We start from the raw sequence: 46,062 nt of genomic DNA on the forward strand, positions 1-46,062 counted from the left end.
GCGCGGCAGGCGGATGTCCATCAGCACCACCCGGTCCTGCACCGCAAGCTCGCGCCCCGCCATCAGGTCCGAGACCGCCCGCGCGAGCGAGGTCCCCGAGGCGCCCCAGCCCAGCGAGATCACCGCCACCCCGGCCAGAAGTAGCGCCAGGAACAGGCCAAGGCGCCGGGCGCGATGGCTGCGGTCGCCTTCCAGCCGTTCGGGGCGAAGGTCGGGCGTCACGGCCACCATCACGACCCCGCATAGATCAGGTCATGCAGCTCGACCGCCGCCTCGCCGGTGCGGGGGCCGAAGCCCAAGAGCTTCAGCCCGTCCATCATCACCACCGCCCCCGCGCGTCCGGCCGGCGTCTGGGCCAGCGCCGGCATCGCCAGCACGGCCTCCTTCGCCGCCGTGTGGCTGCTGCCGCCATTCGCCTCGGCATCCACCCGCTCGTCGCCGCGCCGCATCATCAGGATGACATCGGGCGCGGCCTCGATCACCGCCTCATCGGTGACGGGCTTGTAGCCTTGGACGCCCTGCATGGCGTTCTGCGCCCCGGCCAGGCGGATGATGCCGTCCGCCGCGGTGTCCGCGCCGCCGGCCATGACCCGCCCGCCCTGCAAGGACAGCACGAACAGCACCTTTTTCGGCGTCCCCACCGCCTGCGCCCGACCCAGGGCCGCTTGCAGGTCGGCCGCCAGCTGTTCATGCAGCGCGCGGCCCTTTTCCGGCACGCCGAGCGCCTCGGCCACCGCATCGACCTTGTCCAGCACGCCCTCGGCGTCATAGCGTTCCGCGACGCTGACAAAGGCCACCCCGGCCGATTCAAGCACCGCGACCGCCTCGGGCGGGCCGGCGCCGTCCTCGGCGACGATCAGGTCGGGCGAGACCGACAGCACCCCTTCGGGCGACAGCGCGCGGACATAGCCGACATCGGGCAGGGCATTGGCCTCGGGCGGCCAGTTCGAGGTGGTGTCGCGGCCGATCAGCCGCGCCTCTTCGCCAAGCGCATAGACGATCTCGGTCACCGAGCCGCCCAGCGACAGCACGCGCCGGGCCTCGGGATAGCTGTCCGCGCCGGCCGTGCCGGCCAGCAGGATCAGGGCGAGGGCCAGCCGTTTCATTCCGCCGCCTCGGCTAGCGCCGGCAGGCCGGCGACCAGCGCCGCCCATTGCTCGGCATCGCCGCCCTTTTCCGGGCGCAGCCCGAAGCATTGGAAGATCAGCGCCCCCTCGGCATTGAACGCCTCGACCGAGATCGCCGGGCCGCGCTTGGTCGGCTTGTCCACCGCCCAGACCTCGGCGACGTGATCGCCGCGCAGATGCAGGTTGAAGCGCGGGTCCATCACGTTCAGCCACGGCCCCATGGGTTTCAGCGAATGGAGCTTGCCGGAATGGATCTCGATGCAGCCCATGTTGCCGACGAAGAACATCACGCCGACGCCGCCGGCATGGACACGCTCCAGCAGCGCCGGCACCGCCTCGACGGCCAGAGGCCGCACCAGGGGCGCGCCGGCGATGCGATAGGCGCCCAGCCGGTTCATCTTGAGCCGGCGGATCAGGATGTTGAACTGATGCGTGTCGGTCATGCCGGCCCATTCCCGGCGCAGCGCATCGGCGCGCTCGCCGCTGGCCTTGGGCGGTTCGGCCGGCGCGCGGGGCTCGAATCGGGCGCTGTCCGACTGGTCCGGCAACGCCAATTCACGGCGCAGCGCCTCCCAGGCCGTCTGGTCCGAGCCCTCGCGCAGATGGACCTTGTGCACGGCATCGCCCGCCGCGTCGAAGACCTGGATCGAGCGGCGGGTGCCCGTCTCGGCCTCTTGCTGGACCGCGAAGGCATGCACCCAATGGCGCGGAAAGATGCGCAGGTCGATCTCGGGGTCCACGGTCATGGCGGCATGCTCGCCATCGTGGAAATCGTTATAGGTGCCGACCTTCTCGATCACGCAGGAGCGGTTGCGGGTCAGCGCCATCACCTCGCCCAGGGCCTGCACCTGCGGGATGAGCCGGCCGGGCAGCGGGTCGATGCGGGTGGCGCCGTGGCCGACCCGGGCCGCGACCAGCGCGGCCTCGGGGACGCCCAGCCGCTCGGCCAGGTCAAAGGGGCGGCCGCCGTCCTCGGCCAGGATGCGGCGCAGAGCCGCCGGAGAATGATCGGTCATCGCAGTGCCTTTCGCTGCTGTTGCATGCCCGGTCCGCCCCGGAGCGATGCGCAAGGAATCATTGACAGTTTTACTAAGATTATTTTAACCCGCGCAAGATGCCAGCCCCGTGGCCAGCCGGAAACTTCATGACATGACGACGGGGATCACATGCCACGCCATTCGATTCGCGGCGCGTTGCTGGCCGGAACCACCTGCCTGACCGCCTTGACCTTTACGCACCCGCTGCTGGCGCAGGAACGCGCCGGGGCCGGGACTGCCCAGTCCACCTATGTGCTCGACCAGATCGTGCTGCGCGCCGGCAAGCCCAAGGTGGCCTCGGAGGTGCCGCAATCGGTTTCCGTGGTCGACAGCCAGCAGCTTCAGGACATCGACCCCGGCCATATCGGCGAGGTGCTGGCCACGGTGCCCGGCGTCGCCGGCGTCGGCTCGGGCAGTTTCTTCGGGCAGGGGTTCAACATCCGCGGATTCGGTTCTTCGGGGGCCGCGGCTTCGGAATCAGGCATCGTCCAACTGATCGACGGGGAAGAGAAATATTACGAATCCTATCGCCAGGGCGCCTTGTTCGTGGAACCGGACTTCCTGCGCCAGGTCGAGGTGTTGCGCGGTCCCGGCTCGTCCACGCTTTACGGTTCGGGCGCGCTTGGCGGCGTGATCGCCATGGAGACGATCGAGGCCAGCGACCTGATTGCCGAGGGCCAGACTTTCGGCGGCCGGGCCAAGCTGGGCTATGCCAGCAATCCCGACACGGTGCTGGGCAGCGTCGCGCTTGGCTGGCGCCCGGCTGAGGATTTCGAGGCGCTCGCTGCATTTTCCTGGCGCAAGCTGGGCGATACCAAGGATGCGGACGGCAATACCACCGTGCGCGCGAACTCCAAGACGCCGAACCTGCTTCTGAAAGCGAAGAAGACCTTCGGCGACCAGTATGTCGCCTTCTCCTACCAGCATCTGGAGGCCAAGGGCGACGATCAGGACTTCAACCAGCTCGAAGGTGCGCAGGCCGGGCTGTTTCCCGGCTTTCCGGGTTGGGGGGTTGGCGACATCACGACCCGCGACCAGACCGCGCGCTTCATCTGGGGCTGGAACCCCGAAGACAATCGCTACATCGACCTGACCGCGACGCTGTCCTATACCAACACGCTCAAGGACGTGCGGCAGGGCGACGACCCGGACGAGCCGATCATGGCTTCTCTGCTGGGAGAACGCGACTATCGGCTGTGGAAATTCAAGCTGAGCAACGTCGCAGACCTGTCTGGGGCGGGTTACGACCACCACCTGACCACCGGTGCCGAGGTGCTGAAACAGGACCGCTCCTCCAGCGTTCCGTCGAGTTCGCATCCCGAGGCCTATACCCGCGCCTGGGCCGCCTATGCGTTGTCAGAATTGACCTGGGGCGACCTGACGATCAATTCCGGCCTGCGTTACGAAAAGCAGCGCACCGAGCCGAAATCCTCGGTCACGGTGACGGATGACACCTACGACGCGGATTCGGTCGAACCGCAGGTCGCCGCCATCTACCGCCTGAACGACAGCCTGTCGGTCTTTGGTTCGGTGGCTTTCGTGAACCGCATGCCGACGGTGGACGAGCTTTACGACAGCTTCATGGGAGGCGCGCCTTCGGGTGACCTGAAGGACGAGAAGGGCAAGAACATCGAACTGGGCCTGTCCTATCGCGGCAGCGGCATCCTCACCGCGAGCGACGAGGCGGTGGTGAAGCTGACGCTGTTCCGAAACCATATCGACGACATGATCGTGCGCACCAATGCGCCCGCGCCGATGCCGGCCTATGAAAACATCGACCGCGCCTATCTGCGCGGCGGCGAGCTGGAGGCGACCTACAGCATCGACGCCTTCGAACTGGGCGCTGCGGTCTCGGTCGTCGATGGCAAGGATCAGGACGGCACGGTGCTGGACACGCTTCCGAACGACCGCGTGACCTTGCAGGCGATCTGGCAGGCCAGCGACGCCTGGCGGCTGGGCCTGCGCAGCACCCTGGCCAAGGGCCGTGACAAGGCGGATGGCGAACATCGCGCCGGCTATGGCGTGCACGACGTCTTCGCCACCTGGACGCCGCAATCCGGGGCGGCGGCCGGCATCGAGCTGCATGTCGGCGTCGACAATATTGCCGACCGCGACTATACTCCCGCCACCTGGTTCAGCGGTCCGGCGCCGGGGCGGAACTTCAAGCTGTCGGTCTCGCGCAGCTTCTGACCCGCCTCACCGACGCCGCAGGCATGGCGGCCGGTCCCGCAAGGCCGGCCGCTTTCCCTTGCGCCCGGCTTTCACCGTTTCCCAAATACTCATCCGGAACGTTTCCCTTGCACGACCACCCGGAAAGCCGGGCGTGGACCCCGCTGTCCGCGGGAATTGCCGGCCGGCGCGAATCGCGGCGCAGCACAACCCCGGGAAGATCCCGGCATTCTTTTCCTGCCGGCAAAAGACAGGTTCGACGTTTCATTTTCAGGGATGGAAAAATCCACATCCCGTCTCATCCCGGAAGCGGGAATGAGGAGAATGCGAAGGCAATAATCTTTTCGATTATGGGTTTGTCCAAAACCACCTGCGTTCACGAAAACATTACTGAGACGCAAGATTCCGTGATAGGATCGAAAAATGGAGCAACCCACGTTCTGGCGGAGGATTCCACGATGGCCGGTGGTGAAAAGAAGGAGACGGAAAAGACCTTGGAAATGCGGGTGGCCGAGCTTGAGGACAAGCTGAAGGGCTTGCAGGTCACCGAAGAGGAAATGCGCGCCTATAACAAGGTCGCCTCGATGATGGCCACGGCCCAGCCCGCGGCGGCTGCGGCCAGCCCGGCCTTGACCCCGGTGCCGGATGCCTGCGTGATCCAGCAATGCGTCCGCCCCTGCGTGATCAGCCAATGCACGGTGATCTCGCAATGTATCCGGCCCTGCGTGGTGCAGGCCTGCACGATCCGCGCCTGCACCATCATCCAGCCCTGCATCAACGAATGCGGCGGCGGCTGCGCGCCCGGTGGCGGCGGCTTCAGCGGGGGAGGTTTCGGCGGCCTGGGCGGCTGAGCAGCCCGTTACATGACCCGTGGAGGGACGAATGCATGTCCTGTTTCCCGTCGTTCCCTTCGCCGATATCGGCCGGCCGGCCATGGGTGTCGGCCTGCTGATCGCCGAGGCGCGCGAGGCCGGTCACAGCGCCGAGGCGGTTTATCTGAATATCGACCTGGCCGCCCGCATCGGGTTGGTGCCCTATCAGCGCATCGCCACGAATTTTCCGCCGAACCTGCTCATCGGCGAATGGCTGTTCGCCGCCGAATTGTTCGGCGACGATATTGCATCGCCGGAGGATTTCATTCGCGATATTCTGCTGCCGCATTTGGGCGATGATCGCGAGATTTATGCCGCGATGCGGCAAATCCGGACGCTGCTGCCCGATTATCTCGAAGCCTGCGTGGCGGAAATCCTTGCCCGCCGGCCCGATGTGGTCGGTTTCAGCACCGTGTTTCACCAGACCTGCGCCTGCCTGGCCCTGGCGCGGCGGCTAAAGGCGCTGCCGGACCCGCCGGTCGTGGTGTTCGGCGGCGCGAATTGCGAGGGCGAGATGGGCTGGCAGTTGATCCGCAGCTTTCCCTGGATCGATCATGTCTGTTCGGGCGAGGCGGATATCAGCTTTCCGCTGCTGCTCGACCGGCTTTCGGGGCGGCGCGAGCCGGGGCCGATCCCCGGCGTGCTGGATCAGGGCTCGGCCGAGGCGCCGCTGCGCTCGCAGGGCGTGACGCAGATGGACCGGCTGCCCTTTCCCGATTTCGACGACTACTTCTCGCGCCTGGCGCAATCGCCGCTGGCCGGCCAGTTCCAGGGTCATCTGGTCTTCGAGACCTCGCGCGGCTGCTGGTGGGGGGCCAAGCACCACTGCACCTTCTGCGGGCTGAACGGCGACACCATGGCCTTCCGCTCGAAATCCCCCGACCGGGCCTTCGACGAGATCACCTGGTTGGCGCGGCGCCACAAGGCCAGCCGGGTCGGCTGCGTGGACAATATCCTCGACATGAAATACGTCACCACGCTGTTTCCGCGCCTGGCCGAGGCGGGCTATCACCTCGACCTGTTCTACGAGGTCAAGTCGAACCTGCGGCTGGACCAGTTGCGGCAGATGCGGGCCGGCGGCGTGACGCAGATCCAGCCCGGCATCGAAAGCTTTTCCGACCGGGTGCTGAAGCTGATAGACAAGGGCTGCACCGGTTTCCAGAACATCCAGCTCATGCGCTGGTGCCGCGAGCTGGGGATCGAGGTGGCCTGGAACGTGCTTTCCGGCTTTCCGGGCGAGGAGCCCGAGGAATATGCCGCCATGGCCCGGCTGATTCCGCGGCTGGCGCATCTGGACCCGCCCTGTTCCTGCGGCATGCTGCGGCTGGATCGATTCAGCCCGTTCCACAGCCGGGCCGAGGATTTCGGCATCCGCCGCATGCGGCCGGCGCGGGCCTATTTCTACGTCTATCCGCTGGGCCGGCGCGAATTGTCGCGGCTGGCCTATTTCTTCGATTTCGATCACGCGTCGGGCTGCGATCCGGCCAGCTATGTCCGTCCCGTCCAGGCCGCGGTGACGGAATGGCGCAATGCCTGCTTCGCCCCCGAAGGCCGGCCGGTGCTGGATGCGGAATTCGGCCCGGACGGCGTCACCATCCGCGACAGCCGCGCGGTCGCCACCGCGCCGCGGCACCGGCTGACCGGGCTTGCCGCGCAGCTTTATGCGCTTTGCGACAGCACCGCCTCCATCGCCGGGCTCGCCCATGCCACCGGCCAGCCCGAGCCGCGGGTCGAGGCCGCGCTGGCCGATCTGGACCGCGCCCGGCTGGTCGCCCGGCAGGGCGAGCGCGTGCTGGCGCTGGCGGTGTTCCGCATCCGTCCCCCGACCTTGCAGGCAGAGAGCCATGCCGTTCCGGAACCCGCTGTTGCCTGAGCATTTCCTGACCTGGGCCGAGCCGCCCGACGAGGGCGGCGACGAGCTGCTGCGCATCGTCTCGTGGCGGCGGGCGCTGACGCTCAAGGGCCATTCCTTCCGCGAGTTCAGCCGCGAGGTGGTGCCGCTGCTCGACGGCCGCACCGGCATCGACCGGATCTGCGACGAGGTCTCGGACATCTTCGCCCGCAAGGATCTGGAGGCCGCGCTGGAGATGCTGGGCGCGCAGGGCATCGTGGTCGAGGGCGCCCAGGACGGGCCCGACCTGCCGGCCGGCTTGCAGCCGCAACTCGCCTGGCTCAGCGAGGCCGCGCCCGAGGGCCGTGCCGCCCAGCGGCACCTGACGGCGGCGCGCGTGGTGCTGTTCGGCGCCGGCGGGCCGGGGGCGGCGGCGGCGCGCGGGCTCGTGGCCGCCGGGATTGGCGAGTTGCTGATCGTCGATCCGGCCGAGGTCGGCGCCAGCGACAGCTATTTCTCGCCGCTGTTCCGGCCCGGCGATGCCGGCAGCCTGCGGGCCGAGGCGCTGGCCGATGCTCTGGCCGATCTGGCGCCGGCTTGCCGCATCCGTGCCCGGACCACCCGCCCCGACAGCCCGCAGGACATCGCCGCGCTGATCGAGGGAGCGGCCATGGTGCTTTGCTGTCTCGATGCCGGAGAGCTGAACCTGGCGCTGAAGCTGAACCGGGCCTGCCGCGACCTCGGCATGCGCTGGCTGGCCGGTGGCATGGAGGGGCTGGACCTTGTCGTCGGCCCCGGCTTTTCCGGCGATCCCGATGCCGCCTGCTACATGTGCTGGCGCATGCGCGAGGTCGCCTGCGCCGCCAATCCGCAGGCCCGTTTCGCGCTGGAGCGGCATCTGGACCGGCTGCGCCGCGACCTGTCCGCCCGGCGCGAGAACCTGGCCATGGGCGCCGACATCATCGGCGGCATGATGGCGGCCGAGGCGGTGGCGGTGCTGACCGGCGCCGGCGAGCCGGCGCTGGACGGCCGTTTCCTCGTGGTGGAACTGCCGGGCCTGCGGCAGGAAAAGCATGGCGTGCTGCGCAAGCCCGGCTGCCCGGTCTGCGGCGGGACGGCGAGATGAGGGACGATGCGATGCAGGCCGAACGGCTGGGCGCGGCGCTGGTCAGCCGCCGTTGCGGGCTGGTGCGCGAACTCGCGCCGCAGGGCAGGGGCCCCGAGGAACCCTGTCCGCCGCATCTGTGGACGGCGACGCTGGCGCATTATGATTTCCGCGCCGCCGGCCCCTCCGAGCGGCTGAACGCCGGCAAGGGCCGGACCGAGGCCGAGGCGCGGCTTTCCGCCTTGGGCGAGGCGATCGAGCGGTATTCGGCCTATCACTGGGACGCGGCGCGCATCCGCGTCGGCCCGGCGCTGCCCGGCGCCATCACCCCCGCCGATTGCGTGCTGCATTCCGAGGCGCAGTATCGCGCCGGCCTGCCCTATCTGCGCTGGAGCCCCACGACCGAGACGAGCTGGATCGCGGGGGTCGAGCTGCCCTCGGGCCGGCCGGTCGACCTGCCGGCGGGGCTGGTCTATCTGCTCAGCCCGCTGCCGCGCCCCGAGGATCACGTCGCCGCCGTCACCTCGAACGGTCTGGCGGCCGGTCCCGACCTGACCCGTGCCGTCATCGGCGGACTCTGCGAGCTGATCGAGCGCGACGCGCTGATGATCACCTGGCTCAACCGCCTGCCCGCCACGCTGATCGAGACGCCCGAGACCGGCTGCATGGCCGCCGCGATCATCCGCCATTATCGCCGCTTCGGGGTGACGGTGCGGCTGGTGTCGCTGGCCACCGATCAGGCCGCCTTCGTGGTCATGGCGGTGGCCGAGAATCCCGATCCGGCGCAAGGCGCGCGCATCGTCGGCATGGGCTGCGACCCCGACCCGGCCGCCGCCATCGACAAGGCGATGTTCGAACTGTGCCAGGCCCGGCCCAGCATGATCTCGCGCCTGGCCCGCAGCGACGCGGCCGAACGGCTGCGCGGCCCCGAGGATGTGCGCGACCTTGACGATCACCCGCTCTATCACGCCCTGCCGCGCAACCTGGGCGAGTTCGACTTTCTGTTCGCCTCGGGCAGCCGGGTGCGGCTCGAGGATCTGCCGCACCCGGAGACCCCGTCGCCCGAGGCGGTGCTGGCGCGTCTGGTCGAGGCCGCGAATGCCGCCGGCGCGCGCGTCGCCTATGTCGACATCACCGCGCCCGACATCGCGCCGCTGGGCCCGCGCGTGGTGCGCTGCTTCGCGACCGGCTTCCAGCCGATCCATTTCGGCCATGGCGAGGGCCGGCTGGGTGGCCGCCGGCTTTACGAGGCGCCGCTGCGCTGGGGCCTGCGCGCCGCGCCGCTGGCCGAGGCCGACCTGAATCCTTGCCCCCATCCGCTGGCCTGATCCGATGAGCATCCCCGTCCACGACCCCACCGCCCTGTCGCGCCTGTTCCACCTGAATTCCGAGCCCTGGCTGAACGAGGCCGCCTATCGCGCCGGCCCCTATCTGCAAGATTTCCGCAGCTATCCCCAGGCGCCGCGCGTGGTCTTGCCCGCGACCGGCCCCGGTGGGGTCGAGGCGCTGGCGATGGCGCGCCGCTCGACCCGCGCCTTCCTGCCCGAGCCCTTGCCGCTTGCGGCGCTGGCGCGGCTCCTGCGTGCCGGATACGGGCTGACCGGCCCCGAGCCCTTCGAGACCGGCGGCCGTTTCCTGCGCCGCAGCGTGCCCTCGGCGGGCGGCACCTATCCGCTGGAGATCTATGCGCTGGTGGCGCGGGTCGAGGGGCTGGCGCCCGGCATCCACCACTACGACGCCCAGGGCGAGGCGATGGAATTGCTGCGCCCCGGCCCCTGGCAGGCCGAGGCCGAGCCGATGTTCTACACCTGGCCCTTCGTGGCCGAGGCGCCGGTGATCCTGTGCCTGGCCGCGATCTTTTCGCGCACGCAGAAGAAATACGGGCCGCGCGGCTATCGCTATGTGCTGCTGGAGGCCGGGCATGCCGCGCAGAACCTCTGCCTCGTGGCGGCGGAACTGGGGCTGGCGAGCCTCTGCATGGGCGGGTTCCGCGACAGCCGGCTGAACGCGCTGATCGGGCTTGCCCAGCCGGGGGAGGGCGTGGTCTATACCCTGGCCTTCGGCCGCGCCGCCGCCCCGGGCGAGGTGCAGCCCGGCGATGCGGGCCGATAGCGGCCGCTAAAAACCCCCGTTTTGCTGCGATGAACCGTTGATCGCGGCCCCGTTATGGCGAATCCTTGCAAAACCATGGGTTGCGGGTTCGTCGCGCGGCCGGTGCAAGTTGCGGCAAGGGATGCGCATGGAACTGGACAGCCTCTTGCAGGTTCTGGGCGGTTTGCGCCTGCGCAAGGCGCGGGCGCTGCTGTATTTCCTGCTGGCCGACCGGACGCCGGTGCATCGCACGGAAAAGGTCACCGACCTGTTTTGGCAGAATTCGGACGAACGCAAGGCCTCCGCCTCGTATCGCCAGGCGGTCAAGCATATCCGCCGCGCCATGGAGGCCATGCCGGGCTGGGCCTTGGAGACCAGCGCGGGCGAGATCGCCTTGCGCCTGCCCGGCGGCTTCGTGCTGCAAGAGGAACTGGCGGCGCGGTTGTCCGGCCCGGGCTGGGACGCCGAGGAGGCCGGTCGCATCCGCCTGCTGATCGACCAGACCGTGCAGCTGGAAGGGATCAGCGCCTCGTTCGACAGCTGGCTGGCGATCACCCGGGCCACCTTGCTGGCCGGGGTGCGGCAAGTGCTGGACCGCCGGCTGGCCGGGCTGGCGGGCTCCGACCCCGAAACCCAGCGCCGGCTGGCCGAGTTTGCCGTGGCGCTTGAGCCCTCGAACGAGAATGCGACGCGGCTGTTGATGCGGCTGGACTGGCAGGCGGGCCGTCCGACCCGGGCCATCGAGCGATACAACACGCTTTACGCCCATCTCGACGAGATGTTCGACCAGGAGCCCGAGGCCGAGACCGTCGAGCTGCTGGCCGCCATCAAGCTCGATCCCGGCGGCGGCGGGCGGCACGGGCCGCAGCGCGACCGGCTGCCGCAGGTCAGCCTGTCGGTCCTGTTGCTGGATGCCGAGGGTGCGGGGCGCGACCTGGAAAGCCTGACCAACGTGCTGTTCGCCGATCTGCGCATGCGCATGGGCCGGTTCCGCGAATGGCACATCGTCGAGGAGAACGCGCCCGAGCCGGCGCAGGTCCGGGTCACGCTGAAGCCGTTCCACCTGCCCGGCGGGCTGCGGCTGTTCGTAGAGGTGCAGCGCGGCGCCGGCGGGCACCTGGTCTGGTCGGAATGGGTCGAGGCGCCGCAGACCGATTGGGAGGCCAAGGTCCGCGTGCTGCTGTCCAACATCGCCAACGCGCTGTCGGTGGTGGTCTCGGACCGCTCGCTGTCGGATTCCGGCTCGGGCATCTATGACGACTGGCTGAGGGCGCAGGCGCTGCTGGACAGCTGGTCGCCCGAGACCGAGGCCGAGGCGCTGGCCATCCTGCGCGAGATCGCCGCGCGCTCACCGCCCTTCGGCCCCGCCCATGCCGAACTGGCCGGCGCGCTGAACGTGCGCCATGTGCTTCTGCCCGGCACCTGCCAGACCGAGGAGCTGAAGCGCGACGCCATGCATCACGCCATCGTCGCCGTCACCGCAGACCCGCTGGACACCCGCGCCCATCGCGTGCTGGCCTGGTGCTTTTGCCACCTGGGCTATTTCGACCTGGCCGAGTTCCATTTCGACCAGGCGCTGGTTCTGAACCGCAACAACCCGCTGACGCTGGCCTCCTGCGCGCTCGGCTTTGCCTTTGCGGGCGATTTGAAGAAGGCCGGCGGGCTGGTCGCCGAGACCAAGCGCCATGCCGCGGTGATGGAACCCTTTCACCAGATCTATCTGGCGGCGGCGGATTACCTTTGCGGCGATTTCGCGGCGGCGGCGCGGCAATGCGAAAGCGGCGCCGGGCTGATGCCGACGGTGGGCGGCTGGCACAGCGCCGCCTTGTGGCGGCTGGGGCAGGCCGAGGCGGCGGCGCGGCGGCTCGACGCCTATCTGGCCGAGCTGCGCGGGCAATGGCACGGCGCCCCCGATCCCACGGATGGGCAGATCCTCGACTGGTTTTCATCGGTCTTTCCCTTGCGCGACGAACGCTGGCGGCAAGAGCTGCGCGAGACGCTGGAACAGGCCGCCGCGGCCCGAAGCCGCTTTCCCGCCTAGCGGCACATGTTCGTGGCATAGATCCCGACCGAGCGGTGAAAGGCGCGCAGAGGGCTGGACATGATCTCGTTCTTCACGTCCTTGGCCGGTCGGCCGCTGCCGTCCTTGAACCGGCTGCGTTCGTGGATCGCCTGCTCCATATGCGCCTCCAGCGCGGCTTGCAGCGCGGGGGTCCAGCCCGGCTCGGCGCGGGCGGCGAACTCGCGCACCATCTCCAGGATCTCGGTCTGCATGCCGGCCAGCATCAGCGCCCGGTCCAGCTCGTAGGACAGCGGCGGGCGGAACCCCTCGACCTCGCCCTGGGCGCGCAGCATGGCGTCGGCGATGCCCAGCGTCTCGTCCGAGGGCACCACCAGGATGCGGGTGTTGCGGTCGGGCTTCCTGCTGCCGCGGCGGCGGCTTTCGAACTCGATGCGGACGGTGGTGCCGTCCAGGATCGCCTCGCGCTCGGCATCGCTCAGCGGCGCCGCGCCGTCATGGGCCGAGAAGTCCTGCACGACCAGCGCGCGCTTGACGCGTTCCTCCAGCGCGTCCAGTTCGGCCTTGGGCACGCCGGACTTGCCGCGCTGCGACAGCTCGACCATCAGCCGGCCGATATATTCGACATTCAGCGGCTCGCCGTCGGCGCCCTTTTCGGCGCTGATGTTGCCGTCCTTGTGCAGCCATGCCTCGGGCTGGTCCACCTCGGCCCCGATGATGATGTATTTGCGGCGCGTCCCTGTCATGGTCGTTTCTCCGTCATTGCCTGGCAAGCGTGATGAGTTCCAGCATGGTCGCGGGCCGGGGCAGGCCGGCGGTCGCTTCGGTTTCGGGCGCCAGCACGACGCGGCGGATCGAGCCCAGCACCGAGCCGCGCAGCAAGGCGCTGCCCAGGGGGCCGAAGCCGCCGCGCCGGCCGTGCAGCTGTGCCTCGACCATCAGGAACTGGTAGAGCGGGCCCCATTCCAGCCCCTCGGCATCGATGCGGATCGGCGCCTCGGGATGGGCGGCGGCGAAATCCTCGGCCAGCCGGGCGGGGGCGATGCGCGCGGGCCAGTCGCCGGGCAGGGCGGCGATGGCGGCACGGATCGGATCGTTGCCCGGCCGCAGCGATCCGGCCTCGGCGGCCGAGCGGCTGTCCAGCGCGATCACCGCCGCCGCCGTCACCGGCGCGCGCAGCTCGGGCGCCACGCTGGCCGAGATGCCGGTCAGCGGCGCGCTGGGGCTGGCGCCGAAGAACAGCGGCCAGTCGATGCGCCAGTCGGTCTCGGCCTCGCTGGGGGCATAGCCGCGCTTGAGCAGCGTGCCCAGGTTGTGCAGCCCCGAGCGGCCCAGATCATAGGCCGCCAGAGGCAGGGCGTGGAAGGCGCGGCACAGCCCGTGCAGCAGCGTGGTCTCGTCCAGTGCCCAGCAGCCGGGCAGGGTGTCGCCGTCCAGCGCGGCGATCTGGGGATGCAGGAAACGCGGCAGCAGGTCCCCGGCCAGGATGCCGTGCCAGCAGCGCACGGCATGGACGCGCGCCAGCACATAGGCGCGGAACGGCTCCTGCCCGCCGGCCGTCAGCGCGCGGGCCAGCCGGTTGTGGAACTGCATCCAGGCCACCGTCAGCTCGTGCAGCATCAGCGAGTCGCGGTTGCGCTCGTCGTAGATCGCGCGGATCGGCCGGGGATCGGGGTCCGACGAGGCGCCGGCGGCACGGGCGTAAAGCCGCGCCAGCCGCGCGCCGGGGGTCAGGCGGAACAGGCAGGTCTCGGGGTCGTAGACATGGGTCAGCATGGCCGGGCCGGGGCCATAGACCGTTTCCAGCGTCAGCGGATTGTCGATCAGGTTGTAGCGCCTGGCCGGGCCGACATCGCCTTCGGTCCGGGCATAGGGCACGCTGTCGGCGGGAACGCTGCTGCCCATGTCATGGCCCATCAGCTGGGCCAGATAGGTATAGCCCGAGGGGATATGCGCGGTCCGCTCCAGGCAGGCGACGCGCCAGTCCGGGGTGGTCCGCAGCAGGATCTGGGGCAGGTGCTGGGCGATGTCCGGGCGGTCGTCCCGGCGCGACAGCGGCGAGGCCAGCGCCCCCATGTCGCGCAGCGTTCCGCGCAGCGGGGCGCAGCCCATGGGACAGGCGCCTTGCCCCGGTCCCGGTCCTTGAAGGTTTCTGGCAAAACCGTCGTCACGCATCGCGATCCTCACAAATAGGGCAGGCCGGCCTCGTCGGTGAAAAGCGGCGCCGGCAGGTCGGGACGGCAGATCCAGACGCTGAGCGGCCCCTCGGGCGGCGAGATCTCATGGCAGGCGGGCGGGGTGTCGAAGCAGCCGCTGGAATCCGCATCGCCCGGGGGTTCGGGATGGATGGCGGCGGCTTCGGGAAACAGCAGGGCGGAACGGCGGGCATAGCCGCGGATCCGGTTGCGCACGGGTTGCAGCGCGCCCTCGCAGCCGAAGGAGCGGGCGGCCAGCAGTTCCATCAGGTTCAATTCCATCAGCAGGAGCTCGCGCAGGGCCTTCTCGGCCGCCCGCACCGGATCGCGATGGGCGCCATAGCCCAGCACCGGGTCCTGACCCTCGGGGCTCATGCTGCGGCAGATCATGGTGCGGGGGCCGCCTGCGCCCTCGATCTGCCACCAGTCGGTGCGCCGTCGCAGCGCCGCACCGTCGCGGGCCCGGTCCAGCCGCGCGGCCAGCCCGGCCTGCCGGATCCAGTCGGCGGCCACCGGCCGAGCTGGACGCCGGCCCAGCCACCATTCCGCGACGGCGCGGCGCTCGCAGGCCTCGTCCATGGCGGCCTCGCGTGCCGGTTCGGGATCGGGATGCGCGGCCAGCCCGTCGCGCCAGGGCTCGAAGACGCCGCCGCTGGCGCGGAATGCGGCCAGCGCCAGGATCTCGGCGGTCTCGCCGGCGCAGCGGTCGAAGGCCTCGTCGCGATCTTGACCGGCGCCGCTGGCGGTGCGGCCGCCCCTGGTCAGGGCTTGCAGGATGACGAAGCCGGGCGCGAAGAAGCTTTCGCGCCAGTCGTAACGCTGCCAGCTTGCGGTCGGGTCAGAGGCGTGGGGGCCGGGTTGGGGGCCGGGTTGTTCCATTGCGTCGTGGGTGTCCTTGGCAGAAGGCTTTCCCGATCCTGGCGCAAGCCTGTGATTACGGCGTGAATTTTCCCACGCCGGTGCGGGACGAATGGCAAACATGTCGCCTTGTCTGCCCCTGTGCCGGATGCGTGCCGGATCGGATGGCGGCCCGAGCGCCGGCCGCGCCGCTTTCGGGACGTGACGAAACCGCGGCCCGCCGCTGGCGCCGATCAAAGGCCGTCATCGGGAAATCGCATCAAGACTTGCCTCCTACATACTGCTGTCATTGGATTTTCATGAACTTGTGCCACAGGGGCGCTGTGACCGGCGTGGCACTTGCCCGCTGCCTGCCATACCAGAAGGCTCAGATGCGAATTGACACCCCGGCCCTTGGCAGGTGACAAATCCGCACAGGGAGACGGACGGTGCGTGGCGGGCGGCTTGGCCCAGGTGCCGCCGTCCGGGAGCGATGACGCCGCAAGGCACGACTCGGAGGAAAACCATGCAAAGAACCGTATTCTGGCTTGCCGGGCTGATGGCGTTGCCCGTCGCGGCCGAGGCCAAGACCGAAATTTCCTGGTGGCACGCGATGACCGGCGCCAATGCCGAGGTGGTGACCAAGATCGCCAATGACTTCAACGCCAGCCAGGAAGATTACGAGGTGAAGCCCGTCTTCAAGGGCACCTATCCGGAAACGCTGAACGCCGGCATCGCCGCCTTCCGCGCCGGGCAGGCCCCGGACATTATCCAGGTCTTCGACGTGGGCACCGGGGTGATGATGGGTGCGCAGGGCGCCATCAAGCCGGTGGCCGAGGTGCTGCAAGAGGGCGGCTACGCATTCGACAAGAGCCAGTATCTGCCCGGCATCGTCGGCTATTACTCGACGCCCGAGGGGGACATGCTGTCCTTCCCCTACAACTCCTCCTCGCCGATCCTGTATTACAACAAGGACATCTTCGAAAAGGCGGGGCTGGATGTCGAGAACCCGCCCAAGACCTGGGCCGAGGTCTGGGCCGCCGCGCGCCAGATCAAGGAATCGGGGGCCGCGACCTGCGGCTATACCTCGACCTGGCTGACCTGGATCCATACCGAGAACTTTGCCGCCTGGAACAATGTCAGCTGGGGCACCAACGAGAACGGCCTGGCCGGCACGCCCGAGCTGAAGATCGACGGCCCGCTGTTCGTCAAGCATTTCCAGGAGCTTGCGGACTTGGCGAAAGAGGGTGTCTTCGTCTATGGCGGCCGCACCAGCGAGGCCAAGCAGAACTTCACCTCGGGCGAATGCGGCATCCTGACCGAAAGCTCGGGCGGGCTGGGCGATATCGTCAAGTCGGGCATGAATTACGGCATCGGCCAGTTGCCCTATGACGAGACCGCCGAGGGCGCGCCGCAGAACACCACGCCGGGCGGTGCCTCGCTCTGGGTGATGGGCGGCAAGTCGGACGAGACCTACAAGGGCGTCGCCGCCTTCTTCAACTACCTGTCGCAGACCGAGGTGCAGCAATATCTGCACGAGCAATCGGGCTATCTGCCGGTGACCATGGCGGCCTATGAGGCGACCAAGGGCTCGGATTTCTACCAGCAGAACCCGGGCCGCGAGACGCCGATCCTGCAAATGATGGGCAAGGAGCCGACCGAGAACTCCAAGGGCGTGCGCGCGCCGAACCTGCCGCAGCTGCGCGACATCCAGAACGAGGAATACGAAAAGATGCTGGCCGGCCAGCAGGACGCGGCCACGGCGCTGAAGAACGCCGTCGAGCGCGGCAATGCCGCGATCCGGGAAGCCGCGGGCGGCTGAAACCAGGGGCGGGCGTTGCGGCGCCCGCCCGATCCGACAAGGGGGACGGATGAGACGCACGGTCTTTCCGCACAAGCTGCTGCCCTGGCTGCTGCTGGCGCCGCAACTGGCGATCACGCTGATCTTCTTCTATTGGCCGGCGGCGCAGGCCTTTCGCCAGTCCGTGCTGCGCGAGGACGCCTTCGGCCTGAAGACGACCTTCGTGGGGCTGGCGAATTTCCGCAAGGTGCTGAGCGATCCGAACTATCTGAACTCGGTCCGGGTGACGGTGGTGTTCTCGGTGCTGGTCGCCTTCTGCGCCATGGCGATCGCGCTGTTCCTGGCGGTGCAGGCGGAGAAGATCATCCGCGGCAAGGGCTTCTATCGCACGCTGATGATCTGGCCCTATGCGGTGGCGCCCGCCATCGCCGGCATGCTGTGGCTGTTCATGTTCAATCCCAGCTTCGGCACCCTGGCCTGGCCGCTGCGGCAGATGGGCATCTACTGGAACCCGCTTCTGGACGGCGAGCAGGCCATGGCGCTGGTGGTCGCAGCCGCGACATGGAAGCAGATCTCCTACAATTTCCTGTTCTTCGTCGCGGGCTTGCAGGCGATTCCCCGCTCGCTGCTGGAGGCGGCGGCGATCGACGGCGCCTCGCGCCGCCATGCCTTCTGGACCATCACCTTCCCGCTTCTGGCGCCGACGACCTTCTTCCTGCTGGTGGTGAACACCGTCTATGCGCTGTTCGACACCTTCGGCATCATCCATGCGGTGACCGGCGGCGGCCCCGGCAAGGCGACCGAGACGCTGGTCTACAAGGTCTATAACGACGGTTTCGTGAACCTGATCATGGGCGACAGCGCCGCGCAATCGGTGATCCTGATGATCATCGTGATCGCGCTGACCGCCTTCCAGTTCCGCTTCATCGAGAGGAGGGTGCATTATGGCTGAATCCTCTCCGCTGGCCGCGCGCGGCGCCGGGCGATTGCTGGCACATCTCTGGATGGTGCTGGGGGTGATCGTGGTGGCCTTTCCGGTCTATTACGTCTTCGTCGCCTCGACCCATTCGGTGCAGACCATCCTGCGCCCGCCGCTGCCCCTGCTGCCCGGACCCGAGGCGGCGCGGAACTATTCCGATGCCTTCTCGGGCGGGATCAGCCGCATTGGCGGGGTCAGCCTGTGGCGGCTCCTGGCCAATACCACCATCGTCGCCATGGGCATCGCGCTGGGAAAGATCGCGATCTCGATGGCCTCGGCCTATGCCATCGTCTTCTTCCGCTTTCCGCTGCGCATGGCCTGTTTCTGGCTGATCTTCATCACCCTGATGCTGCCGGTCGAGGTGCGCATCCAGCCGACCTACAAGGTCATGGTCGATCTGGGACTGATCGACACCTATCCGGGGCTGATCCTGCCCCTGATCGCCTCGGCCACCGCGACGCTTCTGTTCCGGCAGTTCTTCATGACCATCCCGGACGAATTGCTGGAGGCCGCGCGCGTCGACGGCGCCGGGCCCTGGCGGTTCTTCAAGGACATCCTGTGGCCCCTGTCGCTGACCAATGTCGCGGCGATCTTCGTGATCCAGTTCATCTATGGCTGGACGCAATACCTGTGGCCGCTGCTGGTCACCAATTCCAACGAAATGAACACCATCGTCATCGCGCTGAAGAAGATGATCTCCTTCGCCGATGCCGATACGCCCTGGAACCTCGTGATGGTCACAAGCGTGCTGGCCATCCTGCCGCCGATCCTGGTGGTGGTGCTGATGCAGCGCTGGTTCGTCAAGGGCCTGGTCGAGACGGAGAAATAGATGGCCCGCATCCTGCTCAACGACGTCCGCAAGAGCTATGCGGGAAACCAGGTCATCCACGGCATCACCATGGAGATCGCCGATGGCGAGTTCGTGGTGATCGTCGGGCCGTCCGGCTGCGGCAAGTCCACGCTGCTGCGGATGGTGGCCGGGCTGGAGGCCATCAGCGCCGGCACGGTCGAGATCGGCGGCAAGGTGGTCAACGAGCTGGAACCGCGCCAGCGCGACATCGCCATGGTATTCCAGAACTATGCGCTTTATCCGCATATGTCGGTGCGCGAGAACATGGCTTACGGCCTCAAGATCGCCAGGCTGCCGAAAGCCGAGATCGAGGCCCGCGTCGCCAAGGCCGCGACCATGCTGGAGCTGGAGCCCTATCTGGACCGCAAGCCGCGCGCGCTGTCGGGTGGCCAGCGCCAGCGCGTCGCCATGGGCCGCGCCCTGGTGCGTGAGCCCGCCGCGCTGCTGCTGGACGAGCCGCTGTCGAACCTGGACGCCAAGCTGCGGGTGCAGATGCGCTTGCAGATCAAGGAGATGCACCTGCGCACCGGCCAGACCACGCTTTACGTCACCCATGACCAGGTCGAGGCGATGACGCTGGCCGACCGGCTGATCGTGATGAACAAGGGCGTGGCCGAACAGATCGCCACGCCGCTCGAGGTCTATGAACGTCCCGCCAGCGAATTTGTCGCCGGCTTCATCGGCTCGCCGGCGATGAACATCTTTACCATCTCTACGGCGGAGGGGCAGGTCACCCTGCCCGGCGGTGCGATCCTGCCGCTGCCGGGCCTGCCGCGCGGCGGCGATTTGCGGCTTGGCCTGCGCCCCGAGCATCTGCGGCCCGCCCAGCCGGGCGAGGCGGCAATCCCGGTCCTGCTGCGTTCGGTCGAGCGGCTGGGTGCCGATGCCTTCGGCTATGGCATGATCGACGGCTCCGAGGTGCCCTTGGTGCTGCGCCTGCCCGGCACCAGCGGGCTGGCGCGCGGCGACCGGGTCGAGGTGGTGCCCGATCCTGCGCATCTGCATGTCTTCGACCCCGGCAGCGGCAGGCGCATCGAGGGCCGAACGGGGGCTTAGTCGGCCAGCGCCTTCTCCAGCGCCGCGAACATGGGTCGGGTCAGGCTTTGTCGCTCCCGCGTCACGCCGGCCCAGCCGCGCTCCTGTGCTGCCGCGATGCCGAAGGCGCGGGCGGTCTTGATCCCGGCCAGTTCGTCCCAGCCGACCGGGGCCGCCACCGGGGCGCCGGGCCGGGCCCGCACCGAAAAGGGCGCGACCGCCGTCGAGCCGCGCTCGTTGCGCAGCCAGTCGATGAAGATCCGCCCCTTGCGGCTGGCCTTGGCCAGCTCCACCGTATAGCGGTCCGGTTCCTCGCGCGCGCAAAGCGTGGCGAAGCCGCGGGCGAAACGCTTGAGCTCCTCCCAGCCGAGGTTGCGGCGCAAGGGGACGACCAGATGCACGCCCTTGCCGCCGGTCAGCATCGCCCAAGGCTCAAGCCCCAGATCCAGCAGCCGGCCGCGCAGCGACAGGGCGGCGCTGCGCACCGCATCGAAGCCCAGCCCCTCGTCGGGGTCGAGGTCGAAGACCAGCCGGTCGGGCCGCTCCAGCCGGTCGCGGCGGGCGGGCCAGATGTGGAACTCGACCGTGCCCATCTGGACCGCGGCGACCAGCCCCGCCGCATCGGTGACATAGGCATAGGCCGCATCCTCGCCATCGCTTTCGGTGATCTGCATCTGCCGGATCGCCTTGGGAAAGCCCTTGCCGGGATGCTTCTGAAAGAAACGCTCGCCCGCCATCCCCTCGGGCAGGCGCAGCAGCGACAGCGGGCGGTTCGCGGCCTCCTCCAGCATCAGGGGCGCGATCCGCTGGTAGTAGCGCGCCAGCCCCGCCTTGGTCAGCCCCGCCTTGCCCGGTCCGACATCGGCAAAGATCACCCGCTCGGGATGCGAGATGGTCACGCCTTCGATCCGTTCGGCCATGGCCGGCTCCCTGCTGCTTTCGGGATCAACGCCGGCGGCGGGGCCGCGGTTCGCCGCCGGCCGGATTTGCGCTTTGCCGCGCCGCGCCTATATCCGTCGCTGCAATGCGAAAAGGACAGGCTGAATGATGGACGTGGCACAGCAACCCGACCGGGCAGGGCCGATCCTGCATTTCCGCGGCATGGCGGGGCAGGGCATCCGGCTGGCGGCCATCGTCATCCGGCCGAAGGACGAACCCGCCCCGCCGCCGATCCGCCTGTCGGAGGCCGAGATCGCGCCGCAACGCATCGCCGAGATCGCCGGCCTCGCCGTCTGGCGGCACGATTTCACCCTGACCGCACAGGATCGCGGCTATGAATTCGAGGGCCGCTTTCACGAGGTGGTCACCGATCTGTCCGGCGATCTGCGTCTCGCCTTCGTCTCCTGCAATGGCGAGGAGAACGGCGACCTGGACCGCGACGGCGCCGAGCGCAACCTGATGTGGACGCGGCTGGCTCGCGACCATGCCCGCGCGCCCTTTGCGCTGCTGCTGCAAGGCGGCGACCAGATCTATGCCGACGAGGCGACGCAGGGCCATCCGCTGAGCCGGGACTGGCCCGACAAGGTGCCGCAGGTGGATGATCCCGCCGCGCTGGCCGATCTGGCCGAGCATCTGCGCCGCCGCTTCGTCGCGCGCTATCTGCATGTCTTGCAGGCGCCGGGCTATGCCGCGATGGCGGCGCAGGTGCCGGTGCTGTCGGTCTGGGACGACCACGACATCTGCGACGGCTGGGGCTCGCTGCCCGAGAAACGCAGCCGCTCCGCCGTGGGGCGGACGCTGTTCGGCGTGGCGCGCGAGACCTATCTGCTGTTCCAGCACGGCGCGGTGGAAAGCGACATTCCCGGGCTGTTCCTCGATGCCTCGGGCGCCAGCCTCAGCTGGAAGCGCGAGCTGCCCGGCCTGACCATCGCCGCGCCCGACTTGCGGTCGGAACGAAACCGCCACCGCATCATGGGGCCGGCGGGCTTGCAGGCGGTCGAGGCGTTGGCGCCGCAGGGCGAACACGTGTTCCTGGTCTCCAGCGTCCCGTTGCTGGGCCCGCGCCTGTCGCTCCTGGAGCGGGTGATGATGGCGATTCCGCGCATGTAGCATTACGAGGACGACCTGCGCGACCAGTGGCAAAGCCGGGTGCATCGTGCCGAATGGCGGCGCTTGCTGGCTGAGGTGCTGAAATGGCGCGCCCGTGCCCATGTCACCGCGCTGTCGGGCGAGATCCACCTGGCGACCCGCGCCGTGATGGGGCCGGAGGCGCAGAAGGTGCATCAGCTGGTCGCCTCGGGCATTTCGCATCGCGCGCCGCCGCAAGCCTATGCCCGCGCGCTGGGGCTGTTCGCCGGCTTGGGCGAGGCGCCCTTGCCCGGCCATCCGATCCGCATCCACCCGCTGCCCGGCCAGCGCCACCGCTATGTGGCCGAACGGAACTACCTGACCCTTGCCCGCCGCGACGGGCGCTGGCGGGCGGTCTGGCATCTGGAGGACAGCGGCGAAACCCCGGCGCTGGACATCTCGGAGTGATGCGGCCCGGCGGTTGCGCCGCCGGCCAAAGCCCGCTATGTCGGGCGCCCATACCGGTCGCAGCCTACCCGGTCATCAAAACAAGGGTCACATCATGAAGACGATAGTTGTCTGCTCGGGCGGACTCGATTCCGTTTCGCTGGCGCATATGGTCGCCGCGCAAGGCGGGCTCTCGCGCCTGATCTCGTTCGACTACGGCCAGCGCCACCGCAAGGAACTGGATTACGCCGCCGCCGCCGCCCGGCGGCTGGACGTGCCGCATCACGTCATCGACATGCGCGGGGTGGGGGCGGTGCTGACCGGCTCGGCCCTGACCGGCGGGGCCGAGGTGCCGGACGGGCATTATGCCGAGGAAACCATGCGCATCACCGTGGTCCCGAACCGCAACGCCATCATGCTGACCATCGCCTTCGGCATGGCGGCGGCGATGGGCGATCAGGCGGTGGCAGCCGCCGTGCATGGCGGCGATCACTTCATCTATCCCGACTGCCGCCCCGCATTCACCGAGGCGTTCCAGCAGATGCAGGACGCGGCGCTGGACGGCTATGCGCAGCTGCGGCTGCTGACCCCCTTCGTGCATCGGAGCAAGGCCGACATCGTCACCGAGGGCGCCCGCCACGGCACGCCCTTTGCCGAGACCTGGTCCTGCTACAAGGGCGGCGCCCTGCATTGCGGGCGCTGCGGCACCTGCGTCGAGCGGCGCGAGGCCTTCCACCTGGCCGGCATTCCCGACCCGACCGCCTATGAGGATGCCGATTTCTGGCGGCAGGCCATCGCGGAACGAGGGCGGGCCTGATGTTCCGCATCGCCAAGGAGTTCCATTTCTCGGCCTCGCACCAGCTGGCGCATCTGCCGCCGGATCACCAATGCGCCCGGCTGCACGGGCACAATTATGTCGTCGTGGTGGAACTGGCCGCGGCCGAGCTGAACGCCGACGGCTTCGTGCGCGACTATCACGAGCTTGCGGCGCTGAAGCATTATATCGACACGCATTTCGACCATCGCCACCTGAACGAGGTGCTGGACGGCCCCTCGACCGCCGAGGCCATCGCGCGGCATTTCCATGATTGGTGCAAGGCGCGCTGGCCCGAGACGGTGGCGGTCCGGGTGTCCGAGACGCCCAAGACCTGGGCCGAGTATCGGCCATGACGCTGCGCATTGCCGAGATCTTCGGCCCGACCATCCAGGGCGAGGGCGCGCTGATCGGCGAGCCCACGGTCTTTGTCCGTGCCGGCGGCTGCGACTATCGCTGCGTCTGGTGCGACAGCCTGCACGCGGTGGAGAGCCAACACCGCCACGAATGGCGGCCGATGACCGCCGAGGCGGTCTGGGCCGAGGTGCGGCGCCTGTCCGGCGGCCAGCCGCTGACCGTCTCGCTGTCCGGCGGCAATCCGGCGATCCAGGACTTCGCGCGGCTGATCGCGCTGGGACGCGCCGAAGGCTACCGTTTCGCCTGCGAGACGCAGGGCTCGGTCGCGCAGCCTTGGTTCGCGGACCTGTCCATGCTGGTGCTGTCGCCGAAGCCGCCGTCCAGCGGGCAGGTGGTCGATTGGGACGCCTTCGACCGCTGCCTGAAGGCGGGCGAGGGCGCGGGGCAGCAGGTGCTGAAGATCGTGATCTTCGATCAGCGCGACCTGGACTGGGCGCGCGAGGTGGCCGCCCGCCATCCCGGCCTGCCGCTCTACCTGCAACCGGGCAACCCCGAGACCGATCCCGCCCTGCCGGTCGATCCGCAGGCCCTGGCCGACCGGCTGCTGTGGCTGGTCGAGAACACGGTCGGCCGCGGCTGGCTGAAACCGCGCATCCTGCCGCAGCTGCATGTCCTGATCTGGGGCAACCGGCGCGGCGTCTGACATTCGGAGGGAACCATGACCGAGACGATCTATAGCGGCCTCAAGCAGCTGGGCGGCGCCACCGTGCTGCCCGAAAGCCCCGACAAGGCCGAGCTGGAGCGGGTGCGGAACCCGCAGGCCGACGTGTCCTACAACGTGCGCTTCACCGCGCCCGAGTTCACCTCGCTCTGCCCGATGACCGGGCAGCCGGATTTCGCGCATCTGGTCATCGACTATGTGCCGGGCGATTGGCTGGTCGAATCGAAATCGCTGAAGCTTTACCTTGGAAGCTTTCGGAATAACGGCGCTTTTCACGAGGATTGCACCGTCTCGATCGGCCGGCGGCTGGCAGGGTTCCTTGCGCCGCGCTGGCTGCGCATCGGCGGCTACTGGTATCCGCGCGGCGGCATGCCCATCGACGTCTTCTGGCAGACCGGACCCATCCCCGAGGGGGTCTGGATCCCCGATCAGGGCGTGCCGCCCTATCGCGGCCGCGGGTGAACCTGCCCCGGCAAGAACCTATCAGTCGGCGCGGTCCCGGGTATCGGGCCGCGCCGATTTCGCTTGACAGCCCCGTTGCGAGTATGTGAGCATTTGCCCATCGTATTAGCAAATGCTGATCCGCAGGGGAGGACAATCGAATGAGCATGATGCTGCGCGGCCTGATGGGGGCCTGCGCCATGACGGCGCTGGCGGCGCCCGCCTTGGCCGAGACGCTGACCATTGCCACCGTGAACAACGGCGACATGATCCGCATGCAGAAGATGACCAAGCCGTTCACCGATGCGAACCCGGACATCCAGCTGGAATGGGTCACGCTGGAGGAGAACGTGCTGCGCCAGCGCGTCACCACCGACATCGCCACCAAGGGCGGGCAATACGACATCGTGACGGTCGGCAATTACGAGGTGCCGATCTGGGCCAGGCAGGGCTGGCTCCTGGCGCTCGAGGACATGGGTGCGGATTACGACGCCGCCGACATCCTGCCGCCCATCGCCGAGGGGCTGTCGCTGGACGGCAAGCTTTACGCCGCGCCCTTCTATGGCGAATCCGCGATGATCATGTATCGCACCGATCTGATGGAAAAGGCCGGGCTGGAGATGCCCGAGCGCCCGACCTGGGACTTCATCTATGACGCGGCGCGCAAGATGACCGACAAGTCGGCCGAGGTCTATGGCATCTGCCTGCGCGGCAAGGCCGGCTGGGGCGAGAACATGGCCTTCCTGACCTCGATGGGCGCAAGCTACGGCGCGCCCTGGTTCGACATGGAATGGAAGCCGCAATTCTCGGGCGAGGCCTGGAAGAAGGCGCTGACCGATTACGTCGCGATCATGAACGAGGCCGGCCCGCCCGGCGCCTCGTCGAACGGCTTCAACGAGAACCTGGCGCTGTTCCAGACCGGCAAATGCGGCATGTGGATCGACGCAACCGTGGCGGCGAGCTTCGTGTCGAACCCCAAGGATTCGACCGTGGCCGACAAGGTCGGCTATGCGCTGGCCCCCGAGGGCGAGAAGCCGCAGATGTGGCTTTGGGCCTGGACGCTGGCGATCCCGTCCTCGACCGACGCGCCGGATGCCGCGAAGAAGTTCGTCGCCTGGGCGACCTCCAAGGCCTATACCGAGCAGGTCGCGGCGGAAGAGGGCTGGGCGAATGTGCCGCCCGGCACCCGGACCTCGCTTTACGAGAACCCGGCCTATCTGGAGGCCGCGCCCTTCGCCAAGCCGACGCTGGACAGCATCATGTCGGCCGATCTGAAGAACCCGACCACCGTCGAGGTGCCCTATATCGGCACGCAATGGGTGGGCATCCCCGAGTTCCAGGCGCTTGGCACCGCGGTCGGCCAGCAGTTCTCGGCCGCCCTGGCCGGGCAGGCCAGCGTCGATCAGGCGCTACAGATGGCCCAGCAGATCGCCGAGCGCGAAATGGCCAGGGCCGGCTATCCCAAGTGACGGCCGGTCTGGCCTGACGGTCCCGAACCGGGCGGGGGGCGGCGAGCCCGCCCCTGCCGCAATCCGAACCCTCATCGCTCGCGTGGGAGGCGCGCCGATGGCTACCCGACATCAGAAAACACTCGCGCGGCTGATGGTCGCGCCCTCGGTCCTGCTGCTTCTGGGCTGGATGATCGTGCCGCTGGCCATGACGCTGTGGTTCAGCTTCCAGAGCTACAACCTGCTCTCGCCCGGCATGGAACAGTTCATCGGCTGGACCAACTACAAGTATTTCCTGTCCGATCCCGCCTTCTGGACCGCGATGCAGAACACGCTGCTGCTGGTCGGGGGCGTGCTGGTCATCACCGTGGGCGGCGGCATCCTGCTGGCGCTGCTGCTGGACCAGCCCATGTTCGGCCAGGGCGTGGTGCGCATCATGGTGATCGCGCCCTTCTTCATCATGCCGACCGTTTCGGCGCTGGTGTGGAAGAACATGTTCATGAACCCGGTGAACGGGCTGTTCGCCTGGCTCGCCAAGGCGGTGGGCGCGCAGCCCATCGACTTCCTGGCGCAATATCCGCTGATGTCGATCATCCTGATCGTCGCCTGGCAATGGCTGCCCTTCGCGACGCTGATCCTGCTGACCGCGCTGCAATCCCTGGACAGCGAGCAGATGGAGGCGGCCGAGATGGACGGGGCCGGCACCTGGGCCAAGTTCACCCATCTGATCCTGCCGCACCTGTCGCGCGCCATCACCGTGGTGATCCTGATCGAGACGATCTTCCTGCTCTCGGTCTTTGCCGAGATCCTGGTCACCACCAATGGCGGCCCCGGCTATCAGTCCACCAACCTGACCTATCTGGTCTATAGCCAGGCGCTCTTGCAATTCGACGTGGGCGGCGCCTCTGCCGGGGGCATCATCGCCGTCATCCTTGCCAATATCGTCGCGATCTTCCTGATGCGGATGATCGGCAAGACGCTGGAGTAAGAACCATGGCCCGCAAGATTTCCGATACCCGCCGCTGGGGCTTCACCATCCTGGCCTGGGGCGTGGCGTTCCTGATCTTCTTTCCGATCCTCTGGACGATCCTGACCAGCTTCAAGTCCGAGGCCGATGCCATAGCATCCCCGCCGAAGTTCCTGTTCTTCGACTGGACGACCCAGAACTATGCCGAGGTGCAGTCCCGCTCGCCCTATTTCCGGCATTTCATGAACTCGGTCATCATCTCGGTCGGCTCGACGCTCTTGGGCCTCTTGATCGCCATCCCGGCCGCCTGGTCGATGGCCTTCCAGCCGGCCAAGCGCACCAAGGATCTGCTGATGTGGATGCTCTCCACCAAGATGATGCCGGCGGCCGGGGTGCTGATCCCGATGTATCTGCTGTTCCGCAGCTGGGGGCTTCTCGACACCCGCTTCGGCATCACCGTCGTCCTGATGCTGATCAACCTGCCGATCATCACCTGGATGCTCTATACCTATTTCCGCGAGATCCCCTCCGAGATCCTCGAGGCGGCGCGGATGGACGGGGCGAGCCTCAAGAACGAGATCCTGCATGTGCTGACGCCGATGGCGGTGCCCGGCATCGCCTCGACGCTGCTCCTGAACGTCATCCTGGCCTGGAACGAGGCGTTCTGGACGCTGAACCTGACCACGTCCAAGGCGGCACCGCTGACGACCTTCATCGCCAGCTATTCCTCGCCCGAAGGGCTGTTCTACGCGAAACTCTCGGCGGCGAGCACCATGGCCATCGCCCCGATCCTGATCCTCGGCTGGTTCAGCCAGAAGCAACTCGTGCGCGGCCTGACCTTCGGCGCGGTGAAGTGAGGTAACACGATGGGTAGCATTACGCTCAAGCAAGTCCGCAAGAGCTTCGGCGATGTCGAAGTCATCCCGGGCGTCGATCTGGAAATCCACGACGGCGAGTTCGTGGTCTTCGTCGGCCCTTCGGGCTGCGGCAAGTCCACGCTGTTGCGGCTGATCGCGGGACTGGAGGACGTGACCTCGGGCCAGATCGTCATCGACGGGCAGGACGTGACCCAGGCGGCCCCGGCCAAGCGCAAGCTGGCCATGGTGTTCCAGTCCTATGCGCTTTACCCGCACATGTCGGTCAGGAAGAACATCGCCTTTCCGCTGAAGATGGCCGGCATGCCGGCGGATGAGCAGGAGCGCCGCGTCCAGCACGCAGCCGGCATCCTGAACCTGACCGATTATCTGGACCGCCGTCCGGGCCAGCTTTCGGGCGGCCAGCGCCAGCGCGTCGCCATCGGCCGGGCCATCGTGCGCGAGCCCTCGGCCTTCCTGTTCGACGAGCCCTTGTCGAACCTCGACGCGGCGCTGCGGGTGAACATGCGGGTCGAGATATCCGAGCTGCACAAGAAGCTGGCGACCACCATGGTCTATGTCACCCATGACCAGGTCGAGGCGATGACCATGGCCGACAAGATCGTCGTGCTGCGCGCCGGCCGGGTCGAGCAGGTGGGCTCGCCGCTGGAGCTTTACCGCAAGCCCGCCAACCGCTTCGTGGCCGGCTTCATCGGCAGCCCGAACATGAACTTCATCGAGGGCGAGGCCGCGGCGCGCATGGGCGCCCATGCCATCGGCGTACGGCCCGAGCATTTCGTCATGTCCACCACCGAAGGCGCCTTTGCCGGCACGGTGGGCGTGGCCGAGCATCTGGGCTCGGACACCTTCCTGCATATCGAGCTGGACGGCGGCACCCCCATCGTCGCGCGGGCGGCGGGCGAGTTCCCGGTGGACCACGGCGACCGCATCTGGCTGACCCCGCAGGAGGGCCGGGTCTATCGCTTCGACAAGAACGGCCTTGCGCTTTGACGGCAGCCCCATCGGGGTCGCCGCCGCGGCCCCATCCTCACAGATCAGAACCGGGATGAATTCGGATGGACAGGCTTTCCAACCAGACCCTCGACCGCCTCGGCCAGCCGGTGCCGGGCTATGACCGCGCCGCCCTACGCCCCGGCATCCTGCATTTCGGCGTCGGCAATTTCTTCCGCGCCCATCAGGCCGCCTATCTGGACCGGCTGATGAACATGGGGCTGGCGCAGGACTTCGCCATCATCGGCGCCGGCGTCATGCCGGGCGACGCGCGGATGCGCGACACGCTGGCGGCGCAGGACTATCTTTACACGCTGGTCGAGCAATCGGCCGAACGCTCGGATGCCCGGGTGCTGGGGCCGATCGTGGACTATATCGCGCCGGGCGATCCCGCGCGGGTCGTCGCCACGCTGGCCGATCCGGCGATCCGCATCGTGGCGCTGACCATCACCGAGGGCGGCTATTTCATCGACGCCGCCACCGGGCATTTCGACAGGGCGCATCCCGCGATCGCCGCCGATGCGGCCAGCCCCGACGCGCCGCGGACCGTGTTCGGGCTGATCGTCGCGGGGCTGAAGGCGCGCCGGGCGGCGGGCCATGCGCCCTTCACCGTCATGTGCTGCGACAACATTCCGCATAACGGCAAGGTCACCTGCGAGGCGGTGGCCGGCACCGCGCGGTTGTCGGACCCGGAACTGGCCGACTGGATCCTGGCAAATGTCGCCTTTCCGAACGCCATGGTGGACCGCATCACCCCCGCCACCAGCGACCGCGAGCGGCGCATGGTGCGCGAGGATTTCGGCATCGCCGACGACGCCCCGGTCTTCTGCGAGGATTTCATCCAATGGGTGCTCGAGGACAATTTTCCTGCCGGACGGCCGCCGCTGGAAAAGGCCGGCGTCGAATTCGTCGTCGACGTGACGCCATGGGAGCTGATGAAGATCCGCATCCTGAACGGCGGCCATGCGGTGATCGCCTATCCGGCCGGGCTGCTCGATATCCATTTCGTGCATGAAGCGATGCAGGACGCCCAGGTCCGTGCCTTCCTGGAAAAGATCGAGGCCGACGAGATCATCCCCGCCGTGCCGCCGGTGCCCGGCACCGACCTTGGCGCCTATTTCGCCAAGGTGGCCGAACGCTGCGCCAATCCCAAGATCGGCGACACGGTGCGCCGGCTTTGCCTGGACGGCTCGAACCGGCAGCCGAAATTCATTGTCCCGACCATCGCGCACCGGCTGGAACGCGGGTTGCCCGTGGACGGGCTGGCGCTGGAATCGGCGCTCTGGTGCCGCTATTGCGCCGGGACCACCGACAGCGGCGCGGTGATCGAGCCGAACGACCCGGACTGGGACAAGCTGGTTCAGGTGGCGCAGGCGGCCCGGACCGATCCCGCGGCCTGGCTGGACATGGCCGAGATCTATGGCGCGACCGGCCGCGATCCGCGCTTTGCCGAGCCCTTTGCGCGCTGGCTGGCCATGCTGTGGGACAGGGGCACGCGCGCGACGCTCGACGCCTATCTCAAGGGCTAGGCAGTGGTGCGGGGGCTGATCTTCGACTGCGACGGCGTGCTGGTGGATTCCGAGCCCCTTGCCGTGGCCGAGATCGAGGCGCTCTTGCAAAGGCTGGGCGCGCCGATCCCCCGCGCCCGCATCTACGACGAGTTCCTCGGCTGCTCCTTCTCGACCATCATCGAGGCGGCAGAGGGGCAGGGCGTCGATCTGCGCCCGGCCGTGCCCGGCTATGCCGAGGCGCTGGCCCTGCGCTTTCGCCGCGAGCTGCGCCCGGTGCCGGGCATGGCCGAGACGGTGGCGCAGCTTTCCGGGCCGCGCGCCGTGGCCTCCTCCAGCGCGCCCGACCGGCTGCGGCTGTCCTTGTCGCTGACCGGGCTGGCGCCGCTGTTCGGCCCGCATGTCTATTCCGCGACGCAGGTGGCGCGCGGCAAGCCCGCGCCCGACCTGTTCCTGTTCACTGCCCGGCATTTGGGCATCGCGCCGGCTGATTGCGTGGTGATCGAGGACAGCCCGGCCGGATTGCGCGCCGCCCGCGCGGCGGGGATGCGGGTGATCGGCTTTCTGGGCGGCAGCCATGCCGCGCCCGCCCGCCTGGCCGAAAAGCTGGCGGCGCTGGCGCCCGACGCGCTGATTGACCACGCCCGGGATTTGCCCAAGACTCTGGCCGGTCTGGGCTAGGGAAGGGGAATCGGCGTGCTGATCGGGGCCGTGGATGTGGGCTCGGCCCGCGCGCGAGCGGGGCTCTTCACCCTCGACGGCCGACTTATCGCCCGTGCCAGCCGCGGCTTTGCCACCATCCCGGGGCCGGATCGCCAGGCCATGCACGATTTCGCCGAGATCTGGCAGGCCGTGGCCGATGCGCTGGCCGAGGCACGGCGGCAGGCGGGCGCGAGCCCGGCGCAGGTGGGCGCGCTGGCCTTCGACGCCACCTGCTCGCTGGCGGTCGAGGCGCCGGGCTTTGCCCCGGACGTGATCGCCTGGCACGACCATCGCGCCGTGGCCGAGGCGGCCGAACTCAGCCGCATCCCGCATGAGATCGTCGCGCGGGCCGGGGGCTCGGTCTCGCCCGAGATGCAGACGCCGAAGCTTATGTGGCTCAAGCGCCATCGGCCCGAGGTCTGGGGGGCGCTGCAAGGGGTGCGCGACCTTTGCGACCAGCTGGCCTTTCGCGCCACCGGCATCGAGGCGCGCTCGCTTTGCGCGGCGGCGGCGAAATGGCCCTGGCAGCCCGACCGGGGCGGCTGGCAGGCGGACCTGCTGGACCGGGCCGGAATCGCCGATTTCCCGCGCCCCGGGCCGATCCTGCCGCCCGGCGCGCGCATCGGCCCGCTTTCTCCGCAGGGCGCGGCCGAGCTGGGGCTGGAGCCGGAAACGCTGGTCGCCGCCGGGCTGATCGACGCCTTCGCCGGGGCGCTTGGCGCGGAGCCGGACATGCCGGCGCTGATCGCCGGCACCTCGAACTGTGTCATGGCGACGGGGCTGGCGCCGCGCCCGGCGCTTTGGGGGCCCTATCCCGGCGCGATCCTGCCGGGCGAAAGCGTCAGCGAGGGCGGGCAATCCGCCACCGGTGCGCTGCTGGAGCGGGTGCGCGGGCTTTATCCGCAGCCGGTCAGCCATGACGTCATCCTGGCCCGCATCGCCGCCGATCCCGAGCCGGAGCCGGACCTGCACGTGCTGCCCGACATCAAAGGCAGCCGCACGCCCTTTGCCGACCCGCTGATGCGCGGCGCGATCCAGGGCCTGACGCTGGAGCGCAGCGCCCAGGCCCTGGACGCGCTTTACTGGCGCGCGGCGGTGGGCATCGCGCTGGGGACGCGGCAGGTCATCGCGCATATGGGGCTGGCGCCGGCGGCGCTGGCCATGGCCGGGGGGCAGGCGCGCTCGGCCCTGCTGCGCCAGCTTTATGCCGATGCGATCGGGGCCGATATCCATTGGCAGCCCCAGGACGCGGTGCTGCGGGGCACCGCCATCGCCGCCGCCGCGCCGCTCATGGGCGGGATCCGCGCGGCGCGGGCGCGTTTCGCAAGGCCGGTCGAGGTGACTCGCCCCGACCCAGCCGCGCGCGCCCGGCGCGAGCGGGACTGGCGCATCTTCCTGCGCATGCAAGAGCAGCGCGCCGAGATCGCCGCGATGTCAGCCCTCTAGCAGCGCCGCACCGGTCGCGGCATCGGTGATCAGCCCGCTGATCAGCCCGCCGCGCAGCGCGCCGCGGATCGCCGGCACCTTTTCCGCACCATGGGCGGCGCCGATGACCAGCGTTGTCTCGCGCGGCGGGATCGGGGCCGAGGCCACGCGGTCGTTGCTGAGCCCCGGCACCAGCATGCCCTGCGCGTCATAGGCCCAGCCGGTGATCTCGCCCACCGCGCCGACCGCAACCAGCGCGTCCAGCTCGGGTTGCGACAGGAACCCGTCCAGCATCAGCGGCGCGCCCGCGCCCAGCGTGCCGATGCCGACAAAAGCCACCGCCGCCTCGGCCGACATGCGGATCAGCCGCTCGATGCTGGGCTGACTGTTGACCGCCTGCCGCTCGCGCATGCTGGGGGCGATGACCGGCAGCGGCAGGGGAAAGCTGCGTGCGCTGACCAGGTCCGAGAGCGTGAACAGCACGTTGTAATAGGCGGTCGAGCCGTCCGGCGCGATATTGCCGGTCAACGAGACGATGCGGTGCTGCGGGCAGTCGATATGCGGCAATTGCGCGATGGCGCTGCGCAGGGTGCGGCCGGTGCCGATGGCCATGGTCATCGGCTCGGCGCGGCGCAGCCATTGCTCGATCACATCGGCCAGCATCAGGGCCACCCCCGCCTCGGGCGCGTCCGAGGGGGCGATCTGGCAGAACGCCAGCCGGTATTTGCGCTGCAATTCGGCGGCAAGATCCATGCAATGGGCAAAGGGATGGTCGATGCGGATCTTGACGATGCCTTCGGCCATGGCCTGCGCGACCAGGCGCTGCGCGGTCTGGCGCGAGATGCCCATGATGCCCGCGATCTCGTCCTGGGTCTTGCCCGCGACATAGGAAAGCCACGCCGCCTTGGCCGCCTGCTCCAGTTTCCGGCCCTGGTTCGACATGGGATGGCTTTTCCGTCTTTGGCTGGTTCGGGTCGCTTTTTTTGCCGTCCCTGTGTAGCTTGCCCGCGTCCCGGCTGTCCAGCGCGCACCCCGCGCGCCGGAGCTGCGGCAAAAGCGCCCGGCCAAAATATGACCTTCACATTCATGTTTAATTCACCTATGCAGGCGGGGTCATCTCGGCAGTCCCGGCGCGTCGTTTCCCGCCGCCGATATGCCGCCTCGCAAGCCATGTGCCAGCCGCCCCATTGCCACCCCCACGCCGCTTTTCCGCGTGGGAAGATGAAGGATGTGCCGCCATGGATGCCGACGACAAGACCAAGCCTTTTCCCCGGATGATCCCCGCGCTGACCGGGCTGGCCGCCGGCCTGTCCTTGCAGGCGGGTGCTGCGCTGGCGCAATCGGCGGCGCCCGGCGCGGTGATCGTGCTGGACCAGATCGAGATCCGCGCCGACACCACCGCGCGCCGCTTCGAGGCGACGCCCGGCGCGGTGGCGCTGATCGACCGCAGCGAGGCATCGGGCGAGGCCGCTCCGACGCTGGCCGACACCCTGTCCGAGGTGCCCGGCGTCGTCGTGCAGGAATTCTTCGGCGGCAACGACCAGCCGCGCGTCCAGATCCGTGGCTCGGGCCTGCAACAGAACCCGGCCGAGCGCGGCTTGCTGATCCTTCAGGACGGCATGCCGGTGAATCGCGCCGACGGCTCCTATGTCGTCGGTCTTGCAGCGCCGGGGCAGGCCGAGAGCATCGAGGTGTTTCGCGGCGCCGCGGCCAATCGCATCGGTGCCAACGTGCTGGGCGGCGCGATCAACTTCGCCTCGCCTTCGGGCGCATCGGCGCCGGGGATGCGGCTCAGCTTCGGCGGCGGCAGCTTCGGGCGGGGCGAGGTCGCGGGCAGCTATGGCATCGACGGCGAGCGGGCCGATATGCTGCTGCGCTTCGAACATGCGCAGAAGGACGGCTATCGCGACTACAACGGCTCGCGCCGCACGGGGATCGGCGGCAACGTCACCTTGCAGACGGGCGAGGCGGTGACGCGGCTGTTCTTCAGCCATACCGACCTGGAATTCGACGTGGCCGGGCCGCTGACCTGGGACGCGGTCCGGAACGATCCCGAAAGCAACCATGCCGGGCCGCTGATCGTCGGCGGCGTGCCGGTGGGGCCGGGACCGAACGTGCTGCGCGACCAGCCGCGGCGCGAGACCCGGCAGACCCTGGCCGGCGCCCGCACCACGCTGGAGCGCGGCGAGAACATCTATGACTTCGGCCTGAGCCTGTCGCGGACCGACGACAGCTTCGCCTTTCCGATCTCGGCCGGGTTCCGCGATACCGAGGGCAGCGATGCCACGCTGACCGCGCGCTACAGCCGGCTGGGCGAGGGCGCATTGCCGCTGTTCGAGGCCGGGCTGACCTGGTCCTTCGGCAAGGCCGACCGCGATTATTTCCACAACCTGGGCGGCGCGCGCGGCCCGGCCTTCGGCCGCAACCGGCTGACGGCGGATACGCTGTCGATCTTTGCCGGGGCGAACCTGCCGCTGGGCGGATTCACCCTGTCGCCCTCGATCGCCTTCAATCATGCCAGCCGCGAAAGCGACGACCGCTGGGGCGCGGCGACCCGGCCGACGGTGGCCTACAGTCCGATGAATCCCGGCATGCGCCTGCCCGATGGGGCGGTGCCGGCGGTCTCGACCAGCTATGACCGCAGCTATAGCGGCTTCACCCCGGCGCTGGCCCTGTCCTGGACCCCGGCCGAGGGGCAGTTCGCCTGGATCTCGCTGGCGCGCGGCTTCGAGCCGCCGACCCATGACGACCTGCTGGGCACGGTGGGCGGCACGCCGAACAGCGGCCCGGGCCGGCCGAGCCCCGCCGATCCCGCCGCGCCGGCGGCGATGTTCGCGACGCCCGACCTGGAGGCGCAGACCTCGACCACGCTGGAGCTTGGCTGGCGCGGGAGGTGGCAGAACCTGTCCTGGGATGCGACCGTCTATCACGCGCGGCTGAAGAACGAATTGCTGTCCCTGCGCGACGTGACCGGCGCCACGCTGGCCTCGGTCAATGCCGGGCGGACGCGGCACAGCGGGGCCGAGCTTGGCCTGTCGGGCGAGCTGACGGAAACGCTGGCGGCGCGGCTGGCCTGGACCTGGCAGGATTTCCGCTTCGACGACGATCCCCTGCGCGGCGACAACCGCATCGCCGGCGCACCGCGCAACGTCATCTCGCTGGCGCTGGACTGGCGCCCGGTCGAGCGGCTGACGATCACCGGCAAGCTGCATTGGGTGCCGGACGAGACCCCGGTGGACAACATGAACACGGTCTTCAACGACTCTTATGCCCTGGTCGATCTGGGGGCCGAATATGCGCTGACGCCGAACGCCTCGATCCATGCCCGGGTCACCAACCTGACCGACGAACGCTATGCCGCCTCGACCCTGGTCGTGGACCAGGCCTCGGCGGGGCAGGCGGCCTTCATCCCGGGCGAGGGGCGCGCCTTCTACCTGGGCACGCGGCTGCGGTTCTGATGATGGAGAGCGCCGCCGCCCGGATGCCCCATGCCTTGCCTGCGGTTCGGGCGGACGGGCCGCACCTGGTCCTGGCGCGCGCCATTGACCGCCTGGCGCGGGCCGTGCTTTTGTGCGGGCGGATCGAGGAAGCCCCCTGCATGCGACTGACCAGCTTTTCGGATTATGCGCTGCGCCTGCTGATCTATGCGGCGCGGCATCCCGACCGGCTGGTGACCATCGAGGAAGCCGCTGCCGCCTATGACATCTCGCGCAGCCATCTGACCAAGGTGGCCAATGTGCTGACCCGGGCGGGGTTCCTGAACTCGGTCCGCGGCCGCTCGGGCGGGCTGGAACTGGGGCGCGAGCCCGCTGCGCTGTCCTTGGGCGAGGTGCTGCGCGTGACCGAGCCGGACATGGCCGCCGCCGAATGCTTCGGTCCCGAGGAGATCCGCGACCCCAACCGCCCCGGCGCGCTGGATGCGGCGATCCGGGACGCGCTGGCCGCCTTCCTGCAAGTGATGGACCGCCGCAGCCTGGCCGACCTGCTGGCCGACGAACAGGAGTGAGCCATGAGTTTTCCCGCCTTCTTCGACGATGCGCCGGCGATCCGGGTCCGCGATCCCCTGGCGGGTTTCCTGGGCTCGGCCGAGGGCGGGGCGATGACCTATCGCTATGCCGATGCCGTGCGGCTTTGCGGCCATTCCTGCCCGGTGGTCGCCGGGGCCTGGCTGATGGTCCGGGCCGGGCTGGAATGGCTTTACGGCGACGACCTGCCCGAGCGCGGCGGGATCGAGGTTCAGATGCGCGACGGGGTTGCGCAGGGCACGACCGGCGTCACCGCCTCGGTCGCGACGCTGGTCACGGGTGCCGCGGCCGAGGGCGGCTTTCACGGCATCGGCTCGGGCCATCTGTTCGCGCGCCGCGGGCTTTTGCGCTTCGAGGCGCCGATCGACGGCGTCATGGGGCTGCGTCGGCGCGACAATGGCGCGGGGGTGGTCGTAGACATCGACACCGGCCATGTTCCCCACGATCCCGCCATGGCCGATCTGATGCCGCGCGCGGTCGCGGGGCGGGCCGACCCGGCCGGACAGGCCCGCTTCGCGGCGCTGTTCCAGGACCGGGTGCGGCGGATGCTGGCGGCGGCCGACGATCCCAAGTTGATCCATCTCTATGACTGGCCTGCGCCATGAGCTTGCCCGCCTGGCCCGCCGACGCCGCGCCCTATCGGCGCACGCCGGATTTCACCGAGGCCACGGTGCCCAAGGGCCTGCTGCGCGCCCATTCGACCCGGCACGGCACCTGGGCGCGGCTGCATGTGCTGGAGGGCAGGCCGGTCTTTCGCGACCTGGTGGATGGCGCCGAATTGTTGCTGGGGCCGGGCATCCATCCGTTGATCCATCCCGGGCGGCTGCACGAGGTCGCGGCCGCGGGCCCGGTACGGTTTTTCGTCGAGTTCTGCGCCCGGCCGGGGGATTCCCCGGCGCCGGCCTGACCTAAATCAAGGACAGGCCGGCCCGCCCGGCGCAAGAGTTCACCGAGTTTCACGCCAGCCCTCCGCCAGCGACCCCGTCCTACCTTTCGCCTGCCAGGAGGGCAGCCATGTCCCTTATTCTTCGCAATCCCTCGCGCCGCGCCCTTCTTGCCGGGGCGGGCGCCCTGGCCGCCACGCTGGCGGCGCCCCGCATCCTGCGCGCGGCGCCGCTTGCCCGGCTGGCGCTGTTCGGCCCGCCCGCCGGGCCCAGCATCACCCTGGCCCATGCCGTGGCCAGCGGCGCACTCAAGGACCTGTCGGCCGAGGTGTCGCTGGCCGTCTGGCGCTCCCCGGACGAGTTGCGCGCCGGGCTGACCTCGGGGACCATCGACCTGTCGGTGGTGCCGGTGCAGGTCGCGGCGAACCTCTATAACCGCGGCATGGGGCTGCGGCTGGTCAATACCATGACCGACGGGCTGCTGTTCATCGTGGCGGAAACCGGCACGGTTGCGGATCTCGCCGCGCTGGAGGGCCGGCGGCTGGCCGTGCCCTTCGTCAACGATACGCCCGATTTCGTGCTGCGCGCGCTGCTGGCGCGGCAGGGCATCGCCGACAAGGTGCGGCTGGTGCCCGTCGGCAGCCCCATCGAGGCCGCGCAGATGCTGCTGGCCGGCCAGATCGAGGCGGCGCTGCTCAGCGAACCGGCCTCCAGCGTCGCGATCATGCGCGGCCGGGCGGCGCGCAAATCCTTCGCGCGGGTGATCGACCTGCAAGAGGAATGGGGCAGACAGGGCGATGTCGGCCCGGTGCTGCCGCAGGCCGGGCTGGCCGCGACCGATGCCTTCATGGCCGAGGGCGCGGAACTGCTGGAGCCGTTGCAGGCCGCGCTGGCGCGGGCGAATGACGAGGTGCTGGCCGATCCGGTGCGGGCCGGGACCGAAGCCGCCGGCCCCTTGGACATGCCCGCTCCCATCCTGGCGCTGTCGGTGCCGCATTCCCGGCTGGCGGTGCGCCCGGCCGGCGAGGCGCGGCCGGCCGTCGAGGCGATCCTGTCGCTGATGGCCGAGACCGATGCCGCGATCATCGGCGGCAAGCTGCCCGACGACGGGTTCTATCTGCTGTGAGCCTGTTTTCGGCCTGTCTCGACCGGCTGGCGCGGCTGGGCCGGTTCCTGTGGTCGGCCTGGGCGGGGCTGGCGGGCCTGGCGCTGATCGGCGCGCTGTGGCAGGCCGGGCACGAGGCCTATGGCGATTTCATCCTGACCGCACCGCTGGACACGCTGGCCGCCGCGGCCCGACTTCTGCGCGAGGGCAGGGCGCAGGAACTGCTGGCGCTGACCACCGCCCGGGCGCTGGCCGGGTTCGGGCTTTGTGCGCTGATCGGCACGCTGGCCGGGGTGGCGGCGGGCTATTCCCCGGCCACGCTGCGGCTGTCGCGGCCGGTCCTGACCCTGCTTCTGGGCGTGCCGCCCATCGCCTGGATCGTGCTGGCGATGATCTGGTTCGGCCCCTCGGACCTGACCGTGGCGGTGACGATCCTGATCTCGGCTACGCCGGTGGTCTTTGTCGGCGCGGTCGAGGGGGTGGTGACGCGCGACCGCGGCCTGGACGACATGGCGCGGGTCTTTGGCGCCGGGCCGCTGCGGCGCTTCCGGTTCGTCTCGGCCCGGCAGATTTCGGCGCAGCTGTTCCCGGCGCTGATCCTGGCGCTCGGCTCGGCCTTCAAGGTCGCGATCATGGCGGAACTGCTGGCCAATGCCGGCGGCATCGGCGGCGCGCTCGCGCGGGCGCGGGCCATGCTGGACATCGCCGAGGCGCTGGCCTGGGTCAGCCTGGCCGTCGCCGCGCTGATCGCGGTCGAATACATCCTGATCCGTCCGGTCCGGGCCGAGTTGGAGCGCTGGCGCGAGGCCGCCGCGCCCTGGGGCGTCAAGCGATGAGCCTGCTGGAACTGAATCGCATCGGCCACGCCTTTTTCGGCCGCACCGTGCTGGAGGGCATCACGCTGGGCGTCGCCCGGCAGGAGATCGTGGCGCTGGTCGGGCCGTCCGGCTCGGGCAAGTCCACGCTCGCGCATATCGCCGCCGGGCTGGTCGAGCCGCGCGAGGGGCGCATCGCCCGCCGCTACCTGCGCCACGCGATGGTGTTCCAGGAGCCGCGGCTGATGCCCTGGGCGACGGCGGCCGGCAATATCGGCTTTCCGCTGCGCCTGTCGCGCGCCCCGCGCCGCATGCGGCGCCGGATGATCGCCGATGCCGCCCTGCGCGCCGGCCTGCTGCCCGAGGATCTGGGGAAATACCCCTCCGAGCTTTCGGGTGGCATGCGCCAGCGCGCCGCCATCGCCCGTGCCCTGGTCACCGACCCGGATTTCATCTATTTCGACGAACCCTTCACCGCGCTGGACGTGGCGCTGAAGCGGCGGATGCAGGATCTGGTGATCGAGGCCGCCGCCTCGGCGCGCTTCGCCGCGCTGTTCATCACCCATGACCTGCTGGAGGCGATCCGCATCAGCCACCGCATCCTGGTGCTGGACGCGGGCGGGCGCGGCATCGCGGGCGAGCGCCTGCCCGCCGGCAGCCCCGGCACCCGCGACGAGGCGGCGATCTTTGCCCTGCGCCAGCACTACCTGACCGCCGACCCGCTGTTTGCGCATATCCACGACATCGACGAACGGCTGCGCCCATGACGCCTCCCCTGCATCGCGTGCTGTCCGACGAGGGCTTTCGGCTGTTCTTTCCGCTGGCGGCGCTGCATGCGGCGCTGTGGCCGCTGTTTTGGGTGGCGCTCTGGTCCTTCGACCTGCCCCTTGCGCGCCAGATCCCGGCCGGCATCTGGCATGCGAACGAGATGATCTTCGGCGCCTGGGGCGCGGCGCTGCTGGGCTTTCTGACCACCGCCGCGCCGGAATGGACCGACACGCCGCGCCTGCGCGGGCGGCCGCTGTGGTGGCTTGCCGCGCTTTGGACAGCGGCGCGGATCGCGGGGCTTCTGGGCGCGGACGCGCTGATCCTGCCGGCGATGCTGGCGGATCTGGCCTGGCTGGTGCTGCTGCTGGCCTATTTTCTGAAGGTCTCGCTGGAACAGCGCACGATGCGGCTGCTCAGCTTTGCGGGCTGGCTGTTCGCGCTGACGCTGGCTGGGCTGATGGCGCGCATGGCGATGCTGGCGGGGCAGGCCGAGGCGGCGGCGGAATGGTTGCGCATCGCGGGGCTGGTGTTTCTGGGCCTGCTTGCCCTTGCGCTGGCGCGCATCACCGTGCCGGTCACGAATATCGTGCTGGACCCCAGCGAAAGCACCTCGCCCTTCCGGCCGCATCCGGGGCGGCTGAACCTGTCGGCCGGGCTGGTGGCGCTGGCGCTTGTCGGGCAGGTCGCGGGCCTGTCGCCGGCGGTCACGGGCTTTCTGTGGATCGCCGCCGGGGCCGCCTTCATGGACCGCATGGCCGAAGGCTTTGTCGGTCCCGAGGCGTTTCGCGCCGAGATCATGGTGCTGATGGCGGCGGCAGGCTTTGCCGGGGTGGGGCTGCTGGGTCTGGGCGCCGCGGCGCTCGGTGCGCCTTGGGCCGAGGCCGGCCCGCTGCATCTGGCGCTGATGGGCGGGCTTGGCCTGGGGGTTCTGGCGGTTCTGGCGATCGCGGGGCGGTTCCATACCGGGCAGGGGCTGGGCCTGAACTGGCAGACCCGGACCGCTTTCGTGCTGGCCGGCGCGGCGGTGCTGCTGCGCGCCCTGCCCGAGATGGGGCTGATGCCATGGCCGCCCGGCCCGCTGCATCTGGTCGCGGCGGTGCTGTGGGCGGCGGCGTTCCTGCTGTGGCTGGCCGATTACTGGCCGGCGATACGCCGCCTGTCGTGAAGGGCAGGCGGCGCGGCGTTCATGCGGCAAGCTGCTGGGTCTGGCCAAGCGCCTGGTCGATGGCGGCCTGGCGCTCATCGGGGCCGATGCTCACGCCATCGGCCATCACGAATTCGGCCTCGATGCCGATGAAGGCAAAGACCGAGCGCAGATAGCTCTCCAGATGCTCCAGCGCCACCCTGGCATCGTCGCTGTAGAAACCGCCGCGCGCCAGGGCGACGATCACGCGCTTGCCCTTGGCCAGCCCCTCCGGCCCCTCGGCGGTATAGCGGAAGGTCTTGCCGGCGACGACGATGCGGTCGATCCACGCCTTGAGCTGGCTCGGCAGGGTGAAGTTATACATTGGCGCGCCGATCACCACCGTGTCGGCGGCCAGGAACTCGTCCAGCACCGAGGTATCGGCCAGCGCATCCAGTGTCAGATGCGGCAGGGGGGCGCTGGCAAGATCGCGGCGAATGACGGGAATGCCGGGCTGCGCCTCGGCGAGCCGGTCGATGATCGCCTGGCTGACGATGCGGCTGACGCTGTTGTCGCCGGTGATGCTGCTGTCGATATGCAGGATGGTCACTCTTGTCTCCTGAGTATGGAATCTATACTGAGGTTGCTTAAGTAACCATCGGCAAGACCTCTGCAAGAAGGCACAATCCTGTGCCGCAGTTACATGGCTGTGACCTGGGCACAGCAAGGGAACCGGAGAAACCACATGCATGATCCGAACAGTTTCGGCTGCCGGGCCTTCACCGCCGTCCTGCAACGGATCGGCGACAAATGGAGCCTGCTGATCGTCTCGGTCCTGGCGGAGGGGCCGAAGCGGTTCAACGAATTGCGCCGCGAAATTCCCAGCATCTCCCAGCGCATGCTGACGCTGACCCTGCGCGGGCTGGAGCGCGACGGGCTGGTGTCGCGCACGGTGACGCCCAGCATCCCGCCTCGCGTGGACTACGAGCTGACCGCGCTTGGCCAGTCGCTGCGCAAGCCGGTCTGTGCCCTGGCGGAATGGGCGATGACGAATATCGACGAAATCCATGCCGCCCAGTCACGCTTTGACCGGGCGAATGGCGAAAGGGTCTAGCCGCGCTTCCGGGGCGCGGGAGCGGGGGCGGCGGCTTGAGCCCTTGGCGAGCCAGGCCAACTTGCGGCGCGCCCGGTCCTGGGCGCGCCCGGTCCTGATCGGCTCCGGGTTCTCGGGATGGGCATATTATGGGCATATTTCGGCGCTGTTCTCGACCGTGGCTTCGATCGACTGCGTTGGCGCCATGGTGATTATCAGGTCGGGATCGGTCTTTTTTCCGCCCTCCGATGTGGCGGGAAAACAGCCGATCTTCGAGTAAGGTGCTGCCTTGATTGGTCGGAAATGACCGAGGGCCGGGCGAAATCCGAGTCGCGACGCCGGGAGATTGGTCGCTGTGTCGTTCCATCCCGGCCGTGTTTCAGCCGGATATCTCAGCACCACCGGCAGAATTCCACACCGTCCAGTAGTCATGCCAGCGTTTGCGCAAGGCAGGCTGCATCCAGTTTTGTCTATCCAGACTGGCCGGAACGAAAAGCGCGAAATCCGCAGCGGTTTCCCGGTGCTGATGCGAGACGCCCCAGCACAGCATGTCCAAAGCCGTCACCGCCCATACATTGGCCATGTCCAAATCCTTGTCTCGCAATGAAAGCGCATTGAGATAGGCCAGATAGGCATAAGCATATTCGCTATCGCCGTTACGCCGCATCCGCTTGATCCGCGCGGCAATCCGATTCGGCAGCGGGGAAGGCGGATCCTTTTCCAGCGGCATAAGCGGAACGTCCATTCCCCCGACCCCGCCGCCTTGCAGGACGTCGGGAAACATGTGCTTCATCTGATGGTGATAATAGGCCCTGGGTCCGTTCCAATAATGCTCCACCAGATCGTCGCAGTTCGACAGTTCCGTTTCCGTCCCAAAAACCACGGACGCGGCCAGCTGAACCGCGGTGAACACCGAGCTTTGCGCGCGGATCTCCTGCATCACGGCCTTCACGCCCTCCATGAGCGGGGCGTCCTGCGGATGCAGGCCCAGAACGCCGGCATTGTGCATGGTCGTATTTCGACTGACCGGCCAACCGGCCAGTACTCCATCTGTGCTGCGGATCAGATTTTCCCATTCGGGCCATTCCGGGCTGTCCTGCAATATCCCTTCCCGGGCGTGCATCAGGGTTTTCCCCGGTCCGATCCGCTCGAATAATTGCTTCGGATGGGAGTGGAAAACCGTATCGCTATCGATCAGGATCGTCGGCGCATTGAAATGCCGAACGGCATGGTGCAGGGCATAGGCTTGGATGGCGTGCTTGTAGCGGCCGTTCATTTGCCATTCCAGCAGTGTATCCGGCAAGATCGGCAGGTGATCTACGGGGAGATCGGGCCGATGGTTTTCCGCATCCGCAGCCAGGACAACACGGATTCCGGCGGGGTCGCTCCGCAGGAAGCGCATGGCAGAAAGAATGCTGTAGGTCAGCTCCAGATGATAGGCGCGCTGATTCCCATATATCTGGAAAAGCAGGATTTTCAACGTTTTACTTCCTTCGATCCATGTCGGCCGCTATATTGCTCACTTGGTTTTCCGCAGGTCGTCCTGCATGGCGGCAAGAAATTCTGCCGAAGAAAACAGGAAACCTTCGTGTCGCAGAGCGTCGATCCCGCGCCATGGACGAGGCTCCAGAGGATTTAACCGCATTGCGTTTTCGTCGCCCAAGGCGGAAAGCCGTCGGCTGTCCTCTCCGTGATCCCATCTGGCCTCTTTGACCGCCGCCCGGTCGCGCGTTACCCAATCCCCGGCCAGCTTGTAATGCCGAACGAGCAGCATAGTGTCAGCCAGCGTGACGTTCGATGCGCAATGAGGATGCGACATCGGCGTTATGCCGGGCAAGTTTCGTACAAGAGAATGCTTCGAAAGAAAGGGGTTCTCTCCGAAAAGCTCGGCTCTGACACCGCCGCGTCGGAAGTTGATTTCCGGATGCAGGCATATGTTGCGGCCCAAGAACCAGCTGAAGCTGATTGCATCTCGATCGAAATAGGGGATGGTCTCCATATTCCTGAGAGAATAGAGATCAAGCGCATCGATGGAATCTTCATAATCCAGATGTCGCAGTTCACCATAAGGACGATCTGAAAAATAATCCAGCATCTGCCCAAGGACGCAGGTATAACCCCGGTCATTGCAATATTGCAGTAAGCGGCTCAGTCTGTTGGTGGGGAGCTCGATCAACTCGTCGGAATCGGCAAAGAGAATCCACCCGCCTCTTGCGACCTTTTGCGAAAACGCAGAGCGAAACTCGCTTTCATGCAGCTTTGCCGGCAAATTGTTCCGCAGGACCGTCACGCGATCATAATCTCTGCAAATATCTATGGTCGTATCGGTGGATCCGTTGTCGATTACAAGGATGTGTCGTGCGCCAAGGGCAAGATGATGCTCGATGAACTTTCGGATGAACCAAGAGGCATTGTGGGCAAGTAACGTTACCATGACCTCCGTATCTGAAAGCTCCACGGATTTTGGGCCATGCAGGTGCTGCGTTGCCATCCACCGCTTTCGCCTGGTCAGTTTCTCCCTTGCCGCGCGAGAGACGCCACTGATTATACGGTTAATCATTCGATCTCTGCATGCCTGTTTCAGAAAAGAGCACGGTTGCTTGGTGATCGGCAAGGGATTGATATTGTTAAGACTGCCTCCCTTTCCATTCATGGAGTCTCCCAATAGACTTGATTGTGGGTCAGGGTGAAGTCAAGCAGATCCGCCGCGCGACTGCCGCAAAGTACAGTTCAAGGCCGTGGCGGAGCACGGTTTCTTCTTGCCGGCGAGCTTTTTAGGTTCCGCACAATCATGGATTTCAGAAGCGTTCGGTGGAGTTGTGGCCATCCCGGTCTCTGTCAGGGTGATTTCCGCCATCCCGTTCAGGCTTCTTGTTTCGCGGGGGCCTGTTCACGATCCATGTCAGGATGCGGCGAGCGCGGTTGGGGCTATATGTCGAAAAGAATGGTTGCCATGGATCTCGCACGTTTTCGAGATTCCGCAGCCGCCGATAGAGAGGTTCGAGAAGAAGGAGCTCTTATAGGTCGGATCGGACGCGGCCAGGATCACGTCTGGCGTGCTTTGCGAATGATAACGCGTTGCTGGCCTGTTCGACTGGGAGGCCCCGTTCGAGCTCGGCCGCCAGATCGGGGCTTCCAACCCGCCATGCAATCCGGCGAGCCCGGCACCCGGCATGGAGACGCATGGGACTTACCGCTCTCCCATTAGTCAGCGAGCAGGCCGCGCCATGCCGGCGAAAGGCATGATCCGGAGCTTGCCCGACCGGCCCCGCCGCTTCCGCGGCAGGGCCCTTTTTCATCCGCTCGCCTCACTCCATCTCGATCATGAGGTCTTTTGCGTCGATCTGCTCTCCCGGCCGGACATGCAGCGCCTTGATGACGCCCTTGCGGTCGGCATGGATGGCGGTTTCCATCTTCATGGCCTCGATGGTCAGCAGCAGGTCGCCGGGGTTGACCTTCTGGCCTTGCGTGACCGCGACCGAGGCGACGACGCCGGGCATCGGCGCGCCGAGATGGCCCTCGTTCGCCGGGTCGGCCTTGGGACGGGCGGCGGTCTGCGACTTGACCAGGCGGTTCGGCACCCGGATCACCCGGGGCT

The 46,062-nt window shown here is 68.1% G+C and carries 45 protein-coding genes (1 of these 45 only partly in view); 33 read left to right on the plus strand and 12 right to left on the minus strand.

The features are described from left to right. The 3 genes in view from AQY21_RS11120 to AQY21_RS11130 are tightly spaced (each overlapping or abutting the next) and all read right to left on the minus strand, a layout consistent with a single transcriptional unit that may run on beyond the window. On the minus strand, positions 1-231 hold the start of the coding sequence (locus tag AQY21_RS11120; protein ID WP_058097727.1) for an iron ABC transporter permease. It extends 846 nt beyond the left edge of the window; only the first 231 of its 1,077 coding nucleotides appear in the window; its start codon is at positions 229-231; its stop codon lies beyond the left edge, outside the window. Further along, positions 231-1,106, minus strand: coding sequence for a hemin ABC transporter substrate-binding protein (locus AQY21_RS11125; RefSeq protein WP_058097728.1), 876 nt, complete (start codon positions 1,104-1,106; stop codon positions 231-233). Before AQY21_RS11125 ends, AQY21_RS11120 begins: the two co-directional genes overlap by 1 nt. After that, positions 1,103-2,143: a hemin-degrading factor gene (locus AQY21_RS11130; RefSeq protein WP_058097729.1), complete on the minus strand. Its 1,041-nt coding sequence runs from the start codon at positions 2,141-2,143 to the stop codon at positions 1,103-1,105. Before AQY21_RS11130 ends, AQY21_RS11125 begins: the two co-directional genes overlap by 4 nt. Before the next feature lie 150 nt (positions 2,144-2,293). Between AQY21_RS11130 and AQY21_RS11135 the strand changes: the two genes are divergently transcribed. The 7 genes from AQY21_RS11135 (at position 2,294) to AQY21_RS11165 (ending at position 12,273) form a co-directional block, all read left to right on the plus strand. Beyond that, on the plus strand, positions 2,294-4,354 hold the full coding sequence (locus tag AQY21_RS11135) for a TonB-dependent receptor domain-containing protein (RefSeq protein ID WP_058097730.1): 2,061 nt from the start codon (positions 2,294-2,296) through the stop codon (positions 4,352-4,354). Positions 4,355-4,791: 437 nt separating this feature from the next. Next, entirely contained in the window at positions 4,792-5,184 is a 393-nt protein-coding gene (locus AQY21_RS11140) for a hypothetical protein (RefSeq protein WP_058097731.1), read from the plus strand. A gap of 31 nt (positions 5,185-5,215) precedes the next feature. Continuing rightward, on the plus strand, positions 5,216-7,078 hold the full coding sequence (locus tag AQY21_RS11145) for a RiPP maturation radical SAM C-methyltransferase (protein WP_058097732.1): 1,863 nt from the start codon (positions 5,216-5,218) through the stop codon (positions 7,076-7,078). Beyond that, positions 7,050-8,162: a TOMM precursor leader peptide-binding protein gene (locus AQY21_RS11150; protein WP_058097733.1), complete on the plus strand. Its 1,113-nt coding sequence runs from the start codon at positions 7,050-7,052 to the stop codon at positions 8,160-8,162. Before AQY21_RS11145 ends, AQY21_RS11150 begins: the two co-directional genes overlap by 29 nt. After that, positions 8,159-9,469: a YcaO-like family protein gene (locus tag AQY21_RS11155; RefSeq protein WP_082658080.1), complete on the plus strand. Its 1,311-nt coding sequence runs from the start codon at positions 8,159-8,161 to the stop codon at positions 9,467-9,469. The genes AQY21_RS11150 and AQY21_RS11155 overlap by 4 nt, the downstream gene beginning before the upstream one ends. A 4-nt stretch (positions 9,470-9,473) precedes the next feature. Continuing rightward, the gene (locus AQY21_RS11160) at positions 9,474-10,253 is read left to right on the plus strand and encodes a SagB/ThcOx family dehydrogenase (RefSeq protein ID WP_058097735.1); all 780 of its coding nucleotides are present in this window, start codon (positions 9,474-9,476) and stop codon (positions 10,251-10,253) included. A 127-nt stretch (positions 10,254-10,380) separates the two neighbouring features. Then, the gene (locus tag AQY21_RS11165; RefSeq protein ID WP_058097736.1) at positions 10,381-12,273 is read left to right on the plus strand and encodes a BTAD domain-containing putative transcriptional regulator; all 1,893 of its coding nucleotides are present in this window, start codon (positions 10,381-10,383) and stop codon (positions 12,271-12,273) included. Here AQY21_RS11165 and AQY21_RS11170 read toward each other — a convergent pair. The 3 genes from AQY21_RS11170 to AQY21_RS11180 all read right to left on the minus strand — a co-directional run bounded on the left by AQY21_RS11170 (position 12,270) and on the right by AQY21_RS11180 (position 15,326). Then, positions 12,270-12,998 carry a hypothetical protein gene (locus AQY21_RS11170; RefSeq protein WP_058097737.1) on the minus strand — a complete coding sequence of 243 codons (729 nt, stop codon included), beginning with the start codon at positions 12,996-12,998 and terminating at the stop codon, positions 12,270-12,272. The two genes, AQY21_RS11165 and AQY21_RS11170, sit on opposite strands and share 4 nt — an antisense overlap. 13 nt (positions 12,999-13,011) lie before the next feature. After that, complete coding sequence (locus AQY21_RS11175; protein WP_238986748.1) at positions 13,012-14,364, minus strand: hypothetical protein; 1,353 nt, start codon at positions 14,362-14,364, stop codon at positions 13,012-13,014. 71 nt (positions 14,365-14,435) lie between these two features. Beyond that, complete coding sequence (locus tag AQY21_RS11180; RefSeq protein WP_058097739.1) at positions 14,436-15,326, minus strand: YcaO-like family protein; 891 nt, start codon at positions 15,324-15,326, stop codon at positions 14,436-14,438. Positions 15,327-15,810: 484 nt separating this feature from the next. Here AQY21_RS11180 and ugpB point away from each other — a divergent pair, with 484 nt between their 5' ends. From ugpB to AQY21_RS11200, 4 genes are read left to right on the plus strand one after another with little or no spacing between them, the layout of a single operon-like run. Continuing rightward, complete coding sequence (gene ugpB / locus AQY21_RS11185) at positions 15,811-17,106, plus strand: sn-glycerol-3-phosphate ABC transporter substrate-binding protein UgpB (RefSeq protein ID WP_058097740.1); 1,296 nt, start codon at positions 15,811-15,813, stop codon at positions 17,104-17,106. Positions 17,107-17,155: 49 nt separating this feature from the next. Further along, complete coding sequence (ugpA, locus tag AQY21_RS11190) at positions 17,156-18,037, plus strand: sn-glycerol-3-phosphate ABC transporter permease UgpA (RefSeq protein WP_024845151.1); 882 nt, start codon at positions 17,156-17,158, stop codon at positions 18,035-18,037. Next, positions 18,030-18,893: a sn-glycerol-3-phosphate ABC transporter permease UgpE gene (ugpE, locus tag AQY21_RS11195; protein ID WP_058097741.1), complete on the plus strand. Its 864-nt coding sequence runs from the start codon at positions 18,030-18,032 to the stop codon at positions 18,891-18,893. The genes ugpA and ugpE overlap by 8 nt, the downstream gene beginning before the upstream one ends. Next, on the plus strand, positions 18,894-19,970 hold the full coding sequence (locus AQY21_RS11200) for a sn-glycerol-3-phosphate import ATP-binding protein UgpC (RefSeq protein WP_058097742.1): 1,077 nt from the start codon (positions 18,894-18,896) through the stop codon (positions 19,968-19,970). On the opposite strand, the gene ligD is transcribed toward AQY21_RS11200, so the two are convergent. After that, positions 19,967-20,869 (minus strand): non-homologous end-joining DNA ligase, encoded by a 903-nt coding sequence (gene ligD, locus AQY21_RS11205; protein WP_238986749.1) that lies wholly within the window; start codon positions 20,867-20,869, stop codon positions 19,967-19,969. The genes AQY21_RS11200 and ligD overlap by 4 nt on opposite strands. Before the next feature lie 124 nt (positions 20,870-20,993). On the opposite strand from ligD, the gene AQY21_RS11210 reads away from it, so the two are divergent. From AQY21_RS11210 to AQY21_RS11265, 13 genes are all read left to right on the plus strand, one after another. Next, positions 20,994-21,998 carry an alkaline phosphatase D family protein gene (locus tag AQY21_RS11210; protein ID WP_369807757.1) on the plus strand — a complete coding sequence of 335 codons (1,005 nt, stop codon included), beginning with the start codon at positions 20,994-20,996 and terminating at the stop codon, positions 21,996-21,998. A 39-nt stretch (positions 21,999-22,037) separates the two neighbouring features. After that, positions 22,038-22,424 (plus strand): hypothetical protein, encoded by a 387-nt coding sequence (locus AQY21_RS30185; RefSeq protein WP_369807758.1) that lies wholly within the window; start codon positions 22,038-22,040, stop codon positions 22,422-22,424. A gap of 94 nt (positions 22,425-22,518) precedes the next feature. Next, the gene (queC, locus tag AQY21_RS11215) at positions 22,519-23,220 is read left to right on the plus strand and encodes a 7-cyano-7-deazaguanine synthase QueC (RefSeq protein ID WP_058097744.1); all 702 of its coding nucleotides are present in this window, start codon (positions 22,519-22,521) and stop codon (positions 23,218-23,220) included. Continuing rightward, positions 23,220-23,573, plus strand: coding sequence for a 6-pyruvoyl tetrahydropterin synthase family protein (locus AQY21_RS11220; RefSeq protein ID WP_058097745.1), 354 nt, complete (start codon positions 23,220-23,222; stop codon positions 23,571-23,573). The genes queC and AQY21_RS11220 overlap by 1 nt, the downstream gene beginning before the upstream one ends. Then, entirely contained in the window at positions 23,570-24,277 is a 708-nt protein-coding gene (gene queE / locus AQY21_RS11225) for a 7-carboxy-7-deazaguanine synthase QueE (RefSeq protein WP_058097746.1), read from the plus strand. Before AQY21_RS11220 ends, queE begins: the two co-directional genes overlap by 4 nt. A 15-nt stretch (positions 24,278-24,292) precedes the next feature. After that, positions 24,293-24,757, plus strand: a complete 465-nt coding sequence (queF, locus tag AQY21_RS11230; protein ID WP_058097747.1) for a preQ(1) synthase — start codon at positions 24,293-24,295, stop codon at positions 24,755-24,757. Positions 24,758-24,897: 140 nt separating this feature from the next. Further along, positions 24,898-26,205, plus strand: a complete 1,308-nt coding sequence (locus AQY21_RS11235) for a sugar ABC transporter substrate-binding protein (RefSeq protein ID WP_058097748.1) — start codon at positions 24,898-24,900, stop codon at positions 26,203-26,205. A 97-nt stretch (positions 26,206-26,302) separates the two neighbouring features. Then, positions 26,303-27,172 carry a carbohydrate ABC transporter permease gene (locus AQY21_RS11240; protein ID WP_058097749.1) on the plus strand — a complete coding sequence of 290 codons (870 nt, stop codon included), beginning with the start codon at positions 26,303-26,305 and terminating at the stop codon, positions 27,170-27,172. 5 nt (positions 27,173-27,177) lie between these two features. Then, a complete protein-coding gene (locus tag AQY21_RS11245) occupies positions 27,178-28,008 on the plus strand; it encodes a carbohydrate ABC transporter permease (RefSeq protein WP_058097750.1) in 831 nt (276 codons plus the stop codon). Positions 28,009-28,017: 9 nt separating this feature from the next. Continuing rightward, positions 28,018-29,016, plus strand: coding sequence for an ABC transporter ATP-binding protein (locus AQY21_RS11250; RefSeq protein WP_058097751.1), 999 nt, complete (start codon positions 28,018-28,020; stop codon positions 29,014-29,016). 65 nt (positions 29,017-29,081) lie between these two features. Beyond that, on the plus strand, positions 29,082-30,545 hold the full coding sequence (locus AQY21_RS11255) for a mannitol dehydrogenase family protein (protein WP_058097752.1): 1,464 nt from the start codon (positions 29,082-29,084) through the stop codon (positions 30,543-30,545). A gap of 6 nt (positions 30,546-30,551) precedes the next feature. After that, positions 30,552-31,205, plus strand: a complete 654-nt coding sequence (locus AQY21_RS11260) for an HAD-IA family hydrolase (protein ID WP_238986750.1) — start codon at positions 30,552-30,554, stop codon at positions 31,203-31,205. Between the two features lie 15 nt (positions 31,206-31,220). Then, complete coding sequence (locus tag AQY21_RS11265; protein ID WP_058097754.1) at positions 31,221-32,672, plus strand: FGGY-family carbohydrate kinase; 1,452 nt, start codon at positions 31,221-31,223, stop codon at positions 32,670-32,672. Here the strand turns inward: AQY21_RS11265 and AQY21_RS11270 are convergent. Further along, positions 32,661-33,593, minus strand: a complete 933-nt coding sequence (locus tag AQY21_RS11270) for a sugar-binding transcriptional regulator (protein ID WP_058097755.1) — start codon at positions 33,591-33,593, stop codon at positions 32,661-32,663. The genes AQY21_RS11265 and AQY21_RS11270 overlap by 12 nt on opposite strands. A gap of 296 nt (positions 33,594-33,889) precedes the next feature. Here AQY21_RS11270 and AQY21_RS11275 point away from each other — a divergent pair, with 296 nt between their 5' ends. The 8 genes from AQY21_RS11275 (at position 33,890) to AQY21_RS11310 (ending at position 41,413) form a co-directional block, all read left to right on the plus strand. Next, on the plus strand, positions 33,890-36,109 hold the full coding sequence (locus tag AQY21_RS11275; RefSeq protein WP_058097756.1) for a TonB-dependent receptor: 2,220 nt from the start codon (positions 33,890-33,892) through the stop codon (positions 36,107-36,109). Further along, complete coding sequence (locus tag AQY21_RS11280; protein WP_203416483.1) at positions 36,109-36,657, plus strand: Rrf2 family transcriptional regulator; 549 nt, start codon at positions 36,109-36,111, stop codon at positions 36,655-36,657. Before AQY21_RS11275 ends, AQY21_RS11280 begins: the two co-directional genes overlap by 1 nt. A gap of 3 nt (positions 36,658-36,660) precedes the next feature. After that, positions 36,661-37,281 (plus strand): hypothetical protein, encoded by a 621-nt coding sequence (locus tag AQY21_RS11285; RefSeq protein ID WP_058097757.1) that lies wholly within the window; start codon positions 36,661-36,663, stop codon positions 37,279-37,281. Further along, positions 37,278-37,583: a DUF1971 domain-containing protein gene (locus AQY21_RS11290; RefSeq protein WP_058097758.1), complete on the plus strand. Its 306-nt coding sequence runs from the start codon at positions 37,278-37,280 to the stop codon at positions 37,581-37,583. The genes AQY21_RS11285 and AQY21_RS11290 overlap by 4 nt, the downstream gene beginning before the upstream one ends. Positions 37,584-37,690: 107 nt before the next feature. Then, the gene (locus AQY21_RS11295; RefSeq protein WP_058097759.1) at positions 37,691-38,686 is read left to right on the plus strand and encodes an ABC transporter substrate-binding protein; all 996 of its coding nucleotides are present in this window, start codon (positions 37,691-37,693) and stop codon (positions 38,684-38,686) included. Then, the gene (locus AQY21_RS11300) at positions 38,683-39,501 is read left to right on the plus strand and encodes an ABC transporter permease (protein WP_058097760.1); all 819 of its coding nucleotides are present in this window, start codon (positions 38,683-38,685) and stop codon (positions 39,499-39,501) included. Before AQY21_RS11295 ends, AQY21_RS11300 begins: the two co-directional genes overlap by 4 nt. After that, on the plus strand, positions 39,498-40,247 hold the full coding sequence (locus AQY21_RS11305; RefSeq protein ID WP_058097761.1) for an ABC transporter ATP-binding protein: 750 nt from the start codon (positions 39,498-39,500) through the stop codon (positions 40,245-40,247). The genes AQY21_RS11300 and AQY21_RS11305 overlap by 4 nt, the downstream gene beginning before the upstream one ends. After that, positions 40,244-41,413, plus strand: coding sequence for an NnrS family protein (locus tag AQY21_RS11310; RefSeq protein ID WP_058097762.1), 1,170 nt, complete (start codon positions 40,244-40,246; stop codon positions 41,411-41,413). Before AQY21_RS11305 ends, AQY21_RS11310 begins: the two co-directional genes overlap by 4 nt. Before the next feature lie 19 nt (positions 41,414-41,432). On the opposite strand, the gene AQY21_RS11315 is transcribed toward AQY21_RS11310, so the two are convergent. Beyond that, entirely contained in the window at positions 41,433-41,981 is a 549-nt protein-coding gene (locus tag AQY21_RS11315; protein WP_058097763.1) for an FMN-dependent NADH-azoreductase, read from the minus strand. 135 nt (positions 41,982-42,116) lie between these two features. Between AQY21_RS11315 and AQY21_RS11320 the strand changes: the two genes are divergently transcribed. Continuing rightward, the gene (locus tag AQY21_RS11320) at positions 42,117-42,485 is read left to right on the plus strand and encodes a helix-turn-helix domain-containing protein (RefSeq protein ID WP_058097764.1); all 369 of its coding nucleotides are present in this window, start codon (positions 42,117-42,119) and stop codon (positions 42,483-42,485) included. Positions 42,486-42,843: 358 nt separating this feature from the next. Here AQY21_RS11320 and AQY21_RS11330 read toward each other — a convergent pair whose 3' ends face one another. From AQY21_RS11330 to AQY21_RS11340, 3 genes are all read right to left on the minus strand, one after another. Beyond that, entirely contained in the window at positions 42,844-43,944 is a 1,101-nt protein-coding gene (locus AQY21_RS11330; protein WP_058097766.1) for a hypothetical protein, read from the minus strand. A 39-nt stretch (positions 43,945-43,983) separates the two neighbouring features. Beyond that, positions 43,984-44,955 carry a glycosyltransferase family 2 protein gene (locus AQY21_RS27805; protein WP_161905997.1) on the minus strand — a complete coding sequence of 324 codons (972 nt, stop codon included), beginning with the start codon at positions 44,953-44,955 and terminating at the stop codon, positions 43,984-43,986. 817 nt (positions 44,956-45,772) lie between these two features. Continuing rightward, positions 45,773-46,062 (minus strand): biotin/lipoyl-containing protein (locus AQY21_RS11340; RefSeq protein WP_152988199.1); only part of this gene is annotated, 290 nt, incomplete at its 5' end.

Origin of the sequence: Paracoccus sp. MKU1 (assembly GCF_001447385.1) — a bacterium.
In the GTDB taxonomy this organism is placed as follows: domain Bacteria; phylum Pseudomonadota; class Alphaproteobacteria; order Rhodobacterales; family Rhodobacteraceae; genus Paracoccus.

Bases quoted from the DNA above. Each gene is read 5' to 3' on its own strand.
- AQY21_RS11125 (WP_058097728.1), bottom strand. From the start codon at position 1,106: ATGAAACGGCTGGCCCTCGCCCTGATCCTGCTGGCCGGCACGGCCGGC.
- AQY21_RS11130 (WP_058097729.1), bottom strand. From the start codon at position 2,143: ATGACCGATCATTCTCCGGCGGCTCTGCGCCGCATCCTGGCCGAGGAC.
- AQY21_RS11135 (WP_058097730.1), top strand. From the start codon at position 2,294: ATGCCACGCCATTCGATTCGCGGCGCGTTGCTGGCCGGAACCACCTGC.
- AQY21_RS11140 (WP_058097731.1), top strand. From the start codon at position 4,792: ATGGCCGGTGGTGAAAAGAAGGAGACGGAAAAGACCTTGGAAATGCGG.
- AQY21_RS11145 (WP_058097732.1), top strand. From the start codon at position 5,216: ATGCATGTCCTGTTTCCCGTCGTTCCCTTCGCCGATATCGGCCGGCCG.
- AQY21_RS11150 (WP_058097733.1), top strand. From the start codon at position 7,050: ATGCCGTTCCGGAACCCGCTGTTGCCTGAGCATTTCCTGACCTGGGCC.
- AQY21_RS11155 (WP_082658080.1), top strand. From the start codon at position 8,159: ATGAGGGACGATGCGATGCAGGCCGAACGGCTGGGCGCGGCGCTGGTC.
- AQY21_RS11160 (WP_058097735.1), top strand. From the start codon at position 9,474: ATGAGCATCCCCGTCCACGACCCCACCGCCCTGTCGCGCCTGTTCCAC.
- AQY21_RS11165 (WP_058097736.1), top strand. From the start codon at position 10,381: ATGGAACTGGACAGCCTCTTGCAGGTTCTGGGCGGTTTGCGCCTGCGC.
- AQY21_RS11170 (WP_058097737.1), bottom strand. From the start codon at position 12,998: ATGACAGGGACGCGCCGCAAATACATCATCATCGGGGCCGAGGTGGAC.
- AQY21_RS11175 (WP_238986748.1), bottom strand. From the start codon at position 14,364: ATGGGCTGCGCCCCGCTGCGCGGAACGCTGCGCGACATGGGGGCGCTG.
- AQY21_RS11180 (WP_058097739.1), bottom strand. From the start codon at position 15,326: ATGGAACAACCCGGCCCCCAACCCGGCCCCCACGCCTCTGACCCGACC.
- ugpB (WP_058097740.1), top strand. From the start codon at position 15,811: ATGCAAAGAACCGTATTCTGGCTTGCCGGGCTGATGGCGTTGCCCGTC.
- ugpA (WP_024845151.1), top strand. From the start codon at position 17,156: ATGAGACGCACGGTCTTTCCGCACAAGCTGCTGCCCTGGCTGCTGCTG.
- ugpE (WP_058097741.1), top strand. From the start codon at position 18,030: ATGGCTGAATCCTCTCCGCTGGCCGCGCGCGGCGCCGGGCGATTGCTG.
- AQY21_RS11200 (WP_058097742.1), top strand. From the start codon at position 18,894: ATGGCCCGCATCCTGCTCAACGACGTCCGCAAGAGCTATGCGGGAAAC.
- ligD (WP_238986749.1), bottom strand. From the start codon at position 20,869: ATGGCCGAACGGATCGAAGGCGTGACCATCTCGCATCCCGAGCGGGTG.
- AQY21_RS11210 (WP_369807757.1), top strand. From the start codon at position 20,994: ATGATGGACGTGGCACAGCAACCCGACCGGGCAGGGCCGATCCTGCAT.
- queC (WP_058097744.1), top strand. From the start codon at position 22,519: ATGAAGACGATAGTTGTCTGCTCGGGCGGACTCGATTCCGTTTCGCTG.
- AQY21_RS11220 (WP_058097745.1), top strand. From the start codon at position 23,220: ATGTTCCGCATCGCCAAGGAGTTCCATTTCTCGGCCTCGCACCAGCTG.
- queE (WP_058097746.1), top strand. From the start codon at position 23,570: ATGACGCTGCGCATTGCCGAGATCTTCGGCCCGACCATCCAGGGCGAG.
- queF (WP_058097747.1), top strand. From the start codon at position 24,293: ATGACCGAGACGATCTATAGCGGCCTCAAGCAGCTGGGCGGCGCCACC.
- AQY21_RS11235 (WP_058097748.1), top strand. From the start codon at position 24,898: ATGAGCATGATGCTGCGCGGCCTGATGGGGGCCTGCGCCATGACGGCG.
- AQY21_RS11240 (WP_058097749.1), top strand. From the start codon at position 26,303: ATGGCTACCCGACATCAGAAAACACTCGCGCGGCTGATGGTCGCGCCC.
- AQY21_RS11245 (WP_058097750.1), top strand. From the start codon at position 27,178: ATGGCCCGCAAGATTTCCGATACCCGCCGCTGGGGCTTCACCATCCTG.
- AQY21_RS11250 (WP_058097751.1), top strand. From the start codon at position 28,018: ATGGGTAGCATTACGCTCAAGCAAGTCCGCAAGAGCTTCGGCGATGTC.
- AQY21_RS11255 (WP_058097752.1), top strand. From the start codon at position 29,082: ATGGACAGGCTTTCCAACCAGACCCTCGACCGCCTCGGCCAGCCGGTG.
- AQY21_RS11270 (WP_058097755.1), bottom strand. From the start codon at position 33,593: ATGTCGAACCAGGGCCGGAAACTGGAGCAGGCGGCCAAGGCGGCGTGG.
- AQY21_RS11275 (WP_058097756.1), top strand. From the start codon at position 33,890: ATGGATGCCGACGACAAGACCAAGCCTTTTCCCCGGATGATCCCCGCG.
- AQY21_RS11280 (WP_203416483.1), top strand. From the start codon at position 36,109: ATGATGGAGAGCGCCGCCGCCCGGATGCCCCATGCCTTGCCTGCGGTT.
- AQY21_RS11285 (WP_058097757.1), top strand. From the start codon at position 36,661: ATGAGTTTTCCCGCCTTCTTCGACGATGCGCCGGCGATCCGGGTCCGC.
- AQY21_RS11290 (WP_058097758.1), top strand. From the start codon at position 37,278: ATGAGCTTGCCCGCCTGGCCCGCCGACGCCGCGCCCTATCGGCGCACG.
- AQY21_RS11295 (WP_058097759.1), top strand. From the start codon at position 37,691: ATGTCCCTTATTCTTCGCAATCCCTCGCGCCGCGCCCTTCTTGCCGGG.
- AQY21_RS11305 (WP_058097761.1), top strand. From the start codon at position 39,498: ATGAGCCTGCTGGAACTGAATCGCATCGGCCACGCCTTTTTCGGCCGC.
- AQY21_RS11310 (WP_058097762.1), top strand. From the start codon at position 40,244: ATGACGCCTCCCCTGCATCGCGTGCTGTCCGACGAGGGCTTTCGGCTG.
- AQY21_RS11320 (WP_058097764.1), top strand. From the start codon at position 42,117: ATGCATGATCCGAACAGTTTCGGCTGCCGGGCCTTCACCGCCGTCCTG.
- AQY21_RS27805 (WP_161905997.1), bottom strand. From the start codon at position 44,955: ATGGCAACGCAGCACCTGCATGGCCCAAAATCCGTGGAGCTTTCAGAT.